General features: G+C 42.5%; 61 protein-coding genes, 3 tRNA genes and 1 pseudogene (2 of these 65 only partly in view). 14 read left to right on the top strand and 51 right to left on the bottom strand.

All coding sequences use genetic code 11. The features are described 5' to 3' along the window. From FKX92_RS12115 to FKX92_RS03165, 27 genes are all read right to left on the bottom strand, one after another. Positions 1-2,822: the 5' portion of a PBECR4 domain-containing protein gene (locus tag FKX92_RS12115; RefSeq protein ID WP_149565522.1), read on the bottom strand. 772 nt of this gene lie to the left of the window's left edge; only the first 2,822 of its 3,594 coding nucleotides appear in the window; the start codon lies at positions 2,820-2,822; its stop codon lies beyond the left edge, outside the window. Then, positions 2,815-3,171: a hypothetical protein gene (locus FKX92_RS03285; RefSeq protein ID WP_149565521.1), complete on the bottom strand. Its 357-nt coding sequence runs from the start codon at positions 3,169-3,171 to the stop codon at positions 2,815-2,817. Before FKX92_RS03285 ends, FKX92_RS12115 begins: the two co-directional genes overlap by 8 nt. A gap of 57 nt (positions 3,172-3,228) precedes the next feature. Further along, positions 3,229-5,070: a VirD4-like conjugal transfer protein, CD1115 family gene (locus FKX92_RS03280; protein ID WP_149565520.1), complete on the bottom strand. Its 1,842-nt coding sequence runs from the start codon at positions 5,068-5,070 to the stop codon at positions 3,229-3,231. Beyond that, positions 5,071-5,610 (bottom strand): DUF3801 domain-containing protein, encoded by a 540-nt coding sequence (locus FKX92_RS03275; protein ID WP_149565519.1) that lies wholly within the window; start codon positions 5,608-5,610, stop codon positions 5,071-5,073. 58 nt (positions 5,611-5,668) lie between these two features. Beyond that, entirely contained in the window at positions 5,669-6,520 is an 852-nt protein-coding gene (locus FKX92_RS03270; RefSeq protein ID WP_149565518.1) for an LPXTG cell wall anchor domain-containing protein, read from the bottom strand. A gap of 47 nt (positions 6,521-6,567) precedes the next feature. After that, positions 6,568-7,524 (bottom strand): hypothetical protein, encoded by a 957-nt coding sequence (locus FKX92_RS03265; RefSeq protein ID WP_149565517.1) that lies wholly within the window; start codon positions 7,522-7,524, stop codon positions 6,568-6,570. Next, the gene (locus FKX92_RS03260) at positions 7,508-7,765 is read right to left on the bottom strand and encodes a hypothetical protein (protein ID WP_149565516.1); all 258 of its coding nucleotides are present in this window, start codon (positions 7,763-7,765) and stop codon (positions 7,508-7,510) included. Before FKX92_RS03260 ends, FKX92_RS03265 begins: the two co-directional genes overlap by 17 nt. Before the next feature lie 21 nt (positions 7,766-7,786). Beyond that, positions 7,787-8,428 (bottom strand): hypothetical protein, encoded by a 642-nt coding sequence (locus tag FKX92_RS03255; RefSeq protein ID WP_149565515.1) that lies wholly within the window; start codon positions 8,426-8,428, stop codon positions 7,787-7,789. After that, complete coding sequence (locus FKX92_RS03250; protein ID WP_149565514.1) at positions 8,425-9,015, bottom strand: hypothetical protein; 591 nt, start codon at positions 9,013-9,015, stop codon at positions 8,425-8,427. The genes FKX92_RS03255 and FKX92_RS03250 overlap by 4 nt, the downstream gene beginning before the upstream one ends. An 11-nt stretch (positions 9,016-9,026) precedes the next feature. Continuing rightward, positions 9,027-11,690 carry a phage tail tip lysozyme gene (locus tag FKX92_RS03245; RefSeq protein ID WP_149565513.1) on the bottom strand — a complete coding sequence of 888 codons (2,664 nt, stop codon included), beginning with the start codon at positions 11,688-11,690 and terminating at the stop codon, positions 9,027-9,029. A gap of 14 nt (positions 11,691-11,704) precedes the next feature. Next, on the bottom strand, positions 11,705-14,071 hold the full coding sequence (locus FKX92_RS03240; RefSeq protein ID WP_149565512.1) for a VirB4-like conjugal transfer ATPase, CD1110 family: 2,367 nt from the start codon (positions 14,069-14,071) through the stop codon (positions 11,705-11,707). After that, entirely contained in the window at positions 14,025-14,384 is a 360-nt protein-coding gene (locus FKX92_RS12010) for a PrgI family mobile element protein (protein WP_187759371.1), read from the bottom strand. The genes FKX92_RS03240 and FKX92_RS12010 overlap by 47 nt, the downstream gene beginning before the upstream one ends. A gap of 72 nt (positions 14,385-14,456) precedes the next feature. Beyond that, the gene (locus FKX92_RS03230; protein WP_149565510.1) at positions 14,457-14,873 is read right to left on the bottom strand and encodes a lactose transporter; all 417 of its coding nucleotides are present in this window, start codon (positions 14,871-14,873) and stop codon (positions 14,457-14,459) included. A gap of 53 nt (positions 14,874-14,926) precedes the next feature. Then, positions 14,927-15,658, bottom strand: a complete 732-nt coding sequence (locus FKX92_RS03225; RefSeq protein ID WP_149565509.1) for a type IV secretion system protein — start codon at positions 15,656-15,658, stop codon at positions 14,927-14,929. Between the two features lie 20 nt (positions 15,659-15,678). After that, a complete protein-coding gene (locus FKX92_RS03220) occupies positions 15,679-15,906 on the bottom strand; it encodes a hypothetical protein (RefSeq protein WP_149565508.1) in 228 nt (75 codons plus the stop codon). 5 nt (positions 15,907-15,911) lie between these two features. Next, complete coding sequence (locus tag FKX92_RS03215) at positions 15,912-16,229, bottom strand: YdbC family protein (protein ID WP_149565507.1); 318 nt, start codon at positions 16,227-16,229, stop codon at positions 15,912-15,914. Further along, positions 16,226-16,561 carry a hypothetical protein gene (locus tag FKX92_RS03210; RefSeq protein WP_149565506.1) on the bottom strand — a complete coding sequence of 112 codons (336 nt, stop codon included), beginning with the start codon at positions 16,559-16,561 and terminating at the stop codon, positions 16,226-16,228. The genes FKX92_RS03215 and FKX92_RS03210 overlap by 4 nt, the downstream gene beginning before the upstream one ends. A 264-nt stretch (positions 16,562-16,825) precedes the next feature. Next, a complete protein-coding gene (locus FKX92_RS12110) occupies positions 16,826-17,422 on the bottom strand; it encodes a hypothetical protein (protein ID WP_262405212.1) in 597 nt (198 codons plus the stop codon). 170 nt (positions 17,423-17,592) lie between these two features. Then, positions 17,593-17,958 carry a hypothetical protein gene (locus FKX92_RS03200; protein ID WP_149565505.1) on the bottom strand — a complete coding sequence of 122 codons (366 nt, stop codon included), beginning with the start codon at positions 17,956-17,958 and terminating at the stop codon, positions 17,593-17,595. A 4-nt stretch (positions 17,959-17,962) separates the two neighbouring features. Then, positions 17,963-19,201: a replication initiator protein A gene (locus tag FKX92_RS03195; protein ID WP_149565504.1), complete on the bottom strand. Its 1,239-nt coding sequence runs from the start codon at positions 19,199-19,201 to the stop codon at positions 17,963-17,965. A gap of 3 nt (positions 19,202-19,204) precedes the next feature. Beyond that, positions 19,205-19,366, bottom strand: coding sequence for a hypothetical protein (locus FKX92_RS12005; RefSeq protein ID WP_187759370.1), 162 nt, complete (start codon positions 19,364-19,366; stop codon positions 19,205-19,207). Positions 19,367-19,456: 90 nt separating this feature from the next. Next, on the bottom strand, positions 19,457-19,999 hold the full coding sequence (locus FKX92_RS03190) for a GNAT family N-acetyltransferase (RefSeq protein ID WP_149565503.1): 543 nt from the start codon (positions 19,997-19,999) through the stop codon (positions 19,457-19,459). Continuing rightward, entirely contained in the window at positions 19,996-20,649 is a 654-nt protein-coding gene (locus FKX92_RS03185; RefSeq protein ID WP_002924644.1) for a DNA alkylation repair protein, read from the bottom strand. Before FKX92_RS03185 ends, FKX92_RS03190 begins: the two co-directional genes overlap by 4 nt. Positions 20,650-20,652: 3 nt before the next feature. Next, positions 20,653-21,264, bottom strand: a complete 612-nt coding sequence (locus FKX92_RS03180) for a DUF5052 family protein (protein ID WP_002906536.1) — start codon at positions 21,262-21,264, stop codon at positions 20,653-20,655. Beyond that, complete coding sequence (locus tag FKX92_RS03175; protein ID WP_223105367.1) at positions 21,261-21,794, bottom strand: GNAT family N-acetyltransferase; 534 nt, start codon at positions 21,792-21,794, stop codon at positions 21,261-21,263. The genes FKX92_RS03180 and FKX92_RS03175 overlap by 4 nt, the downstream gene beginning before the upstream one ends. A 77-nt stretch (positions 21,795-21,871) precedes the next feature. Continuing rightward, positions 21,872-23,542, bottom strand: coding sequence for a formate--tetrahydrofolate ligase (locus tag FKX92_RS03170; protein ID WP_149565501.1), 1,671 nt, complete (start codon positions 23,540-23,542; stop codon positions 21,872-21,874). A 192-nt stretch (positions 23,543-23,734) separates the two neighbouring features. After that, positions 23,735-24,292: a hypothetical protein gene (locus FKX92_RS03165; protein WP_002921157.1), complete on the bottom strand. Its 558-nt coding sequence runs from the start codon at positions 24,290-24,292 to the stop codon at positions 23,735-23,737. 132 nt (positions 24,293-24,424) lie between these two features. On the opposite strand from FKX92_RS03165, the gene FKX92_RS03160 reads away from it, so the two are divergent. The 5 genes from FKX92_RS03160 (at position 24,425) to FKX92_RS03140 (ending at position 28,650) form a co-directional block, all read left to right on the top strand. Beyond that, positions 24,425-25,108, top strand: coding sequence for a phosphopantothenate--cysteine ligase (locus tag FKX92_RS03160; protein ID WP_002924640.1), 684 nt, complete (start codon positions 24,425-24,427; stop codon positions 25,106-25,108). 11 nt (positions 25,109-25,119) lie between these two features. Then, the gene (gene coaC / locus FKX92_RS03155) at positions 25,120-25,671 is read left to right on the top strand and encodes a phosphopantothenoylcysteine decarboxylase (protein ID WP_032908164.1); all 552 of its coding nucleotides are present in this window, start codon (positions 25,120-25,122) and stop codon (positions 25,669-25,671) included. Further along, positions 25,655-26,218 (top strand): ECF transporter S component, encoded by a 564-nt coding sequence (locus FKX92_RS03150; RefSeq protein ID WP_002924636.1) that lies wholly within the window; start codon positions 25,655-25,657, stop codon positions 26,216-26,218. Before coaC ends, FKX92_RS03150 begins: the two co-directional genes overlap by 17 nt. Positions 26,219-26,459: 241 nt before the next feature. Continuing rightward, a complete protein-coding gene (locus FKX92_RS03145) occupies positions 26,460-28,178 on the top strand; it encodes a phospho-sugar mutase (RefSeq protein WP_149565500.1) in 1,719 nt (572 codons plus the stop codon). A 124-nt stretch (positions 28,179-28,302) separates the two neighbouring features. Beyond that, on the top strand, positions 28,303-28,650 hold the full coding sequence (locus FKX92_RS03140) for a thioredoxin domain-containing protein (protein ID WP_149565499.1): 348 nt from the start codon (positions 28,303-28,305) through the stop codon (positions 28,648-28,650). A 46-nt stretch (positions 28,651-28,696) separates the two neighbouring features. Here FKX92_RS03140 and mutY read toward each other — a convergent pair whose 3' ends face one another. The 5 genes from mutY to FKX92_RS03115 form a co-directional block, all read right to left on the bottom strand. Beyond that, positions 28,697-29,857: an A/G-specific adenine glycosylase gene (mutY, locus tag FKX92_RS03135; protein ID WP_149565498.1), complete on the bottom strand. Its 1,161-nt coding sequence runs from the start codon at positions 29,855-29,857 to the stop codon at positions 28,697-28,699. Positions 29,858-29,922: 65 nt separating this feature from the next. Next, entirely contained in the window at positions 29,923-30,900 is a 978-nt protein-coding gene (gene pta / locus FKX92_RS03130) for a phosphate acetyltransferase (protein ID WP_002900314.1), read from the bottom strand. A gap of 23 nt (positions 30,901-30,923) precedes the next feature. After that, a complete protein-coding gene (locus FKX92_RS03125) occupies positions 30,924-31,811 on the bottom strand; it encodes an RluA family pseudouridine synthase (RefSeq protein ID WP_002915164.1) in 888 nt (295 codons plus the stop codon). Then, positions 31,808-32,626 carry an NAD kinase gene (locus FKX92_RS03120; RefSeq protein ID WP_284431856.1) on the bottom strand — a complete coding sequence of 273 codons (819 nt, stop codon included), beginning with the start codon at positions 32,624-32,626 and terminating at the stop codon, positions 31,808-31,810. Before FKX92_RS03120 ends, FKX92_RS03125 begins: the two co-directional genes overlap by 4 nt. Continuing rightward, on the bottom strand, positions 32,610-33,281 hold the full coding sequence (locus FKX92_RS03115) for a GTP pyrophosphokinase (protein WP_002930530.1): 672 nt from the start codon (positions 33,279-33,281) through the stop codon (positions 32,610-32,612). The genes FKX92_RS03120 and FKX92_RS03115 overlap by 17 nt, the downstream gene beginning before the upstream one ends. Positions 33,282-33,376: 95 nt before the next feature. Here FKX92_RS03115 and FKX92_RS03110 point away from each other — a divergent pair, with 95 nt between their 5' ends. The 7 genes from FKX92_RS03110 to FKX92_RS03080 all read left to right on the top strand — a co-directional run bounded on the left by FKX92_RS03110 (position 33,377) and on the right by FKX92_RS03080 (position 38,336). Further along, positions 33,377-33,940, top strand: coding sequence for a CYTH domain-containing protein (locus tag FKX92_RS03110; RefSeq protein WP_316250833.1), 564 nt, complete (start codon positions 33,377-33,379; stop codon positions 33,938-33,940). A 135-nt stretch (positions 33,941-34,075) separates the two neighbouring features. Continuing rightward, on the top strand, positions 34,076-35,032 hold the full coding sequence (locus FKX92_RS03105) for a ribose-phosphate diphosphokinase (protein ID WP_048773468.1): 957 nt from the start codon (positions 34,076-34,078) through the stop codon (positions 35,030-35,032). Positions 35,033-35,042: 10 nt separating this feature from the next. Further along, positions 35,043-36,155, top strand: coding sequence for a cysteine desulfurase family protein (locus FKX92_RS03100; protein ID WP_316250832.1), 1,113 nt, complete (start codon positions 35,043-35,045; stop codon positions 36,153-36,155). Between the two features lies 1 nt (position 36,156). Then, a complete protein-coding gene (locus FKX92_RS03095) occupies positions 36,157-36,504 on the top strand; it encodes a DUF1831 domain-containing protein (RefSeq protein ID WP_002902952.1) in 348 nt (115 codons plus the stop codon). A gap of 122 nt (positions 36,505-36,626) precedes the next feature. Continuing rightward, the gene (locus tag FKX92_RS03090) at positions 36,627-36,848 is read left to right on the top strand and encodes a DUF4649 family protein (RefSeq protein WP_002900305.1); all 222 of its coding nucleotides are present in this window, start codon (positions 36,627-36,629) and stop codon (positions 36,846-36,848) included. 123 nt (positions 36,849-36,971) lie between these two features. Continuing rightward, positions 36,972-37,619, top strand: coding sequence for a redox-sensing transcriptional repressor Rex (locus FKX92_RS03085; protein WP_002900304.1), 648 nt, complete (start codon positions 36,972-36,974; stop codon positions 37,617-37,619). A gap of 24 nt (positions 37,620-37,643) precedes the next feature. Beyond that, positions 37,644-38,336, top strand: coding sequence for a gamma-glutamyl-gamma-aminobutyrate hydrolase family protein (locus tag FKX92_RS03080; RefSeq protein ID WP_002900303.1), 693 nt, complete (start codon positions 37,644-37,646; stop codon positions 38,334-38,336). A 68-nt stretch (positions 38,337-38,404) separates the two neighbouring features. On the opposite strand, the gene radC is transcribed toward FKX92_RS03080, so the two are convergent. The 3 genes from radC to gyrA all read right to left on the bottom strand — a co-directional run bounded on the left by radC (position 38,405) and on the right by gyrA (position 42,438). Continuing rightward, the gene (radC, locus tag FKX92_RS03075; protein WP_002900302.1) at positions 38,405-39,088 is read right to left on the bottom strand and encodes a RadC family protein; all 684 of its coding nucleotides are present in this window, start codon (positions 39,086-39,088) and stop codon (positions 38,405-38,407) included. 120 nt (positions 39,089-39,208) lie between these two features. Beyond that, positions 39,209-39,964 carry a class A sortase gene (locus tag FKX92_RS03070; RefSeq protein WP_002912535.1) on the bottom strand — a complete coding sequence of 252 codons (756 nt, stop codon included), beginning with the start codon at positions 39,962-39,964 and terminating at the stop codon, positions 39,209-39,211. A 14-nt stretch (positions 39,965-39,978) separates the two neighbouring features. After that, positions 39,979-42,438, bottom strand: coding sequence for a DNA gyrase subunit A (gene gyrA, locus FKX92_RS03065; RefSeq protein ID WP_164549635.1), 2,460 nt, complete (start codon positions 42,436-42,438; stop codon positions 39,979-39,981). A gap of 194 nt (positions 42,439-42,632) precedes the next feature. On the opposite strand from gyrA, the gene FKX92_RS03060 reads away from it, so the two are divergent. Next, positions 42,633-43,619, top strand: a complete 987-nt coding sequence (locus FKX92_RS03060; protein ID WP_002895436.1) for an L-lactate dehydrogenase — start codon at positions 42,633-42,635, stop codon at positions 43,617-43,619. Between the two features lie 45 nt (positions 43,620-43,664). Here the strand turns inward: FKX92_RS03060 and FKX92_RS03055 are convergent, their stop codons facing one another. The 15 genes and pseudogenes from FKX92_RS03055 to parE form a co-directional block, all read right to left on the bottom strand. Next, a complete protein-coding gene (locus FKX92_RS03055) occupies positions 43,665-44,081 on the bottom strand; it encodes an NUDIX hydrolase (protein ID WP_149565495.1) in 417 nt (138 codons plus the stop codon). A gap of 58 nt (positions 44,082-44,139) precedes the next feature. Then, a tRNA-Arg gene (locus FKX92_RS03050) sits at positions 44,140-44,211 on the bottom strand. Positions 44,212-44,298: 87 nt separating this feature from the next. Further along, positions 44,299-45,501: a 30S ribosomal protein S1 gene (gene rpsA, locus FKX92_RS03045; protein WP_002909688.1), complete on the bottom strand. Its 1,203-nt coding sequence runs from the start codon at positions 45,499-45,501 to the stop codon at positions 44,299-44,301. 163 nt (positions 45,502-45,664) lie between these two features. Further along, positions 45,665-45,736, bottom strand: a tRNA-Gln gene (locus tag FKX92_RS03040). 13 nt (positions 45,737-45,749) lie between these two features. Next, positions 45,750-45,830, bottom strand: a tRNA-Tyr gene (locus FKX92_RS03035). A gap of 49 nt (positions 45,831-45,879) precedes the next feature. Then, positions 45,880-46,110, bottom strand: coding sequence for a DUF2969 domain-containing protein (locus FKX92_RS03030; protein WP_002895433.1), 231 nt, complete (start codon positions 46,108-46,110; stop codon positions 45,880-45,882). 106 nt (positions 46,111-46,216) lie between these two features. Beyond that, positions 46,217-47,242, bottom strand: a pseudogene (locus FKX92_RS03025) (branched-chain amino acid aminotransferase); the annotation flags it as partial. Between the two features lie 167 nt (positions 47,243-47,409). After that, on the bottom strand, positions 47,410-49,860 hold the full coding sequence (parC, locus tag FKX92_RS03020) for a DNA topoisomerase IV subunit A (protein WP_149565493.1): 2,451 nt from the start codon (positions 49,858-49,860) through the stop codon (positions 47,410-47,412). A gap of 35 nt (positions 49,861-49,895) precedes the next feature. Beyond that, positions 49,896-50,711 (bottom strand): aminoglycoside 6-adenylyltransferase, encoded by an 816-nt coding sequence (locus FKX92_RS03015; protein WP_149565492.1) that lies wholly within the window; start codon positions 50,709-50,711, stop codon positions 49,896-49,898. A gap of 16 nt (positions 50,712-50,727) precedes the next feature. After that, on the bottom strand, positions 50,728-51,264 hold the full coding sequence (locus tag FKX92_RS03010) for a GNAT family N-acetyltransferase (RefSeq protein WP_149565491.1): 537 nt from the start codon (positions 51,262-51,264) through the stop codon (positions 50,728-50,730). Positions 51,265-51,293: 29 nt separating this feature from the next. Next, the gene (fic, locus tag FKX92_RS03005; protein WP_149565490.1) at positions 51,294-51,899 is read right to left on the bottom strand and encodes a protein adenylyltransferase Fic; all 606 of its coding nucleotides are present in this window, start codon (positions 51,897-51,899) and stop codon (positions 51,294-51,296) included. Between the two features lie 13 nt (positions 51,900-51,912). After that, positions 51,913-52,287, bottom strand: coding sequence for a GNAT family N-acetyltransferase (locus FKX92_RS03000; RefSeq protein ID WP_149565489.1), 375 nt, complete (start codon positions 52,285-52,287; stop codon positions 51,913-51,915). A 26-nt stretch (positions 52,288-52,313) separates the two neighbouring features. After that, entirely contained in the window at positions 52,314-53,060 is a 747-nt protein-coding gene (locus FKX92_RS02995; RefSeq protein WP_149565488.1) for a DUF6261 family protein, read from the bottom strand. 245 nt (positions 53,061-53,305) lie between these two features. Continuing rightward, a complete protein-coding gene (locus FKX92_RS02990) occupies positions 53,306-54,253 on the bottom strand; it encodes a hypothetical protein (RefSeq protein ID WP_149565487.1) in 948 nt (315 codons plus the stop codon). Further along, on the bottom strand, positions 54,216-56,159 hold the full coding sequence (gene parE / locus FKX92_RS02985; protein WP_149565486.1) for a DNA topoisomerase IV subunit B: 1,944 nt from the start codon (positions 56,157-56,159) through the stop codon (positions 54,216-54,218). Before parE ends, FKX92_RS02990 begins: the two co-directional genes overlap by 38 nt. Before the next feature lie 190 nt (positions 56,160-56,349). Between parE and plsY the strand changes: the two genes are divergently transcribed. After that, positions 56,350-57,000, top strand: coding sequence for a glycerol-3-phosphate 1-O-acyltransferase PlsY (plsY, locus tag FKX92_RS02980; RefSeq protein ID WP_149565485.1), 651 nt, complete (start codon positions 56,350-56,352; stop codon positions 56,998-57,000). Positions 57,001-57,039: 39 nt separating this feature from the next. Here the strand turns inward: plsY and nt5e are convergent, their stop codons facing one another. After that, positions 57,040-57,175, bottom strand: the end of a protein-coding gene (gene nt5e / locus FKX92_RS02975) for a cell surface ecto-5'-nucleotidase Nt5e (RefSeq protein WP_149565484.1). It continues 2,048 nt past the right edge of the window; the window shows 136 of its 2,184 coding nt (coding positions 2,049-2,184); the start codon falls outside the window, past its right edge; its stop codon occupies positions 57,040-57,042.

Here is a 57,175-nt window from a genome sequence, read left to right as displayed (position 1 = left end):
GCTTTTTCTCCTTTATTAACACTTCTGCTAAATTCATCTTTCCATTTTTTGAAAGATGCAACATAAGAAGCTCTTGGATTTTGTCTCAAAATCATTTGAATATTCAGCGGCGAGTAATTGTGAAACTTACTCATAGCTAATAAATATTGCTTGTACGTGTCAGACTTGAAATAATCTTTTACTCCTTCTTTTAGAACTTGGGCAAGACCTTTACTATCTTTTTCAGCAATCAATTCAGCAACTGTTTTTTGCTGACCGGAAGAAGAAATATTTTCATTGTTAGAGTTATCAGATGCCAAAGGATTTGAGCCGTAAGAAATTTCTTCCTGATCAGACTTTCCGTCTCCGTCAGTATCTGGACTATAAGGATTGGTTCCCATGTTACGCTCTACAACGTCTGGAATTCCGTCCCCGTCTGAGTCCTTCTCAAATTCTGCAATACCCCATTTCTCATTCTGTTCAATCAATACCTCTTGTTGTGCCTCATACGCTTCTAAAGCACGATCCATCGCTTGATCTTTTTCTAATTGGGACTCACGTTCTGCTAAGACATTTTCTACTTTATTCATATTCAGTGTGCCGTCGTCGTTTAAAGCCTCCAAATCAAAAGGTGTCCTAATCTCAAACCCATTGATACTTTCAATACTTTCTAAAGTTGAATGCATGCTGTGTTCGATGAACATTTTAGGAGATAGTGGTTGACTTAAAGTTGCCTTTATCAAATCATATTCTTCCCCAAATTCTGATTTCGTTTTCGGCAGTTCTAACTTGTTTAATACAAATTCCTTAAACTCATCAAATGTACCATGTTCAATACCGCTACTTCTGTATACTGTTGATATTGTCTGGTTACTTCTTTCCTTTTTGGAATTTTGCTGAAAACGATCCAATACATTTTGTTCTTGATTTTCTGGCATTGATAAATTCTCCTTTAAAATTTCTGTTCCTTGATGTTGCTTCAAGGTTTCAAGCATTTGCTGGCCGCCATCAACAACAAACTCTTTATTTACCGATAGAGTTTTGATTTCGTTGTTCTTCTCAACAAAGACTCCCAAAATCGTTTTTTCTTGATTTAGAGCGTCTAACTCAACATTAAGTGTTTGATTAGGCTTCAGTAAAGTTGCTGGAAAAGAAGAGCTATCATCCGTCCTGAAAGCCAGCATCACATCCCGATCATCCGATCGGATGGCATTAGCTACATCCAAGCGCCCCATCTTCTCAACGGAAGACAAATCATCGAAGACAAAGGAGTCTGTTTCAAAAATTTCAGGCAACAATGGCATCAATTTCACTTTATCTCTAAACCCTAGCCCCAGGCTCAAGTTGGCAAAGTTCCCTTTTCCTGCTGCTACATCTTCTATAAATTGCTCAGAAAGGTTATCCACCCAATCAGAATATACAGGAGCAATCCCCGTCAAGTGCATCCAATGATGTTTTTCAAAATTCACCTGAAGCATCTGAACATCTTCCTTGTCCTGGTAGAAATAAGTAACCTTGCTATTTGCTAATTCCTGCAGATACCAGGAAGCTGATTTTTGAATATCATCCGCATAACGATTTAGAAAACGAATATCTTTATTCGTCGCATAGTGATAGCCTTTTCTAAGGCGCACACTTGACTTTTTAGGCCGGTCAATGTTAAAATATAATTGAACATTGGCAGGAAAATCAGGTTGAGCCTTTGGCTCTTCAGGCTGTGGTGCTGTCCTTGAAGGTTCGCCTTCTAAATAACCGGAATTGCGATTGATTAGTTCGCCCCCAATGTTATTATTTGGCTTTTGGCTTCGGTCAAGAGCTTTTTCTTTGCTCTCCTTTAAGGCATCGTTCCAGTCCATTTTATCCCTACCAGCTGGCATTGATGGCAAATCTGAACTGAAAGAAATTCCTTTATCGGCTAGGCGATTGATGAAAGTATTACCTGCTGTATCATTATCTACTGCTAAAGTGATTAGCTCCTGGTGTTTCCCATCTTTGAAAAAATCTGTAACCTCTGCTGTTTGAGATAGAAAGGTTGAATAGTTCTCAGGTTTGACCTGGGCTTTGATTTCTCCTAGTTCATACAAGAGTTCAGCAACGTGCCGGCTGATGGTTGACTCTTTCAAGCCATCCATTGCTATCAGTCTCACCTCAGATAATTCACCTTTGTGCAGCTCATAGTAACTCATTAAATCAATGGGAGCTTCTGCAAATACAAGACGCTTTGGCTGACCAATGTCAATATGCATTCCTGTTAGGCCGTCAGAAGCTCTCATAATCTGTTTTAAGCGTCCTCTTTCGTAGAGGTCATGATTTTCCCTTATCCCCTGTAAAGAAGCTCCTACGACCTCATTTTGGCCGTTTAAACTCTTAAAGACAATGATAGGCTCATAGTAATTGCCTGTCTTTTTTGTAGCTTGAGCTAAGACTCCTTTTTCACCGAAAAAGTCAATCGTTTCATCACTCAAGCCCCGAACATCCTTTAGATAGCTTCTTGCTTCAGTAAATTCTGTTTCATAGGGTTCTAAATAATTTTTAAAAGGTTCCTTTTCTGGTATCTTGCTGCTATCAAATACCTCAAAATTTCCCTCTTCTAAAAAGTGTTTAGCCTCTTTAAAAGAAATTTGCTGGCCTGTCAATTCTTCCTGGACGACTTGCACCATATTAAATACATCACCACCTTTTGAACGAGCAAACCAGTTGAAATAGTTTTCTTGAGCATTGATGGTAAAAGAGTCGTGTTCAACCCAAGAGTAAGTATGAGAACCAGTTCTTTTGAGTTGTATTCCAAGACTTGCAGCAACATCAAGGATTGAAAGTCTTTTTAATTCTTCAACACTAGCCATTCAAGCCACCTTCTTTCTCTGGCTGAACCTGGAGGAGCTGTTTTATATTTTCCTGCAGGTACTGCCATTCTTTTTTAGATGGTTGAACTTGCTCAACCTCCAAACTTCCTTGATAGTTTTTAGGGAAGCTGAATAATTGAGTCGCAACCGTCTGAAAATCTTCAAAATCCGCTGTCTGAACCAAAGATGCAACAAAAGCATTTAAAACATCCCCAGGTTCATCAGTAGCTGTAATATCCCCTTGTAATGCAAATTGTTTCAATGCTTCTGCCATCGTTGACAATTCAACGGCTGAAAAAATCGTTTCAAAATAACCAATCCCCCTTGTGTATTTTGTTGTTTCGAGCATATTGATTTTCCTCCACTTATAAAAACCTGCTGAAAATCTACAACAGGTTTCATCGTTCTAAAATTCTACCTCTAGCGGTAATTCTGTTTCTAATACTTCTCTTTCAGTTTTTTCAGGTACGAAAGTGTGCTTAACGTTAGCATCCCAATCATCCATATCTGACATTGACCGAATATAGCGATACCAATTTTTATCACTAGGGCTATTAGCTAGTTCTTTAGCCCGTGGATGCTGCTGCACGTCGGTCTTCTTATCCTTGAATACATGCTGCTTAGAGATAAAGACTAGAGCCTCGTCTACTCCTATTCTGGCCACCTCGTCTGGAGTTAATAAATCCCGTTGGATGGTTTGAATGGATTGACTGCTGGATCCTTGCGCTCCTCGAGTGATCGACTGACTTTTTACATTGATTGTCTGTTTCCCACTCCTCATTGAGAAGTATTTCATGGTATCCCCATCATTGGTTCCGAGAAAAAGCAGTGTAGCACAATTATTGAAAATTGTTTCCCACTGGTCTTTATACACCGTTTTTAGCTGGCTAATCGCTTGAATAATAATATCTATCGATATTTCACGGGAACGTACAGAAGACTGAACTTCCGTAAAAAATGGAAAGCGGCCAAAATTGACAAATTCATCTAAAATTAAGCGAATATGAAGTAAGTCCTCTGGCTGGCAAGTCGGATGTAGCCCCTGGAGAATTTTGTCTGCCGTTTTCGGTAACTCTCTAAACATCATGGTAAACATGACCGTTGCAATGAAGTTGAAAGACTTATCTGTTTCAGGAATGGCGATAAAGACTGCTGTTTTCTCTGTTTGCCATTTTTCCATTTCCATTGAGTCACGAGAGATTAAATTTCTAACGACATCATGGTCAAATGCTGCAAAAACAGTTGTCGCCATGATACGAACAGATGTAGCTGTCCGACCTTTTGCGTTATCTATAAAGAGCTGCCATTGTCGGCAAGCATAGTTTCCAGGTAGTTCTTCTTCTAGCTCTTCAAACATTCGCTCAACCGGGCTAGGAACGTCCTCATGCTCTCGTTGAATATTTCTCAGAAGATCGGCCACCTGAGGGAGATTAGGTTCATACTTTCCTAAAACCTTACCGTCAAAATAAAGAAAGCCAATCAATGCCCTGGTAAGGAGCATTTCTGCTTTATTCCAAAAATCTTCTCCCAGGTTATTTGAAACCTTTGTACCTTCTTTTAGAGCCGTTGCAACTCGGTCAATATCCATTTCATCATGCATATAGTGGAACACGTTGAATTGGTTGGAATTGATGAAGTTTACCAGGTCAAAAATCTTGATTGTAAAGCCATTATCTTCCAGCATTTTTCCGCACTCTCGAACTAAAAGCCCTTTGGGATCTGTAACCACAAAAGAGCCGTTCATCTGCATCAAATTAGGTTTTACAAAGGTATAGGTCTTACCATCCCCAGGCAAGCCTACTGTCAGTGTATTTTTGTTAAGCTGACGATTGAAAGGCAGCCGTTTGTTAAATAGCCCCATTCTGGCATTTTGAGTGAAAATCATATCATTTTCTGGTTCTTTATCCCGAAAGCTGGCCAGCTCCTTGACCGTTGCATAACGAGCTGAACCATATTCTTCACCGTATCGATAGCGTCCTCTGTCTCCTATCCGTAGATAGAACATTAGAACGATAAATAAAGCAATTCCTGCTCCGTACAAACTAACGGCAGTGAAGCTAAAATCAATTAAAGATTTACTACTCCAGTTTTCCAGCATCCAGTCTAAGCGAGCATTATCAAAGATAATAGCTCCTTCTGTTGCTGGTGCAAGATCATATAGCTTGACCAGCCAATGAGCCAAATAAGAAAAGATTAGTCCAGCTATCAGATAAGGTAAAAATTTCCGCTTCTTTTGCTCTGTAGTCATTTATAACCCCCTATCATCTTTAGCTAGAGTCTTCTTAGGTATAACTGCTTTTTCAACAGACTTAGCTTGAATTTCAACTTTTACTTGCTGCTTATAGTAAGCCAATTTTTCCTGAAGGTTCATATTTTTTGGGTTCTTAACCAGGTTATTTGTGAGCTTCTCAGCTTTTCCAGGATCAGTTAAATCATTTATAACCCCTTTGAAACTAGCCTCCAGAGCTTTCACATTTTTTGCATCGATAGCAATGGTACAGGTGCCGTCTTTATTGTCCTTGACAGCAAAACCAACCTCATAGCCTTTCAGATACTCCTCTAGCCGATCAGAATTAACCTCACTAACCATGAATGTTTGAAAGTGCTTTGTCTCACTGGTAGCCATGAATTTATTCCAGTTAGCCTTATCAGTAAATACCTTGCTCTCAGCTCGCTCTTTTACTTTTTGGTAGCTGCCCTCAAGCATTTGGTACATAGTCTTTAAAAACAACTCACCAGTCAGTTTATAAACATCTACTACCTTTGTTGCAACTCTTTCCTGATCCATTCCTACGCTCCTTTCTAAAAAAAGCGGTCATTATTTCTTAACTGACCGCTCTATTTGATTATTTGATTTCAGCTGATTTCTTCTTGAGAAAATAAGCACCAACTACAGCTAGCAAACCAGCTCCAGCCCAGGACATCATGATTTCTTCTTTTTCGCCAGTATAAGGGAGTTGCAGAGAGGTACTTGGTAAGGTTGCTTTTTCTCCTGATTGATTAGTAAGACTGATTGTCTTATCCGCATTGACTGTACCACCAACCACTTCAGCTGATACGGTATCAGTTGTTCCGTCTGCATAAGCAACCACAACTTGACTATCCTTTGTAGAGATTACCTGATAGCCCGTGTTTGTTTGGATTGGTGATGCAGAATTGACATTCGCCACAACCTGACCAGTTACTTGAGAAGTCGTTCCGACCTGACTTGCTCCGGTATCTGCAGCTGTTTGAGCTGAAACGTTAGGATTGTTAGTCGGAACGCTAATATTTGGGGTCAAGACCGCAGATCCCCCGTCAACTGTTGGAACTGTTACACCAGAACCAGCAGCAGTGTCTGTTGAAGCAGGTTGGGTTGTCGTGCTATCAGTTGGATTGCTGGTTGTTGGTTGAGAAGGCTTTGCATTGTCGTTATTTGTTGCTGGCTGAGTAGGTTTTACGTTGTCATTGCTTGTTGCTGGTACGCTTGTTTCTGTAGTTGGTTGAGTGGGTTGACTTGGAACAGATGGCGCTGTTGTGTCAGAAACTGGCGGAGTTGTTGGTGTAATTTCCCCGGTTGAAGGAACTGTTACAACCGCTGGCACGTCAGTAGAAGCTGGCACAGTTGCAGAGCTGTCATTCGCAAAAGCGGTCAGAGAGCTTGCTGAAGTCAATACTGCAACAGATGATAGTGCGATAAGTTTAGTCCATTTTTTCATTTTTTATACCTCATTATGTTTATAATTATATTTATAGTTATATTCCATTATCTGCCAAATTTTGATGTTTTTGGCTGACCGTCCAGGACATAGCCATAAACGGATTTTTTATCGATCTTGAAAGGGAGAGTTAAGCGACTTGTTTTTATGCTATCATCTGCTCCCTTAGTAGTGACCACAAAAGTTACTGAAATAGTATCTTTGGTGACTTTCTGATTTTCATAGATGGTTGACTGTAGCTGTTCTGACTTGACTTCTACTCCTTCCGATTTCATCTTCTTACTCAGAAAATTTGTTATATTTTCTTGATTTCCTGAGTAGTAGTTCGCAATGAAGAAGCGTCCTACTGCTTCCACCTGCCCCTGAGACTCTTCATCAGCTAGCCTTTTCTCCAGTTGCTTTATCTGGCTTGTCAGCTTCTGATTACTAATTGCCGCTTGAGCTGGTAATAGAGCAAGAGTGCCAATAGATAAGCCTAGCGCTCCAATAGCAGCGATTTTCCAAATGAAACCAGTAGACTTCTGTTTTCCTTTTGGTTGAGGGGCAATTTTTTTATTATTCGCTTTTGGTTGCAGTTCAACTTTCTGGGGTTCAACAGGAATAGTCGGCTGAATTGTTTTAGCCGGTTCCTGGGGAACCTGAAAAGGGTTATTGTTAGATGGAGGTGCTGAGATTGGCTTTTTAGGCTCTTGTTCCAGCTCTTTCTTGGGTTCTTCCTGGAACGAGGCCGTCTGCGACTTGTTCCGTTGAAGCAAAGAAAAGCCTTTTTTCTCTCGCTTCAGTCCGAAACCGGCTAGAGCTTCTTCTACTATCGCCTGCAAAGGAAGCATCAAATTCATCGTGTCTAGGATAGAGCCATCTTCAGCGACCTGCTCCAGAAACAACATGAAGGACTCTCTTCTGTCTTCTGCCCAGACAGACTTTTCATTGACATTAGCCAGGAGTTCATCCCGATTGGTGTATGTTTCTTGTTGTCTAGTCTGAATATTAGTGAGTCGGAACATGAGCATCACCGCCATTCTCAGCATTAGCAGCCTTGACTTGTGCAAATTGTTCAAACTCTTCTCTTGTTCTATTGGACTCAGCCATCAAAGCGAGAATATACTCAGCATCAGTAGCTTTTTGCTGCTTCAGCAAGTCTTTCTCTTTTTCAGCAAGTTGAGCCTTTTGACTCTTGATTTTTTCTAAATCCTTTTCTAGCTTCTCCAATTTTGCTTTCAGTTGTTGTGATTTTCTAGTGACCATTCTTTCTCTCCTTTTCGGTTTCTAGTTGCTTGAGCTGCTTGATGCAGTCGTTGTCGTTTCTTCTTCTGGATGGCTTGTTTCTGACTGAGAGGCTATCCCAGTAGAAGAAGGCAAATCCATTAGAGCCATTGTTTCAATTTTACTGATTTTGAATTTCCCGTTATCTTCAGAGTAGCTCAGCTTTAAGACAGTTTCATTTTGAACGTCTTTAACAGCTGAGTCATAGTTCTTCTTCTCGTCTAGTAACGTGTTCGTGTAACGTACTTGAGCAAGCACCTGATGATTTTTTTCATCAATATAGATTTCTGAACCTTGATATTCAAAATCTACGACAAAGCCTTTATAAGTCTGATTTTGAGGTTCATCTTCTTTGGCGACTTCCTGGGAATACATACCTTCGGTCATGTATTCCTTGTAGCGCTTGCGGTTTTCCCCTAGATCCTTTTTTGTGTAATAGTTGAGCAGAAATTCCTCAACATCTTTCTGTTTCACATTAAAAGAACTGCTGGCAACGGTTGTTTTTTGCTTTGGCTTTTCTTGTGTCTTGGTCTTAGTGGAACCTTGACCGGCTGAAAATCCGATTAAGGCTGCCAGAATGACTAGTAAAATCCAACCAACGATTTTCAAAATCTTAATTTTTTTAAGGTCTAGCAATGATTTCACTCCTCCTTATTCATATCTTCTAGGTTGATGACTCCTGGCGCATATTCATCTGTTTGTTGGCCAGCTTCCCCAACCGGATTGAGATTGACAATCTCAATCTTATCAATCAGCTGCTTTCCGTCTACCTCCTTATAAGTCAGTTTCAGGCTGTAGCTATTGGTTGTTCGGACTGTCTTTTGTTGGTCTTCCTCCCGTTTCTTCTGGCTCACACTATCATAATCATAGGTCACAGTCGCAAAGACAACCGGTTCCTCCGTACCTACATAGATTTTAGCTGACTTGTAGCGGAAATTTTGCATGAGGGATGTTCGGACTTTAAAGCCTGGATCCTCCTCATTGGCCAACTCTTCCTGATAGGCTTGCTTTGTCAAGTAAGGCTGATAGTCTTCTCGATTTGAGCCTACCTTGTCTTTGTTAAAATAGGCCTTTAAAAACTCTGTTACCTGACGACTGGCAATCTGGCTGTTGCTCTCATTAGAACTATTTTTGTGGCCACTTTGCCAGAAGAACATCAGGAGAAGAATCAAAACAATACCCCCTCCCAATCCAATGAGTTTAAAGAATTTTACCTTTCTTTCGTCAATCATGTGTACTCCTTTTATTGTTTAACTTTGATTTGTTGGCTTTGTACTAGAGCGGGGCCACCTGTAATGAGGGCAGATGGATCCGGACTAGCACTGGTTCCGATGGCTGGAGTCGGACTAATTTCTAGATGTACGTGGTAGATTGTTGTAGCACCTGAATTTCCCAATAGAGCAATTTGTTGACCAGCCTTGACTTTTGTTCCAGAAGCTAGATTTGGCTGTTCTTTTAAGTGTCCGTAATAAAGATATTGATTAGTTCCCTCTGGTATAATCGTAATCTGATAACCACCAACAGCAGAATATCCTGTGTTATAAACGGTTCCATCTGTGATAGAGTAGACCGGCACATCTGCCGGCAATACAGACGTCCCATATTGGACGCTCAGCGGTGCTAAATCTACACCCGTATGCTTCCCGCCAGATGGCCCGTAAAGACCACCACCGGCTCCTGATGACCACGGAGTGAAGCCATACGGCTGCATCACCCAATAATCTTGATTGAAAATTGGAGCATATTTGCCGTTTGGCTTGATAAAGGAAGCTCCTCCGCTACCACTGCCATTTTCCAAATAAGAAAGAACCTGCTTTGCACTGTCCTGTCTTTGTAGTAACTTATCGCCAGGATTTCCCTCCCAATTGACAAGAAATTCTTTGGTCAATTGGGAGATGTCATCGTTACTCTCGCTAATACGATTGACTATCTCAATGTAATAAGGGCTATCACCCTTGAACATAAATTCGATTTGCAGCTCTAAGTCATACCATTTTTTGTTTTTACTTTTTGCATAATCAAGTAACATGGTATGACGGAGAGAACCGTCTTCAGTGTCCGTCCACTGGCCAAGTCCAAGCCCTCGATGAACGATATTTCTATATCGGCCATTATAGATAGCTGGCCCGTTTAATGAAATCCAATTAGGATCATCCCAAGAATTTGCAGAAGCTCCAATAGGGGGATTTAGATAATCTCCCTCAGCTCTTTTGGCTGTAATGTTACTTTCTGTCAGAAAGTTACCCATAATAGCGGATGCAGCTTTTTTTGTAATATTAGGCTTGTATTTCTTCAGGAGTTTGTAGGTTTGTTGCACTCGTTGAGCAACATCCCCTGAAAATTCAATGTTCGTTAGAACCGACGTTGTCTGTGTATAGCTGGCATTTGGAAGATAAAAGCCTGGATTGACATAGACCCATTCTTTTTTCTTCCGATCCTTGAGTTTCTTATAAAAGACCTCTTGGCCATCTTCCGAACCAACCGCTCCGATTTCATCCCCAGGCAGAACTTTATCACCGGATTTAAAGCGGGCTTTATCTACTTTTTTGTAGGTGAATTCCCGCTTTTTATCCTTGATGATAAAGTCTCCGTCTTTGATTTCTACTGTACCTGGCATGGTTGCGTATATTGGAGAACCTTTAGAAGCCTGTAAGACAGAACCCTCATAAAGTTTATCCTTACTTTCGTAACCAAAGCGCTTTGTGATAGTGACTCCTTCGACAGTTTCGTCAGATGTTTCCTTCGAGAACGGATGCTCTAAGTCATTATAGTTAATGTAAAAGCCAACTTGCTTGGCTTGCTCGACCACCTCTCTGAACTCTTCCTGATCCTTTTTAGAAAGTTTGATATAGTCATGCTTGCTGGATTTAGTCAATTCCTCCATCGTTTGGAGATTGTCCTTATCTCCATTCATTTCATTCCAAATATCCGTCAGCAAGTCTCGATAAGGCTTATCGAACTCCAGCATTCCTTTCTTTTTGTTATAGGGCTTATCCAGTTTGTAATCACTGTATTTATAGCCCATAAACATCATGACTGAGTCTATATCGCTCCAGTAATCAACTTCATCAGTTGACTTTTCCCTATCGAGCTTGCTGAGGTGCGTCCAGGCATCCGTCAGGTCAAACTCATTCTGTGAAACCGTAGAGCTGCCGCCCCCAAAGATGCCGCCTAAAAGAACAATAATAATCAAAGCGATAAACAGGATCAGATAGGCTTTAGCTGATAGCGGATTTTTGAGGACCGTTAAGGCCAGCTTCCCCAGTTTAGCGGTCACTTTCCCAGCAGCATTCAGAGCCTTGCCCTTTGGCTTGACTCTTAACCGGGCCCGCAGGCGCTGGTACTTATTTCTGAACTTGGTTTCCCAGCGGCTGCCGACCGGGGTTCGGGTGAAGCCTCGGCCCTGGACCAGGTTATACGTTCGGTTTCCAGCTCCATAAATAGCCCTGGTCGTTCCTTGACCGATTTTGACTGCATGGCGGCCGGCTGTCTTGGCCCGTCTGACATCCGCATGAGTCCGGCGAATGGTCCGCCGGGCAGAAGCCACATCATCCAGAATGTCGTTATCCTGGAAAAGGTCATCCGCAAAACGGGAAGCCTGATGATGGGCCGTCCGGCTTGCCGTTTGTCGCAAGGTTCCGCCGTTTCGCTGAATAGCCCGGTTTCTGTTCGCTTTCGCTCCTTTCTTCTTTTCCCTTAAATCAGCCAGCTCCCCTTTCGCAAGGGATCTTCTGACCTCTGCTTTTTTGGTAACGTAGTCTTGTTCAGCCGGGGTCTGCGGGGTCAGAAGTTCTTTTTCTCGTTTGATAGCTTCCTGATAGGCGGTTTTCGTTGCCTTGATTTCAGACTTGACTTCCCGATACTCCGCTTTGGCTTCCCGTACGTCCCGTCTTGTTTCTCTCGACAACGGTTTACCTCCTTCTAAGCGTCTGTCGCAATCAATTCAAAGAGACGGGTCTCTTTGGGGATTGGGTTTTCAAATGGGACCACCACCTGACCGGCTACGATTAAGCCCGTACCTTTCGCCTTGGGCTTTTCAATGTAGCGGATGAGGGTCGGGGTCAGAGTAATGGCCCTGGAGAGGGCCAAAAGGTCCTGTTTCTTGTGTTTGAGCAAAATCATGAACTCACTGTTTGAAACCAGCTTCCGGCCTTCTTCCTTGCTCATCAGCGTTTCAATATTCTGCGTGATGGCGGTCGCAATGGCTCCGTACTTCCGGACCCGTGAGTACAGCTCCGTAAAGAAGATAGCCTGGGCTTCTTCCTTGAAGAAGAGCTGCACTTCGTCAAAGTAGATACGGGTTGTCAGCTTCCCTTGAGAAGCTACGACCTGATTCCAGATGTAGTCCTGGATAACCATCATGGCAAAAGGTTTGAGCTTCCCAGTCAGCTTTTTCAGATTGAAAATCACAAACCGGTCCGTAATATCGACGTTGGTTTCATGCGCAAAGATATTCTGGGAGCCTTTGGCGTAGATTTCTGACTTGAGGGCCAATTCCTGGGCTTCTGGCTCTTCCTGTTCTTCCAGGATGTCGTGCCAGTCCTTGAGGGTGGGAGTCCGATCGCTGTCCGCAAAGCGGCGGTAGGTTTCCCTGGTCACCCGATCAATAATCGTGTACTCAACGTCTCCGACCTGATCCAGAATAGACTCAAACAGCCCCATGAGCAGGTTTGACTTATCTCCGATCGGGTCGTTGTCCTCGTCCTTGAGCTGGCTCACGTCCGGCAGGTCCAGCAGGTTCAGGTGAGACTTGGAGCCGATGAAAATATCTACCAGCTGCGCTCCAAACTCCCGGCCAATGTCAGAGTATTCATCTTCCGGATCAACAATGATAATCCGGTCTTCCGGGTTCTTGAGATAGGTTGGGATAATCTCCATGCTCTTAACCGTGACGGATTTCCCGGAACCGGAAGAACCAAGGACCACTCCAGATCCAGTATTCAGGTCTTTTTTCCGGTCTACTGTGATGACATTGTTCGATAGCTGATTCTGGCCGTAGTATAAGGCCCGATCACTGTCAGATTTCAAATCCACATTAGTAAAGGGAACCTGTGTCGCAAGATTTTCAGTAGTCATATCCCGAATATAGCGACGTTTCACGTTTAAGAAGGTATGGCCGATTGGTAAAATCGTGTTCAGGCCTTCTTCCTGGTAATAGAAGCATTCCTGGAAGTCTACCCCGACCTTGCGGCCAGCCGTCAGGACCTTGTCGGTTATGCTAGCCAGCTCGTCTTCGTCGTTTGCTCTGAAGTAGAGGGCAATCAGGCCCGAAAAGGCTTTTTGATCGTGTTCCTCAATTTCTCGCTTCCAGCGTCTGGTGGCTTCAGAAATTTCCCTGGCCCGGCCGCTGACCGCCAGCTCCTGGTCTATCCCTTCCTGGGCACCGGACCGCTGGGCCTTAATCATTTCCGCCTTGATGGTCGTGTCCGCATTCCGGATTTTGGTCATAAAAGCAGCCGGTTCATAGGGAGAAGCCTGCACCGTAATGGCCAGCTCCTCCCCAACATCCGTCAGATTTTTGATCATCCGGTCGGTCAGGAAGGTAGGGAAGTTCCGGGCATACATGACCTTGGCCACTCCGTCATTGATCCGCATCCGATTTTCCAGGAACTGCAGCCGGTTAGGAGCAATAAAGTCCTTGGTGTGCAGGTCAGCCAGGGCAATATCCCGGAAAGTGTAAGGGAGCTTGTGCTTGCCTAGCAGCAGCTCCGCAAAGACATCCAGGCGCTCTTTCCCGTCCAGCTCCTGAAAGCCAATATCCATCTGTGCATATTGGTTTTCCAGAGAGCTGCCAATCTCTTTCAGATTGGTGTCTGCCTGTTCCCGGCTGTAGGCCTCGATGCCAATCGTGACATACTTTTCAACCCGGAAATTTTTTGAGTCGCTTGAAAAGCGGCTCTCAATCATATCATTGTACTCCAGCCGGGCCCAGTCAAAGCCATCTCCGACCTCGTCATATTTGATCCGCTCGACCGTGTTATCTTCGATTTTCCGGTTGATAACCAAGAGCTGAAAGTTGGACCCAGGGTCCAAGGAGTTTAAGGCTTCTGCGTGTGTATCAATCACATCATTCTTTTCATCCTGGTTAGCTGACAGATAGGCCACGTCGCCCAAGCGATAGGTCCGGGACCATTCATCCTTGGCAACGTGCATCAGCCCGTTTTCATGCAGGCTGGTGTACTGAATAGTGTTCTGAGTAGAAGCCTTCATGGTTCGTCTTAAACGATCCCGGCGCTCCTTTTCAGCTTTCGTCAAATTCTTTGACTTTCCTCCAAAGTTTAAAATCATCTTTTGTGAACTCCTCCTTTTCCTCAAATTCTGTTAGATAAGCCCGTTTTTGGACTTTCAGGTTAAAACTAATCCAATCCCTGACATTTTCATCAAAGCCCAGCCCATAGATGATAAAGGGCGGGGCAATGATAAAAGCGGCCAGGTACATGAAAATGTCAGAGAGTCCCAGCAGAGAGATGGTCACTGTGGTAGCTGCCACTAGCACAATCCCCAAGACTAAGACCAGGATGCGTTTGGTCATGCCAAACGCTATCGGTCTTTCGTAGTTGTCAAACTGCTTGAGAAACTCGCTTCCTAGCTTGTTGTTCATTCTTCCTCCTTCTAGCCAATTAAAAAAAACACCTTGCCTTGCAAAGTGTTGTTCAACCTATTAAGTTCAGTTTCAGTCTCTTATGCCTATGGTAGTGAAAATAGCCCCGATAAAAGAAACAAGCAATAATATTGATAAAGATGTATTGTTAAATATTATACCGGTCGTTAGTTCAAGATTCAATATCATCCCATAATACACAACTCCTACCAATGACCAAAAGATAGCAAAGCTAATAAACAGAGCTACCCAATTCCGTAAGGTAATCAGGATAAAAATAGGAGTGGCTATGACAAAACCAACCACCAGAAAAAGGATGGAAAAGACAAAGCTAAAGAAAGCCCCGATTTTGGACCAAATAGAGGTCTTGTATCTCTTCTTTGGTTTCATCGGCTGCACAGCTGCAGGGGCTAGCTCTTCTGAACCTTCCGGAAAGGACAGCTTGATACGATTCCCGATTCGCCGGATCTGATACTTTGTTTCTGCCATGATCTCTCACCTCCTCAGATATTAGAACTATTTTACCATACTTTGCTTGATTTTTACATAGCATTTAAGAGTGTTTTCGCTTGTTTTTGACTGCCGAATAAACAAACAATATAGACAACGCTCTTGCCGATAGAGGCAAAAGCAGTCACTAGATCGCCGTTTCCGGCTTTAAACATATCATCTGACACCAGGGCCGGATAAAGCTTAATCACAATCACCAGCAGCAGGCCTTGGAAGGCATAAGCCGCAAAGTGTTTAACAAAACTAACGGTAATGTTCCTCGTCTTTTCCGACATGAAGAAAGCCATGATAATCGGCGCTACGGCCTTCAGGATATACATCTGGAAAAAACGTAGGAAAGCGATGATTCCTGCACTAATGTCTCCGACAAACTGAGCCCCTTTACCAACTAGCTCCACAATCTGCTTCATGATCCAGCCGCCGACTCCTGAGGTGTCTATATCTGACTTGAAACCTGTCTTTGGCAGGACGCTGTTGACCAGGGCGATGCCTTTGTTAAAGACAAAGACAATGATGTCAAAAATTTCTGAACTGAAATAAACCAGTACATAGGCAAAGATATACCCTAAAGCAACTTCAAACCAAAGCTGAACGGTCAGGGTGCCTCCCTCCTGTCCCAGCCTTCTGTTCCAGGATAGAATATCAAAGAGAAAGAAGGTCAACATCATGACGGTTGCGATGGGAAGAAGCGCATCATTGATCTTATCCGCATACTGATTAACAGTTGAACTGTAGGCCGCTAGAGTTTTACTAATACTGTCCATTTCCTCTAGCTCCTTTCGCTTTATTTTGGCATAGAGTTAAGAGTTGCAATAATAGCTTGGAAAATAGCAGCTGTGATTCCCCCAAGCGCTGCACCGTTAATCATGAAGTTGGTTCCTTTTTCTTGGCGCATAGAATCGTTGTTATTCCGGCCACCGAAAAACTCAATGACTCCTACCAGGGCCCAGATAAGTCCTATAAGACCAATAACGATCTGCAAAATTTGAAATACTTTTACGATTGTTTCCATTTAGTTTATTCCTCTTTCTTTTTTTCCATGAATGGTAATTGCTGCAGCACTTTTCCCAGAATGATGATTTCATCCTCAAAAAGTGTGACCCCTTTGCCTACCTGTGAATAGTCGTCCTTCCAGGATCGAATATCATATTTTGGCTCAGAGTCATTCCACGATACTAAGTTGAGTTCTTTCCGCCAGCCTTTTTCATTTTCGGATAGGATTGCGATATGTTCCACTACCCGAAAATGGACCGGCTGATCATTGTCTTTTTTCGGTTGACGGCTGGACTGGTGCTGGTTTTCAAAGTTCCAACCTTCTTCTTTCCAATCCGTCATCTGCTTCCTCCTTTTTGTTTTCTAGTGCGGTGGTAGCCTGTCCCGGTTAGTCGCAGTACGCTGGTCATTCCAAACCGACATTTTTTCGCAATCAAAATATTATTTCTCGTGATTGTGCGAATTGCGGTATAAATGTCTTTGTATTCAACTTTTAACTCAACGACTGTAGACTTTCCGGCAACGTAGGCCCGTCTTGAAATGGTGCCATACTTTGGTTTTAAAACCAGGATTTCACCTGTATCAAGATAGGCTGTCGCTCCACCTTCACGGCCAAGTTGTTTTAAATCTCTAAGGCAGACTTCATTGTCTGCAAGATCTTTAAATTTATTCATTCTTTTCTCCTTCTCGAATAAATTTAGGTTGATTTACACCCATGCTGTATAGCTCCTTTCGCTATATCCGTACTTCATGCGCACCGTTTAAGGTCAAAACGGCAAACCTGCGTTAATGCAATTTGTGACTGAGGCTGTATTCAGCTTTACACTCCGCCCTCAATTTTGTATCTCATAGTCACGCTGTATCAGGGCAGAGGGGATCTTCAGTTGTCAAAGTGCTTCAGCAGTTTATTGACTTGCTGAGGTCAGGGAATGTAATCATTACACAAGGCCATTCCTCATAAGGTTATAGACTGTGGCAAAAATAACAAATGCCATGAGTAGAGAAGTTACAGTCTCCACAAATTCTTTTCTTTTTTGCTTTTCGCCTGGAGTCTCAGCAGGCAGCAAAGTAAAGGAAAGCACGACAATCGCTAGTATGCCCACTATAGCAATGAATGCTGCTTCAAAATGTTCCACAGAGTATAAAATAGCAGCAAACAAAGCTGGCCCTGCTGTAAAGCCAAGAACATAGTCTAACCTTTTACGAAAAAACTTAAATATCTTATCATGATGTACCTCGTTTCTCATTTTTTTGATTACCCAGACGAGAACCAAAATGAAAGAATAGAAAATAACCGCAATGAAAATGTATATGTTTTCAAAGTTTTTAACTATCACGAATGGCAAGAAATTTTGTATAGGTGTTGCTGGTATTTCAGTAAACAAAGCCATCGCATTCCAAATCAGCCAGAAAAGGCAGCCTAACGATGTGAAAAATACTAGGATTAGCTTTGTAAGCAGCAAAGGAATCAATAAAAATGCTGCGAGATCTGATAGGCTAAAACCTTTTTCTTTTTTGTTTTCGTTGCTATTCATCTCTATCTCCTTACTTCGCTTGATAGTCCACAATTTGGGAGCAGATTGTTCTTCGTCTATATCCTCCCCCTCCATACCTCAGTTCAGCATTTCTATGAGCTGCTTTTTTAGCTTCAAGCCTGCGTTCCCCATCTCAAAATAAGGCAATCAATGTCATCACATCATCCTGTTCATATTCTATTTTTCTTACTGTCAATGTAGATGGCCCAGTTGAAGATAAGGAAAAGGAGACCCAGAGTCGATGTTATAACAAGGTTAATATCCCAAAAACGTGCAGCTAACACGAGAGGCAGGAAATTTTGTATAGGCTTTGCTGGCGCATCAAGAAATAAAGCAACTGTATTCCAAATCAGCCAAAACAGACTGCCTATCGACATAGAAAATACTATGACTAACATTGTAAGTAAGTAGGTAGCAACAAAGAATAACGCAAGACCTGATAAAACTGATAAAACTGAGTTTTTTTCTGGCTTCTTTTGTTCCGCCTCAAAAGCATTTTTTACACTATTTCTTTCAAGAATGTTTCTACTTTTCATTTTCTTAATCTCCTTGCGGGCTACCCAAAACAAACAAATAATGATTAAGCTGGCTTTCTGATAACTTTTCAGGATAGTAATAACTTTGCAAACTTGAAGAATGATCAGGATTATCTTCAAGTTCTTTCAGAACAACGGTAATACTGATAAATCCTTGTTCTGCTTCAATCAACAGTGCCATTTTCCAAAAATGAACCATCATTTTGTAAAAATATCCAAGGATATTTTGGATTGGCTTACCTTCATGCTCACCTGTCCGAATTTTAAAAATCAGTTTCTCAATTTCTTTTTCCAGATCAGCAGTCCAAATTTCAGCAAGTATCTGATCCTGACTGCCCCTCAGTAAATTGGAATATTCTTTTTCCACCTGACGCTTAGCCTGATAGATTTTATTTTCAAGCGGCTTGGCATACTGTCCAAATAAACTGAGCCGTTTTATAGCATGGTCGGATAGAAAACCATGTTGCCCCATTCGGAAAATCTCAGAATCTGAAAGAGAAGAAATAGGTAACTCGTTCTCGTATCGATTAGTATCGTTATCTATCTTAATCTTACTATTCTCAGTATTAGTTCCGTTCAGAATCTGAACCCCCTGTGTATCAGAATTTGGACGTTCATTTTTTGAACCCCCATTTTTTGTTGATTTAATAGGGTTTGTTGGACGTTCATTTTTTGAACCCCCATTTTCAAATTTTTCAGCTTTAGCCAGCTGCTCAAAAACAACATTCCCCTGAGCATCTAAAGTTTTTACATGGATAAAGTCGATTTTTCCTTTGTCACGACCTGAGCTAATAGTTTTTGCTTCATAGTGTTCATATTCCTGTAAGTCAGCATCCACATTCTGCAGGTACAGTTTATTGGGTCGATTGGCTCCCTGGCTAACTTCTCGTAACAAACCTACAGCCTTTAATTCTTTCTTGATTTTATGGATGGTCGTTTTTCCACGATCAAGTATATCCATCAAATCCTCAATGGTATAAATCAGAAAGATTGAACCAGTTTCATCTACAAAATCGAAATTACCTTCTTCGTAGGACTGAATGCTCAGCATACAGCGGTTATATAGAACTCCGTATGCTAGTTTGGCATCATTTGACAGCTCTTTTGCATACCTGCTTGTCAGTTTGATTTTTTTAGCAATTTTTCCATCTGATCCATACTTCTTATCAATCCGGGACATGAAAATCTGTGGAATTTGATAAAAAGTTTGTGTGACTACCTGATTAACTTTAATGTCATTCATAAATCAAACCTCTCTCAGTCTAAAATCACCTTTTGAATTAAATCCAATCAAGCCAAATGATTCTAGCTCTTTCATGTTTTCAAGCGTTTGTTTGCGGGTTGATCCTGTCTCCTTCATCAGAAAAGCTATGATAGCTTCTCTGGACTTCTTTTCATTTGGTGTCATACTTGACCCTCCTTGATGGTTTAAACAAACAAAAAACGAGAAAATGATTTCTCATTTCCTCGTCAATTTCTTATTCAATTTTTCACTTTCTCAAAACTCTAGACACTTACAATCTAAAATATAAACAAAAACTTGTCTATCCTTCCACTCTTTATCTTCTTTTTGGAATTTTTTTCGTACTCCTTCAAGGTAGAAATCAGCTTGCTCTAGTAATTTTTGTGAAGGAATATTCTGTAGATCAACATGTGCTTCTAAACGATGAAATCCTAGTTCAAGACTAACTTTCTTGAGTTCTTCTAACATAGCTCTGGCGTAGCCCTGACGCCAAAATTGATTATGTATCGTATAACCTATTTCCGCCCATTGGAAATCGTCTCTAGCTAGCACAAATAAATTAACCATACCTACATGTTTTCCGCTTTTTGCATCGTAAATTCCCCAAATATACTGCTGGTCTTTCTCTCGAAAATCGCGGTGCTTTGCCACCAAATCCGCAAACCAACTTTCTGTACAAATTGTCATATCTAAAAGCCCGTCATCAAATGATGATTGGGATGGTAGTCTATTTGAAAATCCTTCCAGCCAAACTGAGTAATCCTTCTCTTCCAGATATTTTAAATAAATATGTTTCATAAATACTTACTTCCCTCTCGAATACTAAGCGCTGCCATTTCTGTCTGATGCCGCTCGATAAAATCTCTGACCCAGTCTGGATTGGTTTTTGAATAATCTCTCAGCGCCCAGCCGATGGCCTTGTTAATAAAGAATTCTGTTCGGCCTAGATTATTCACTAAAATCTTCTCCAAGAGCTCTGTGTCTGTTTTCTCTTTTCGTAGCAGCTGATAATCGATGGCCAAGCGCCGTAACCAAATATCCTCATCACAACTCCAAGCTACAATAATCTCTTTGGTTTCCGGAAATCGAGCAATGATTGATCCAACCAAGCGGTCCAAAAAGTCTATGGTATCCCACCAAGATTTTGTTTGGGCCAGCTTTTTCAAACGTGGCAAGTCAGATGGTGTCAATAGTTTCTTGCGAATCTCCAGATAATCTAGCGCAGTGTACTGCAGTTCTCGATAGGGATTTTTCCAAGCTTCATTTATAAAATTCCAGTCAATGACGGAGTCAGTATGTTGTTTGAAAAAAGCCTTTGTGAGTTTCCGCCTGGCCGGAGTCTTGACTCCTAGAAACTCAAATTTATTTTTCATATAGGCTTTCATAGCCACCACATCATCTGGGTTAGCTACAGCTTTTAACTCTTTAACCAATTCCTCTATATCCATAGTTTACTCCAGCAATTCACGGTCATAAATAGTGTAGTCACAGCGGTAAATCACGAGGCGCTTGCCGTCAATCAGCAACTCAGAGGTTTTAGGAGCATCGGATTTATCTAGAGAAACACGATCGCCAGCATAGGCAGCCAACGGAGTGCCGTTTTGAGAGCGAATCAGAACAACCTTTTTCTTTCCGGTAAAGTCGTTTTTAAAGGCTGAAATCATGCGATTTAAAACAGGGACAGAATGGCTATTCTCCTCAACATCTGCAGTCTTTTGATATTGAGCAAAGACATCTTTCAAGCCTTTTTCTTCTGCAATCAAGGAAGAGCCCACATGGTCAATCTCATACTTACCCAAGGTTATTTTGAGCACAGAAGAATCTTCCTTGGAATTTCCTTCCGCATCAACTGAATCAAACTCCTCGTTACGCGAGATGGATAGTGACTTGCCCGACATCTGGTCAATGAGTTGGGAATTCTCATCATAGGTGCGAACCGTCATCTCCAACCCCAACCATTCCTCCTTGGCATTTTTGAACCAATTTTCAACGGCCTGACAGCCGCTCAAAGTCAAAAGGGCAATGCTTAGAAGAGTTATTAATAAATGTTTCTTTTTCATCATTTCCACTCCATTTCTTTTAAAAGTTTGATGGGGCCAGCTTGCTTGTCCAAGGACTTTTGCAGCCAAACAATGTCATGCCAACGCTCGAATTTATAGCCGATTTTAGGGAAATGCGCTACTTGCTGGTAGCCTCTTTTTTGATGCAAAGCCAGGCTGGCTTCGTTAGGCAGAGAAATACAGGCTAGAAAATGCATATATCCCATCTGATCTAACAGGTCTTCAAGCTCATCATAAAGCTTGCTGCCGACTCCTTTTCCTCGAGCATCTAGACTGACATAGACGGATAATTCCACCGCCCAATCATAGGCGGCACGCGCATAATAAGTCGAAGCATAGGCATAACCTAAAATTAAACCATCTTCTTCCGCTACCAGATAAGGATATTTTTCCAACGTTTTTTCAATCCTATTTCCAAAATCCTCAATGGTCGGTACTTCATATTCAAAAGTGATGGCTGTATTTTCTACATAAGGCGCATAAATAGCAAGCAAGCTCGCAGCGTCTGATGGATTTGCTAATCTAATATTCATGTTGACTCCATATTCCATTCTCATTATTTTCACTATTATACCAAAAAAAGACTCCTAAAGAGCCTTTTAAACCAAGATCAAAATAGACCAATAGCTGTGCCGTCTGCTGCAACATCCATATTAAGTGCCGCAGGACGTTTTGGCAATCCTGGCATGGTCATGACATCTCCTGTCAAAGCCACGATAAAGCCTGCTCCAAGTTTTGGTACCAGTTCACGAATTATAATTTCAAAGTTTTCTGGCGCCCCCAGAGCAGCAGGATTGTCTGAAAAGCTATACTGTGTTTTGGCCATGCAGATTGGCAGCTTGTCCCAGCCATTTTTGACAATTTCTCGAATCTGAGTCTGCGCTTTTTTCTCAAAATTCACCTTCGAACCACGATAGATTTCTGTGACAATTTTTTCGATTTTTTCTTCAATAGAGAGATCATTGTCATAGAGGCGAGTGTAATGAGCAGGCTCTTCAGCAATGGTTTTGACTACAGTCTCAGCCAGAGCAACACCACCTTCGGCACCATCAGCCCATACACTAGCAAGCTCAACCGGTACCCCGATTTCTGCACAAAGCTCTTTAAGCGTAGCAACTTCAGCTTCCGTGTCAGATACAAATTCATTGATGGCTACTACCGCTGGAATACCGAACTTGCGGATATTTTCAACGTGACGTTTGAGATTAGCAAAACCTGCACGAACTGCTTCTACATTTTCTTCTGTCAGAGCATCTTTCGCAACGCCGCCATTCATCTTGAGGGCTCGCAAGGTTGCGACAATTACGACTGCATCTGGAGAGGTTGGCAAGTTTGGAGTTTTAATATCCAAGAATTTTTCAGCTCCAAGGTCCGCACCAAAACCTGCCTCAGTCACTGTATAATCAGCCAAGCGCAGCGCAGTGCTAGTCGCCAAAACAGAGTTACAGCCATGGGCGATATTGGCAAAAGGCCCGCCATGAACAAAGGCTGGTGTACCGTAAATAGTCTGAACCAGATTTGGCTTAATCGCATCTTTTAAGACCAAAGCCAAGGCTCCTTCTACCTCAAGGTCACGAACATAGACTGGTGAGCGGTCATAGCGATAACCAATGACAATGTTAGCCAAGCGCTTTTTCAAATCTTCAATATCCGTAGCTAGGCAAAGAATCGCCATAATTTCAGATGCAACCGTGATATCAAAACCATCTTCGCGTGGAATACCATTAACTGGACTTCCTAAGCCAACGGTCACATGACGAAGAGCCCGATCATTCAAGTCCACCACACGTTTCCAGATAATGCGCCGCTGATCAATTCCCAGAGCATTTCCCTGATGAAGATGATTGTCAATGAGGGCAGACAGGGCATTATTAGCAGTCGTGATGGCATGCATGTCACCAGTAAAATGCAAGTTGATATCTTCCATTGGTAGAACCTGCGCGTGACCACCACCAGCAGCACCTCCTTTAATCCCCATTACCGGCCCCAGAGATGGTTCGCGGATAGCAATCATAGTTTTCTTGCCAATTTTATTGAGCGCATCAGCTAGTCCAATGGTAATGGTAGACTTACCTTCCCCAGCAGGTGTCGGATTGATTGCTGTTACCAAAATCAGTTTGCCAACAGGATTTTTTTCAACCTCACGAATCTTATCAAAGCTGAGCTTGGCCTTATACTTACCATATAGTTCCAAGTCATCATAGTCGATGCCGACTTTTTTCACCACATCAACAATAGGCTGCAATTCAACACTTTGAGCAATTTCAATATCTGTTTTCATCAAGAACTCCTCTACCAATTAATATAAAGATTATAACAAAAAAGAGCAAAATCTACATGATTAAGCTCTAAATAGATTTTAATGTTCGGTTTTTAAATGTCAACTTGGTAATCAATTGCATGATGTTCCTCTAAGTTGATTTAGAAATAATCCATCTACTTATCACTACGAAAAACTTATTTTGTTTTTATTCTAGAAGTCTATCAAAGAAATTTCTGGATGATACTTGTGCAAAACTTGTTGGATATCACTGTAATTCTCATCTAATTTTGAAATAGAGATCTCAAATACTTCTCCTTTCTTAGTTTTAGGACATATATAGTGAGATGTACTACTACCATCCTCATCATATTCGACGACTTGCTTGTGAGAAATACTGTCAATTATTTCCCATTCCAAAAAATGAACGTTCCCATTGCTTAATCGAAAAACCATTTCTTCAGCTGTCCCCGCTAAAATAGGGTATTTACTATCTTTTTCTGCATTCATACTTCTTACAATTAGTGTGATAATAATCACAGACGCAATAATTGCAAAGAATATTAAAAAACCTTCAACGCTCCCTTTTTCTGCAGAAGCGCTCGAATAGCTATAACTTGACGAAGACCCCAAATTGTGTTCACTGTCATGACCTTGTATACTTGCTATTAAAAACAAAGGGAAAATTATCGACATTATAATTCCAACGACTGATGATATATAATAATTTTCACCAGCAAAAAATGCAAATTCATAATCATCTTTATTCATTATTTTTCTCCATATCTAAATTTTAGTTTCAATAAACACTGCAGTACACTTTTGGATTAGTCACTTCTCCGCTGTGACACTCTGCAATTAGAATTATTTTACTAAATTTCTTTTTTCTTGTAAAATAGTGCTATGAACATATTGATTACTTCTGGCGGGACCAGCGAGAAAATCGACCGTGTCCGCTCTATTACAAATCATTCGACAGGTCGGCTTGGGAAAATCATAGCTGAAACTTTCTTAGACAAGGGCGATCAGGTGACTCTGGTGACGACTCCCAAGGCTGTCCGCCCGGCAGCTCATCCCAATCTTACCATTGTCCAGATTGAAAACGTTGCAGAACTGCTTGAAAGCTTGAAGCCGCTCGTTCACACACATGATGTATTGATTCATGCAATGGCTGTTTCTGACTATACTCCCGTCTACATGACTGGTTTGGAAGCTGTAGCGGCTAGCCCTGACATGACTGAATTTCTGAATAAAACTAACTCAGAAAGCAAGATTTCTTCTCAGGATGATGTTCAAGTTCTTTTTCTCAAAAAGACACCAAAAATCATCAGTTTGGTAAAAAAATGGAATCCAGCCATTCGCTTGATTGGCTTCAAACTCTTGGTCGATGTTTCTAAGGAAGAGTTACTCGAGACCGCACGAGCCAGTCTCATAAAAAATCAAGCAGAAATCATCGTCGTCAATGATTTGACAGAGATTTCTAATCAGGAGCACAGAGCCTATCTTGTCGGAAAAGAGACTGTAACTCAAGCTCAATCCAAAGAAGAAATTGCTCAGCTCCTCTACCTGCATATCCATAGTCCATAAGGAGGTAAATGATGAAACGGATTACCTTAGCCGTCAGCGGCAGCATATCAGCCTACAAGGCTGCTGACATCATCAGCCGTCTAAAGAAAGAGAACTTTGAAGTTGCTGTCCTCATGACAGAGGCAGCGACAGAATTTATCACACCGCTGACCCTGCAAGTCTTGTCGCAAAAGCCAGTTGCAATTGATATTATGCAAGAACCTGACCCGAGCAAGGTCAATCACATTGATATCGCTAAAAAGTCTGACCTCTTTTTGCTAGCTCCCGCTACAGCAAATACCATCGCTAAACTAGCCAACGGCTTAGCTGACAATATGGTGACAGCTACTGCTCTAGCTCTGCCGCCTCATACGAAGAAAGTTTTGGCTCCAGCTATGAACACTAAGATGTTTGAAAATCCACTAACCCAGCACAATTTGGAACGTCTGCAGCGTTTTGGATGGAAGGTTATCCAACCACGCGAAGCTGTTCTGGCCTGTGGCGATCAGGGGACAGGTGCTCTAGCTGAGATTGATACAATTATTGATACAGTAAAGGAACTTATTTATGAAAAAACAGTCTAAAATTGCTCAAATTGCTATTTTCTTTGCCATTATGTTGGTACTGCACCTGCTCAGCTCAGTCATTTTCAACCTCCTGCCAGTACCGATTAAACCTACGATTATTCACATCCCTGTTATCATTGCCAGTATCCTCTATGGTCCTAAAGTCGGAGCTGTTCTAGGTGGGCTCATGGGATGTATCAGCGTTATTACCAATACCTTGGTGTTGCTACCAACCAGCTATCTCTTTAGCCCCTTTGTGCCAAATGGAAGCCTTTCTTCGCTTCTTGTTGCCATGGTGCCTCGCATTCTCATCGGTATCACTCCTTATTTCGTATATAAAGCAATGAAAAATAAGGCTGGCTTGATTGTAGCTGGTTCCGTTGGTTCTGCCACCAATACCATCTTCGTCTTGGGAGGTATCTTCTTTCTCTTTTCAAATGTATACCAAGGTGATATCAAAGCACTTTTGGCTGTGATTCTATCTGCAAATTCCATTGCCGAGTTAATCATTTCTGCGATTTTGACAGCAACTATCATTCCTGCACTTGAAAAAGCCAAAAAATAATGATGATAAATTAATTTTCCTGACCAAGCCTTGCTTTGGTCTTTTTTAATCTCGCAATTCTGCAATAACCAGCTTGAAATCCTTGAAACAATGCCTTGAAAAGTATTTCATTGTTTTCTAGGTAACCTCTTTCAAAATTAATGAAAATATGCTACAATGTAAGCGATTAAGAAAATTTAAGAGCAGGATTTTTTACTAAAATTTCCAACTCTTCATTTCAAAAATAAAGGAGACTCCACCTATGACTTATCAAGATAACTTCAAAAAATGGCTTGATTATGCTGAACTTCCTGACTATCTTCGCCAAGACTTGAACAGTATGGACGAAAAAACTAAGGAAGATGCTTTTTACACCAATCTTGAGTTTGGTACCGCTGGTATGCGTGGTTTAATTGGCGCTGGTACCAACCGTATTAATATTTATGTTGTCCGTCAGGCAACTGAAGGTTTGGCTCGCTTGATTGAAGAAAAAGGTGATGAGTTCAAAAAACGCGGTGTTGCGATTGCTTACGACTCCCGTCATTTCTCACCAGAATTTGCCTTTGAATCTGCTGCTGTTTTAGCTAAGCACGGTATCAAGTCCTATGTTTTTGAAAGCCTGCGCCCAACTCCGGAACTTTCATTTGCAGTACGTCATCTGGGAACTTTTGCTGGTATCATGATTACAGCCAGCCACAACCCTGCTCCATTTAACGGCTATAAAGTATATGGTGAAGACGGCGGGCAAATGCCTCCGCATGATGCAGATGCATTGACTGACTACATCCGTGCGATTGAAAATCCTTTTGCTATTGAGGTCGCTGATGTTGAAGCTGAAAAAGCTTCTGGCTTGATTGAAGTGATTGGCGATGCTATTGATACTGAATACCTCAAGGAAGTTAAAGATGTCAATATCAACCAAAAACTGATTGATGAATACGGCAAGGACATGAAGATTGTCTATACTCCACTGCACGGTACTGGTGAAATGCTGGCTCGTCGAGCTTTGGCTCAAGCTGGATTTGATTCTGTAGAAGTTGTTGAAGCTCAAGCTGTAGCTGATCCAGACTTTTCTACTGTTAAGTCTCCAAACCCTGAAAGCCAAGCAGCCTTTGCCTTAGCTGAAGAATTAGGCCGTAAAGTTGGTGCAGATGTCTTGGTTGCAACTGACCCAGATGCTGACCGTGTCGGTGTTGAAGTTCTGCAAAAAGACGGCAGCTATCTTAACCTTTCAGGTAACCAAATCGGAGCCATCATGGCCAAGTACATCTTGGAAGCTCATAAGAGTGCTGGAACTCTGCCAGCAAACGCAGCACTCTGCAAGTCTATCGTTTCTACTGACTTGGTGACTAAGATTGCTGAAAGTTATGGCGCAACCATGTTCAATGTCTTGACTGGTTTCAAATTTATCGCTGAAAAGATTCAAGAATTCGAAGAAAAGCACAACCACACCTACATGATGGGATTTGAAGAAAGCTTTGGCTATCTGATTAAACCATTTGTACGTGATAAAGACGCTATCCAAGCTGTTTTGGTTGTAGCTGAGCTAGCTGCCTACTACCGCTCACGTGGCTTGACTCTGGCTGACGGTATTGAAGAAATCTACAAAGAGTATGGTTACTTTGCTGAAAAGACTATCTCTGTAACCTTGTCCGGTGTTGATGGAGCAGAGCAAATCAAGGCTATCATGGCTAAGTTCCGTGACAATGCTCCGAAAGAATTCAACGCTACTGCCATTTCTGTTACTGAAGACTTCAAGGCACAGACTTCTACCGCCGCAGACGGTACTGTTACAGCTCTGACAACTCCTCCAAGCGATGTGCTGAAATACACTTTGGCTGACGGTTCATGGATTGCTGTCCGTCCATCTGGAACAGAACCAAAAATCAAGTTCTACATTGCCGTTGTTGGTGACAGCAATGAAGATGCTCAAACAAAAATTGCTGCTATTGAAGCAGAGATTAATGCCTTTATCAAGTAAAATAACACTATCAACCAATCAACCAGAGAATAAATTTCACATTCTCTGGTTTTTCGTTTCCAAATCAAGCATTTTTCTGCTTTTTATGGCATACTAGTTTTATCAAAAGAAATGAGGATTATTTGTGGAACAATTTGCTCAAAATATTAAAGGCCTAGAAATTACAACTGTTGACCGTGCTCGTCAAGCGATTGCTGACAAAGAGACTGCAACTTTCTTCGTCGGTCGCAAAACTTGCCCTTACTGCCGTAAATTCGCAGCTACTCTTGCTGGCGTTGTTGCTGATACCAAGGCGCATATTTTCTTTATCAATAGCGAAGAAGCCAGCGAATTAGAGAAACTGCAAGCCTTCCGCTCTGAATACAGCATTCCGACGGTTCCAGGTTTTGTTCATGTTCAAGACGGCCAAGTATCTGTTCGTTGTGATTCTTCTATGACTGCGGATGAGATTAAAGCTTTTGCAAACTTGTAAAATTGATTCAATTCAAAAATCTGAGACAAAAAGAGTCTCAGATTTTTTATTTATTTCTAACTTCCTGAAAAGCCTCCCACATCTTCTGCTGGGGTTTGGCAAAGGGGTAATTGCCAAAGTCTTCTGGATCAAGCCACAAGACCTCTCCCTCCGCTGCGTGCTGACTATCTTTAACTCGGCCATAAGCCATCTGGATATGCCACTTGCGATGACTGAAAACATGCTGTACATTTGAAAAGGACTGCTGCTGCCAATCAACAATCAAATCATAATCCTGCTCAAAGCTTTCTTGAGGAGACAAGTCCAGACTGGGCTGATTTTCAGCCACCTCAAACAAGGACATCTGATTTTCAGTTTGAAATTCCTCGATTTCAATCAAGGGAAAATGCCAAAAACCTGATAACAAGCCAGCAGCCTCATTCTTTTCAAGCAAGAATTGTCCCTGTTCGTTTTCGATAATCAAGCCCTGCAAATAGACCGGAACTGGCTTCTTTTTAGGTGCTTTGATTGGGTATTTATCCATTGTTCCATTCAAATAAGCTGCACTGAACTCCTTTACAGGACTGTCTTCTGGATGAGGATTAACAGGAGCTTCGATATCTGACCCCAAATCCATCAGCGCTTGATTAAAATCTCCTGGTCTATCTGAATCAATCAGAATCTCCATCATAGCCTGAAAGACCTTCCGATTGCTAGGTTGGCCAATATCTAAATCAACTTCAAACAATCGACTCAGCACCCGCATAACATTGCCATCCACCGCAGGCTCAGCTAGTCCAAAGGCAATACTAGCAATTGCACCAGCCGTATAAGGCCCGATCCCTTTGAGGCTAGCAATTCCTTCATAGCTATCAGGAAATTTTCCAGCGAAATCTGTCATTATCTGCTGAGCTGCTTTTTGCATATTTCGCACCCGCGAATAATAGCCCAACCCTTCCCAAGCCTTGAGCAGTCTATCCTCTGGCGCCTGAGCTAAATCAGCTATACTGGGGAACCAGTCAAGAAAACGCTCATAGTAAGGAATCACCGTATCAACTCTAGTCTGCTGCAGCATAATCTCAGAAACCCAGATATGATAAGGATTATTTGTTCTACGCCAAGGCAGATCACGTTTGTTTTCATCATACCAAGTTAATAATTTCTCTCGAAAAGAGGCGATTTTATCTGCCTCCCACATCTCAATTCCGTATTCTTTCAAATCTAACATAAATCTAGTATAGCATAAGGCAAGAAAAATAGGAGAGCTTACGCCCTCCAATTGTTTCTTATCGTTTAATAATGACCTACTGCCTGACTGGCTGTAATCAAAGTCAGCTTGTATACGTCATCCGCATTACACCCTCTGGAAAGGTCATTAACTGGATGGTTAAGACCTTGCAAGATAGGACCTACTGCTGAAAAGCCACCTAAACGCTCTGCCATTTTGTAACTGATATTCCCAGCTTCGATACTTGGGAAGACAAAGACAGTCGCTTGACCAGCCACAGGGCTGCCAGGTGCTTTCAGCTCTGCTGTTGCAGGAACGAAAGCTGCATCAAACTGCAATTCACCATCGATAGCCAAGTCTGGACGCATTTCCTGAGCCAGCTTAGTCGCTTCCACTACCTTATCAACCTTTTCTCCGAAACCAGAGCCTTTGGTTGAATAGCTGAGCATGGCAACTTTAGGATCAATACCGAAAATTTGTGCTGTCAAAGCTGAGTTAACAGCAATCTCCGCCAAAACATTGGCATCTGGATCGATATTGATGGCACAGTCACTGAAAATGTAGCGTTCGTCATCACGCACCATGAGAAAGGCTCCTGAAGTACGAGACACCCAAGGCAGGGTCTTGATGATTTGAAGAGCCGGTCGAACAGTCGCTGCAGTGGAGTGAATCGCGCCAGATACCATTCCTTGGACTTTACCAAGATAAACCAACATAACACCAAAGTAGTTAACGTCTTCCTTTAGCAACTGACGTGCTTCATCTGCAGTGATTTTCCCTTTACGGCGTTCAACGAATGCTTCTACCAGTTCTTCAAAGCAAGAACAGTTTGAAGGATCAATAACCTGATATCCTTCTTTTACTCCCTCAATTTCCAGATAAATGCGGATTTTATCAGGATTCCCTAAAAGAACTGGAGTAATATCGGTTTCTTTCACTAAGCGTTTAGTTGCTTGCAAAATCCGTGGCTCCTCACCCTCTGGCAAGACAATCTTTACTTCCTTATCCTTCAAGGCTTCACGAATTGAATCAAAAATTTTCATGTTTCTTAAAACTCCTTTATCTCTTATTCTTTTAATTTCTCAATAACTTGTTTAAAATCTTCTGGCAAAGGACTGGCACGCTCAACTTCCTGGCCACTAAAAGGATTATAAAATTTCAAAGAATGACAATGTAAAGCCTGACGCTCTATTCCGTGTTCCAAACTCCCACCATAAAGGTCGTCACCCAAAAGCGGAAAGCCAATATGTGAAAAGTGAACGCGGATTTGATGAGTCCGCCCAGTATGCAGATGAATATCCACTAGATAGACATCTCCAAATCGCTCTATGACCTTGTAACTGGTATGAGCGTACTTGCCATCCTCTGTCACGCGCCTCGTAATGATACTCTCAGGATTGCGTCCAATCGGAGCAATAATCTCACCTTGCTCCTCTAAGTCACCAGTCCCCCGAACTAGAGCGTAATAGCGCTTTTCTATCAGCTTCTTCTGCAACTGTTTGTCCAATCTGGCATGAGCATAGCCATGCTTGGCAAAGAGCATGAGCCCACTTGTATCCTTATCCAGACGCGTCACGATATGCACCTGCTGGTTTTCATAGGCATGACGAATATAGTAAGCCTTAACAAAGTTTGCCATAGTATTGGAATGATTAACACTGGGAATACTGGCCACCCCTGCCGGTTTATCCAAAACCAAGAAATGCTCATCCTCGTAGACGACAGACAAGTCCTTATCAACAGCTTTCAGACTCTCAAATCCTTTTTCAGAAGGAATGTCAATCGTCACTTTATCGCCAATATCCAAGAGATAAATAGCGTTCTGAGGCTGATGGTTGACAAGAATGTTTCCGCCGGAAAATTTTATCTTAGCCAAGAGGCCTTTGGAAATTTCATGTCGCTTCAAAAAGGTCTTTACCTTGACATGTTCATCAGCAATAAACTCAAACCTCATTCCTGGCACTCTCCAATAAAGGAGTCTCTGACACGATTCCAAAAGCTGGTATGGCTTGGTGAAGCCACAAAATGTATCTTGTGATTGTCAATCTGATACTCGATACGAACAATGTTTTTGAAAGAGAAAGTCTGATTATCAACCGCAATGGTGTGATAATCACTGCGGGTCGGCACTAACTCAATCTTATCTTTTTTGGGAACAATGACCGACGAGCCCAACGTCCGATAGACCCGATTGTTGAGACTGGCAATCTCTGTCACCTGCAAGGCTTCGATTGTCGGATGCAATACCGCTCCACCCAGAGATTTGTTATAGGCTGTACTGCCCGTCGGAGTAGAGACGGAAATCCCATCTCCTCGGAAACGCTCGAAATGAACCCGATTGATAATGACATCAGCTACCATAGTTCGATCCGAACGCTTGATTGTTGCTTCGTTCAAAGCACGAATAGTGCGTGTATCACCATTTTCAAAAGTAATTTTGACATTTAAAATTGGATAAGAAACCTGAGCACCAGTGTCTAATTTGAGATTTTCTACCAGTTTATCTAATTCAAAATCACGGTAGTCTGTATAAAAGCCGAGATGGCCTGTATGTACACCAACAAAGCGGACCCGATCCAGCTGTTCTTCATACATATGAAAAGCCGACAGTAACATGCCGTCACCACCCACCGAAATCACGATGTCGGGATTCTTAGGAGTTAAAATAAAGCCATTCTGCTTAAGCTTCTGCTTCAAATCCTGATAGACTTGTTCACTCTGTCTTTTCCGATTGCGGATAATCGCTATTTTTTTATCTGTATTCTTCATCTGTATCATCACTATTTCCCACACCGTCATTTAACTTGCGGTGAAGAGGGTCAAAGAGGGCCTGCGCCTCCTGGATAGCGTCACGGATAGCACCCATCTCCTCATCCAGCTGATAAGCAAGATTAGCTGTGGTTTCCAAGCGACATTTGATTTCCTCGGGAAATTCTCCTTTATACTTGTAATTCAAAGAATGTTCAATCGTAGCCCAAAAATTCATCGAAAGGGTGCGAATCTGAATTTCAGCCAGAATAAGCCTATGACCATTAATCGTATCAACTGGATACTCTATAATCACATGGTAGCTCCGATAGCCACTGGCTTTTTTGTTTTTTATATAATCCCGCTCCTGAACAATGCGCATATCAGTCCGGTTTCGCAGGACTTCTAAAACCTCATCCACATCATCAACAAACTGGACCATGACCCGTAAGCCAGCGATATCCTGCATCTCCTGCTCGATGTTTTCCTCGCGAATGCCTCGCAGAATCATCTTTTCTTTAATGCTCTCAATCGGCTTGACTCGTCCGGTCACAAACTCAATCGGGGAATGACGCTGCTGCTTGCGGTATTGCTTTCGCACTCCACGCAACTTAATTTTCAGCTCTCCAACCGCTTGAATATAGGGGTCTAGAAACTCTTCCCATTCTATTGTCATACACTTACCTTGTCATATCATTATTTTTTGTATAAAATAAACACAACTGTTATTATAACATAAATCGCTTTCAAAAAAAAGAAAAGGATATGAAAATGAATCACTTAGAAATTGAATTCAAAACCATGCTGACCGAAGAAGAGCACGACCGTTTGCTCCAGTTGTTTGCTGATGTTTCGCCTATTAGCCAGACCAACTACTACATCGAGTCAGACCAGCAAAGTATCCGACACGCCCACATGGCTTTTCGAGTACGAACTTTTAACCATCGCGAAGCTGAGCTGACGCTCAAGATTCCTCAAGAAGTCGGATCCTTGGAACTCAATCAGAACTTGACACCAGAAGAAACCGAAAACATTTTGCAGAACAATGAATTTCCTAAGGGAGAGATTTTAGAAACGCTGCTTCAAAAAGAAATTCCCATCCAAGACTTGAAGATTCTTGGTTCTCTAGAGACTACTCGCTATGAAAAGGAAGACGAAATCGGCCTCCTTGCTCTGGATGAGAGTCACTATTTGGGCAAAACTGACTTCGAACTCGAAGTCGAAGTTGAAGATTTTGAAAAAGGAAAAGAAAATTTCCTCAACTTCCTAAAACAGCACAAGATCGACTACAAACCCGGCAAGAGCAAGATAGCAAGATTTTCTGAAAACTTGTAAACCAACAACCACAAAATAGCTGAAATAATCTAATTTTTTTGGTAAAATAAAAGGTAGCAATCTAAAGCCTATTGAAAAATAAATTTCATGGAGCATTAGATATAGAAATGAGACAAAAAGAGGACGGTCCAACTCATGTCAGATAAAAAAAATATGAAGCTTTTTTCCCTCAACTCCAATCATTCCATAGCTGAAAAAATCGCTGAAGCTGCTGGGGTTCCTTTGGGGAAACTTTCCTCCCGTCAATTCTCGGACGGCGAGATTCAGATTAATATCGAAGAAAGTGTCCGTGGCTATGATATTTACATCATTCAGTCTACTAGCTTCCCTGTCAATAATCACTTGATGGAACTCTTAATTATGGTGGATGCCTGCAAGCGTGCCAGTGCCAATACGATTAATGTTGTGATGCCTTATTTTGGTTATGCCCGTCAGGATCGGACTGCTGCCCCTCGCGAGCCAATCACAGCTAAACTGGTTGCCAACATGCTCGTCGGAGCTGGAGTAGATCGTGTGATTTCTCTGGATCTTCATGCCGTGCAGGTCCAAGGTTTCTTTGATATCCCAGTTGATAACCTCTTCACTATCCCACTCTTTGCCAAACACTACTGCAACATGGGCCTTACTGGCGATGATGTCGTTGTCGTCAGCCCTAAAAACTCTGGTGTTAAACGTGCTCGCAATCTGGCTGAATATCTAGATGCCCCTATCGCTATCATTGATTATGGCGAAGATGAGGCGGGTCGCTCTGAGGGATATATTATCGGAGATGTCGAGGGCAAGAAAGCTATTCTGATTGACGACATTTTAAATACCGGTCGGACTTTCTCTGAAGCAGCTAAAATTGTGTGTCGCGAAGGCGCAGTCGAAATCTATGCTGTATCCAGCCATGGTCTCTTTGCGGATAAAGCTGCGGAATTGCTGGATGATTCTCCTATCAGAGAAATACTTGTGACCGACTCTGTTGATACCAAAGAAAAAACACCTAAGAATCTCCACTACATTACAGCTAGTGAACTGATTGGTGATGCCATTGTCCGTATCCAAGAAAGAAGACCAGTCAGCCCACTCTTTGCCTATCAAAAGAAATAAGGTAACCGGAGTGATTTATTTAGATAATGCTGCTACAACTGCTTTGTCGCCCGCTGCAATCCAAGCAATGACCAAGACTATGACTGTCTTTGGAAATCCTTCCAGTACGCACAGCCATGGACGAGAAGCTAGTAAACTGCTCAGACAGGCACGTGAGGATATTGCTCAAGCTCTGCATACTCAAAGCAATAAGATCCTTTTTACTTCAGGCGGCACTGAAAGCAACAATACTGCTATCAAAGGCTATGCCCTTCGTCACCAGAACCGAGGAAAACATATTGTTACCACTGCTATTGAGCACCATGCCGTCTTAGAAGTGGTAGAGTACTTAGTAGATAAATTCGGCTTCGAAGCTACTTTTGTTCAGCCGGTGGATGGTCAGATTCGAGCGGAGGATATTAAGAAGGCTCTTAGACCTGACACTATTCTTGTATCTGTCATGGCAGTTAATAACGAAACTGGTGCCATGCTCCCCATTAAGAAAATTGGTGAACTACTGCGAGAACATCGTGCTGCTTTTCACGTTGATGCTGTCCAAGCAATTGGTAAACTTCCCATCTACCCTGACGAGCTAGGGATTGACTTCCTCTCTGCCTCAGCTCATAAGTTTCATGGCCCCAAAGGTGTTGGCTTCCTTTATGCCAAGAAGATGGATTTTGACAATTTCATGCACGGTGGTGACCAGGAAGAAAAACACCGGGCCGGAACTGAAAATCTAATCTCTATCACAGGCATGGCAGCGGCTCTGTCAGAGAGCATGGAACATCTAGAGGAAAATCTAGAGCATGCGCAAGACTTAAAAGACAGCTTACTTGCTGACTTATTAGACATTGAATATTACTTAAATGAAAGTCAGCCAAGCTTGCCTTATGTCATCAATTTGGGATTTCCCAATCAAAAGAATGATCTGCTTCTGCTTCAAATGGATTTAAATGGATTTTCCATTTCAACAGGATCAGCCTGCACTGCCGGAGCTATACAACCCAGTCATGTCTTGCAGGCTATGTATGGCAGGGATTCCAATCGCTTGTATGAGTCTATTCGAATCAGCACTTCGGACCAAACGACTCTGCAAGAGATTCAATCATTTACAAAGAAATTAAAAGAAATTTTAGGAGGATAAGATGGCCTTTCAAACATCTGTTAGCTTAGCAAACTGTGAATATACCTATTCACTTCACCCAAATGTCAAGAAATTTACCTTGCGCGACAATACATTCGCTGAAAGCAAGGTTGGCAACTATGAACTCTCTCGTCTTCTGGAATCTGTTCCCAACAGCGGAAATGGTTTTCTGCTGAAAATAATCGTCAATAAAGATTTGAATGGTTTCAAAATCAATATCACTGACAAATCAGGCCTGCGCTTGGTCAATATTTTCAAATCAGAAGACCATCACATTATCCAGCAAAAATTTTATTTCTTGATGGATAGCTTGGTTGAAAGAAATATTTTTGAAAAGACACCACAATAAGCAAGATTCTCGCAATTTTGCTTTTTTGATTTAGACTCTTTAAAAAACCAAACAAGCTTGACTTCTGCTTAGAACTCTTGAAAATATCAAATGACTAATCGAACCAAAGGAAAGGATTAACGATGGTTGAACTGACCTATTTGGACTCATATAAGGTAAAACGAACACTTACCTATGAAGATTTCGATGAATTTCTTCTAGCCTTCTCTGGCTGCGTTACGGTTCCTGACTCGCTCAAGGTGCTTTCTGTTACGTATAAGGGACACCAGCTGCCTTTTGCAGGGCTAATTGGAGACTTGTACCGCCAGATGTACCAGTTGGACTTAACTCCCTATCAGGACTAATCCTTCGCAACTGCAACATAACTTAAACGTTAACTCTTTTCTTTTTTAGTGCATTAAACATCCTTAATTAGTTGATTTTTTCACAAACTTCCTATAAAATAGAATTAGAAAGGTTGTGATTTTGTGAAAACTGAAAAAAATACTACAATTCCCCGAGCTACTGCTAAAAGGCTTTCGCTCTACTATCGTATTTTTAAACGTTTTAATGCTGAGAAGATCGAAAAAGCCAACTCCAAGCAAATCGCTGAAGCCATTGGTATTGACTCTGCTACTGTCAGACGAGATTTTTCTTATTTCGGTGAGCTTGGCCGCAGAGGATTTGGTTATGATGTCAAGAAATTGATGAACTTTTTTGCTGACCTCTTAAACGACAATGCTATTACCAATGTCATGATTGTTGGTGTTGGTAATATGGGGCGGGCTCTGCTGCACTATCGTTTTCATGAGCGCAATAAAATGAAGGTTGTAATGGCTTTTGACACAGATGACCATCCAGAAGTTGGCAGCACAACCAGCGATGGGATTCCTATCTATGGAATTTCCCAAATCAAAGAAAAAATACAGTCAGGAAATGTGCAAACTGCCATCCTAACTGTACCTAGCGTAAAAGCTCAAGAAGTCGCATCTATCTTAGTTCAGGCTGGTGTCAAGGGCATTCTCTGTTTCTCACCTGTAAACCTATCCCTGCCTAAGGATGTGGTCGTCCAGTATGTTGACCTGACTAGCGAACTGCAGACTTTGCTCTACTTCATGAGAAAAAATGATTATTAATTTGAAAGAGGTATTAAACACTCTATGAGTAAACCTATTATTGGAATAACCGGAAATGAAAGAGAAATCCCAGACGATCACTTCATCCATATGAGCTATACAGCGACAGGATTCGTTGAGGGTGTCAAAGAAGTTGGCGGAATTCCAATGATTTTGCCAATCGGTGATGAAGAAATGGCTAAACAGTATGTTTCCATTGTCGATAAATTAATCATCACAGGAGGTCAAAATGTATGCCCTCAATTCTATGGTGAAGAGAAAACCATTGACAGCGATGATTATTTACTCAAGCGAGACATTTTTGAGTTAGCTTTAATCAAGGAAGCTCGCCGCCAAAATAAACCAATCTTCACTGTCTGCCGCGGAACCCAACTTTATAATGTCGCTTTAGGCGGTACGCTTCATCAAGATATTGAAGATCATTGGCAAGATAGCTCTGCTGAGTACACAACCCAAAGCATGGTGACCAAGAATGGTTCTATTCTGCACGAAATCTATGGACCAGCATCTGAAATCAACTCCTTCCACCACCAAAGTATCAAGGATTTAGCGGCTGGCCTAGAAGTCATCGCCTATGATCCGCGCGATAAGATCATTGAAGCCATCACCTCTACTGACGGCAGTCCTTTCCTTGGCGTCCAATGGCACCCAGAGTTCTTGTTCGGCTCCAGAGAAGGAGACTTAGCTCTGTTTGATTATGTTGTCAATATTCTTTAAAAGCTTCTATTCCTAGATAAACTTCTGTTCTACACGAATAGAAGTTTTTTATATTCAAGTAAATCAAATTATATCATATCTGTCTCTTCTCGGTAGCTATAGTAGTTGGACTTAGACACAATCAAATGATCCAAAAGAACCAAGCCCATCATCTCACATGCTTCTTTCATATGCTGGGTCACCTCATCATCATTCCTGCTGGGAACGACTGAGCCTGATGGATGATTGTGTACCAGTATGATAGATGTCGCCAGATGCTTAAGAGCGTAGTGGAGAATCTCTCTCGGCTCTGCAATGCTTCTGCTGACTGTCCCCATAAAAATAGTCTGCTGGTGCAAAATTTGATTTTGACTATTAAGATAAATAGCAACCAAGCACTCCTGCCTCATATCTCCAAGTTCTTGCTGCATTTTCTGTGCTAACTTTTGACTGCCCATAATCTGCTCTTTCTGCAGAACCTCTGCTCGATTAATCCGACGACCTAATTCGATAATGGCCTGTAGCTCCACAGCCTTAATCGGACCGATTCCAGAAATAGTCTGCAATTCCTGCAAAGTTAAATACTTGAGATCGTTCAAACTAGAAATAGATGATAAAATTCTCTGAGAAACTTGAAAAACAGTTTCTTTTTTGTTCCCTGTTCTGAGAAAGATTGATAGGAGCTCCTGGTTACTGAGTTTTTCAGCCCCCTCTCTCATCAATCGCTCCCGCGGCATCATACTAATATCATCTTGAAATGAAATGCTATACATAGAAACCTCCTTACCTTATAATTCGGAAAAAGAGTCAAAATCAGCAAGAATTGATATAAAAAAACTCCAAAAATTAGAGTTCTTCCTAACCTTTGGAGTGAATTTTTTTAGTTTTCGTCTTTAAATCTGCATTTGGTTATAAGACTTACTGAAAGATTCAATAACTTCCTTAGGAGCCTTGTCATACTCGACAGAGCCTTCTAACGTTCCCTTGACAATAGTCCGGTTGGTTGCCGCGGCATCCTCACAAGTAACTAAAGTAATCTCTGTAACGCCTTCAGTATCCTCAATCAGATCCGTTCGATCTGGAGTTACCGTTTCAACACTGGTGATTACATAAGTATAGACTTGCTCTTTATCGGTGATATAGATTTTCATACCAGCCTTAGCACGATCCAGTGGGGAAAAGAGCATGTTACTAGCCCCTGTGATGCCAAAGACGTGGTGGCTAGCCAAGGCGTAATTTCCCTGTCCCATCTGCTGAGTCTCTTTCATCGTACCAGCACCATAATACAATCCAGCATTATCCAGCCCTTTGAAGATCGGCAAATTCATGGATACTTCTGGAATTGAGATACCTCCGATAACAGGCAGCTTCTGGGCTTTCCACTGAGCATTGATAACTGCTTCTGTAGAAAGCGACTCTACCTTATTAAAATCAAAGCTAGTCTCAGCATTTTTATTTTTATTAATAGAGTCTTTGGAAACCTTGCTGACCTGATATTGGTTGGTATGCCAAACCATAATCATGTTTCGGATTTGCGCATTAAAGATTAAGCCTAGGGCCACAAAAATTAATAATGTCGCAACAATATTGATAAAAATATTTCTTTTACTTTTTTGTTTTCTTTTTCGACTTCTTTTTCCTTGTACCATATAGAGGTCCTCTTTTACGATTCGTTTTCTTCCTCTGCTACATCTTCTTTATCGTCTGCTTCGACGCTTGTAAAGGTGACAATTTGTGCATTTTGGTCCAGACGCATGACCTTAACACCCATAGTTGAGCGGCCTGTCTGAGAAATATTAGCCACACTGGTCCGAATGATGACGCCTGTATTAGTGATAATCATCAAATCTTCCTCTCCAGTAACAGTCATCAGACCAGCGAGAGGTCCATTCTTATCAGTGATATTGGCTGTTTTAATCCCTTTACCACCACGGCCCTTGGTTGGATACTCACTAGCAAGAGTTCGCTTACCATAGCCTTTTTCGGTGATGACAAGCACTTCGTCTCCCTCAGCAATCACACCAGCTCCAACGACCTGGTCACCATCTCGAAGATTAACTCCGCGAACACCAGTCGCTATACGGCTCATGCTCCGGACAGCTGTCTCATTGAAGCGGACAGAATAACCAAACTTAGTACCAATGATAACATCTGCAGCGCCGTCCGTCAGAAAGACATTGATTAACTCGTCTTCATCTTTCAAATTCAAAGCCTTAAGACCGTTCTGACGAATATTAGCAAATTCTGTCACACTGGTCCGTTTGACCACCCCATGACGGGTAGTAAAGAAGAGATAGGAATCATCACTTCGGTCTTGCTGAACATTTATGATAGTCTGAATAGTCTCTCCTTCATCAAGCTTCAAGAGATTGACTACTGGCAAGCCCTTGGCTGTCCGACCGTACTCAGGAATTTCATATCCTTTGAGACGATAAACTCGACCTTTATTTGTAAAGAAGAGCAGTCTATCATGGGTGCTTGTTGAAACCAGCTCTTTGACGAAGTCATCATCTTTGACACCAGTTCCTTGAACACCGCGGCCCCCGCGTTTCTGAGCAGTGAATTCAGCCTGATTCAGACGTTTGATATAACCTTTATTAGACAGGGTAATCAAAACATCCGCTTCCTCAATCAAATCTTCATCTTCAAGAGAAAGAACTTCTCCCACCATCAGCTCAGTTCGGCGATCATCCGCAAATTTACGTTTGACCTCATCTAACTCTTCCTTGATAATAGCGATAACGCGCTCTGGCTTAGCCAAGATATCAGCCAAGTCCGCAATCAAAGCAATCAGCTCATCATACTCTGACTGAATCTTATCACGTTCCAAACCAGTCAGACGACGCAGACGCATATCAAGGATAGCCTGACTCTGGCGCTCAGACAGTTCAAACTTAGCCATCAATTCAGCCTGTGCTTCTGCGTCCGTCTCGCTATTACGGATAATGCGAATCACTTCATCAATGTGATCCAACGCAATCAACAAACCAGCCAAGATGTGAGCTCGCGCTTCTGCCTTTTCTTTATCAAAAGCTGTCCGGCGAGTTACAACTTCCTTTTGGTGCTCAATGTAAGCCAACAAAATTTCGCGAAGAGACAGAATCTTCGGCACACCATTTTGAATAGCTAGCATATTGAAGCTGAAATTGGTCTGCATCTGAGTCAGCTTGAAAAGGTTATTTAGAATGACATGAGCAGAAGCGTCACGACGAACCTCAATGACAAAACGGACCCCTTCACGGTTGGACTCATCACGAACAGCTGTGATACCATCAATGCGTTTTTCCTGCACCAAACGAACAATATGCTCATGGACCTTAGTCTTATTAACCATGTATGGAAACTCGGTTACGACAATTCGCTCTCGGCCATTTTTCATCTCTTCGATTTCAGTGCGAGAACGAAGAACAATCGAACCCTTCCCTGTTTCATAAGCTCGGTGAATACCAGACTTACCCATAACCAGTGCTCCTGTCGGAAAATCTGGTCCAGGAAGGACTTCCATGATATCACGAGTCGTTGCTTCCGGATTATCCATGACAAGTTTAACCGCATCAATAGACTCACCAAGATTATGTGGAGGGATATTGGTCGCCATCCCAACTGCAATCCCTGTCGCACCATTTACAAGTAAGTTAGGGAAGCGAGCAGGAAGAACTACAGGCTCTCTCTCGCTGGCATCATAGTTGTCAATATAATCAACAGTGTTTTTATTAATATCACGAAGCATCTCCAGAGCAATCTTGCTCATACGTGCTTCTGTATAACGCTGAGCAGCGGCCCCGTCTCCGTCCATAGAACCGAAGTTTCCATGGCCATCTACGAGCATATAGCGATAGCTCCACCATTGAGCCATCCGCACCATCGCTTCATAAATAGAGGAGTCACCATGCGGGTGATACTTACCCATGACATCCCCTGTGATACGAGCTGATTTCTTGTGAGGCTTTTCAGGCGTCACGCCCAGCTCATTCATACCATAGAGAATCCGACGGTGAACTGGCTTTAGACCATCACGAACATCTGGAAGTGCTCGAGCCACGATAACACTCATTGCGTAATCGATGAAACTAGTCTTCATTTCACTAGTCAGATTAACATTTACTAAGTTTCTGTCTTGCATTAAAAAATGCCTTTCTTTCATATTAAACTATCCTATATTATACCACATTTTCTTTAATTTTTCAGTATTTTGAACCGTTTGTAAAAACGTTTACATCGCTAGATATACAAGTTGACCGTGACAAAATATGCCAAAAGTGGTAGAATGAATGTGTACGGGAAAACTTCCCTAAAAAAATAAGGAGATGTTTAGAAATGACTGCTACTAAACAACATAAAAAAGTCATCCTTGTTGGTGACGGTGCTGTAGGTTCATCTTACGCATTTGCTCTTGTAAACCAAGGTATTGCTCAAGAACTTGGTATCATTGAAATTCCTCAATTATTTGAAAAGGCTGTCGGTGATGCTGAAGACCTTAGCCACGCCCTTGCCTTCACTTCACCTAAAAAAATCTATGCAGCTACTTATGCAGACTGTGCGGATGCTGACCTCGTTGTTATCACTGCAGGTGCACCTCAAAAACCAGGTGAAACTCGTCTTGACCTTGTTGGCAAAAACTTGGCTATCAACAAATCTATCGTTACTCAAGTCGTAGAATCAGGCTTTAACGGTATCTTCCTTGTTGCTGCTAACCCAGTGGACGTTTTGACATACTCAACTTGGAAATTCTCTGGTTTCCCTAAAGAGCGCGTTATCGGTTCAGGTACTTCACTTGACTCAGCTCGCTTCCGTCAAGCACTTGCTGAAAAGATTGGCATCGATGCTCGTTCCGTCCATGCCTACATCATGGGTGAGCATGGTGACTCTGAGTTTGCGGTTTGGTCACATGCTAACGTTGCAGGTGTGAAATTGGAGCAATGGTTGCAAGCTAACCGTGACTTGAATGAACAAGACTTGGTTGATCTTTTCATCTCCGTTCGTGATGCAGCTTACTCTATCATCAACAAAAAAGGTGCAACTTACTACGGTATCGCGGTTGCTTTGGCTCGTATCACAAAAGCTATCCTTGACGATGAAAATGCTGTATTGCCATTGTCAGTCTTCCAAGAAGGCCAATATGGTGTTGAAAATGTCTTCATTGGTCAGCCTGCTATCGTTGGTGCTCACGGTATCGTACGTCCAGTAAACATCCCACTTAACGATGCTGAAACTCAAAAAATGCAAGCTTCTGCTAAAGAATTGCAAGCAATTATTGATGAAGCATGGAAGAATCCTGAATTCCAAGAAGCATCTAAAAACTAATTATAAAAAAACATCTCCTGATAAAAGGGGATGTTTTTTGTTGCTTTATACAGATTTGTCAGCAAAAATATCTATCAAATAAGGCACAATGAGCTCGCTATCCATGTCTTCTAAAGCAGAAATCCAGACAAAGTCTGTATGTTCTTCTGGATCTAATATAATATCACGCTTTTCCAAAATCCTACCCGCATAAACTAAACGTGTGTAAACAGTATCTTTGCTAGCATCAAACTGACTATCTTCATGGATAATCTTATCAATCCGAATCTTTTGATTAACCTCCTCCATAGCCTCACGTAGAGCTGCCTCTCTAGGCAGTTCATTCTCTTCTACACTTCCGCCTGGAATATCCCAATAAGATGGATAAACATTAGGAAGGCCTCGCTTTATCTTAGAGCGTTTGATAAGCAAATACTTCCCGTCTTTCTCGATTAAGGTATGGGCGATTAATTTTACTGTCATTGCATGTTCCTCCAAAAAAAGAGCAAAAAAAGACTCCGAAGAGTCCAATTTTAAGTCATCCACCCTGAGAGAATCGAACTCCCATCTCAAGAACCGGAATCTTGCGTGATATCCATTACACTAAGGGTGGCAACTAATTCATTATAACTGATTTTCTTTGAAAATACAAGTGAAAATAAGAAAAAGAAGTTGAGAAATCTCAACTTCTTTTATCTAATTACAATTCAATATCGCCAAACAAATCAGCCATTGAGAATCCAGTTTGAGTTTCTGGAAGTTCAAAGTCACGTTTTTCTTGACGTTTTGGACGACGAGGACGTGATTGACGTTTCTCATCTTTTTGCCCTTCTTCTTGAGCTGGACGTTCTTCAAGAGCCTTGATAGAAAGTGATACACGCTCATCAGCAGCATTCACTTCAAGAACCTTAACAGTCACTTCTTGACCAACCTTAAGGGCATCTTTAGGGCTTTCAACACGTTTGTGTGAAATTTGTGAAATGTGAACCAGTCCGTCAATTCCTGGCAATACTTCAACGAAAGCACCGAAATCAGTCAAACGTTTTACAGTTCCTTCGATCACATCGCCTGCAGCAAGTTTTTGCTCAACGCCATCCCATGGTCCAGGTGTTGTTGCTTTAAGCGAGAGCGATACGCGTCCTTCTTCTTCGTTCAAGTCAAGAACTTTAACTTCAATTTCATCACCAACTGATACGACAGACTTAGGTGATACGTTGCGTTCATGTGACAATTCAGTCAAGTGAACCAATCCGTCAACTCCGCCAAGGTCGATGAAAGCACCGAAGCTAGTGATGCGAGCAACTTTACCAGTTACAACATCGCCAACATTCAACTTACCAAAGACTTCAGCACGTGCTGCTGCAGCTTCAGCTTCTACAACTTCACGACGTGAAAGGATGAAGCGGTTTTCTTTTGGATCCACTTCTTTGATCTTAGCATCAAACTCTTGACCTACAAAACGTTCAGTGTTGCGAACGAAACGAGTGTCAAGCATTGAAGCAGGAATAAATCCACGAAGTCCTTCAAACTCAACTGAAAGTCCACCTTTAACAGCACGAGTGCCCTTAACAGTGACAACTTCTTCTTCACGACCAACCAATTTGTCCCAAGCTTTGCGAGCTTCCAAACGTTTTTTAGATACCAGGTAAGTTACTGTGTCTGTATCTTTACCTACTACTTGACGAAGAACAAGCAATTCAAGTGTTTCACCTGGTTTTACAAGGTCGTTGATATCAGCGTCGCGGTCGTTTGTCAACTCACGAAGAGTCAAAACACCTTCAACACCAGTTCCAGCGATTGCAACATTAGCTTGGTTAGCGTCAACAGTCAATACTTCAGCAGTAACGACGTCACCTGGCTCAACTTGGCTAACACTGTTTAGCAAATCTTCAAATTCATTCATCTAAAAAAATCCTCCAACAATCAAGCTTACGCTTGACATACTACTTATTTATTTTCCTAAGCACCCGCAAATGACATTGATCTATCGTTAACGATTTCCATCCTATAAAGAAATAAAACACCAGAAGACATTTTATTATTTTATCAGATCTATTACCTAAGAACTGGGGTAGCTGGATTCGAACCAACGCATGAGGGAGTCAAAGTCCCTTGCCTTACCGCTTGGCTATACCCCATTAATATAAAGAATGGAGAGAGAGGGATTCGAACCCCCGAACCCGAAGGAGCGGATTTACAGTCCGCCGCGTTTAGCCTCTTCGCTATCTCTCCGACAATCAACGCTATCTATTATAACATTGATACAATGAAAATGCAAGCCCTATTTGCTTAAATTATAGGTTTCAATCAAAGTTTCCACAGCTCTTTCAAGTTTTTTATAAAAACTTTCAGCATTTCCATTTTTGATAATTGCAAACTGGCCATCTAGCTCGGCAATCTCACCGATAACCTTCTTACCTATAGCAAGACTGTAACCGTCAAATTGGTCTGCTCCGACCTTCACTTTACTATCTGTGATTTGAATTTCAATTTTTTTGTCTTTTTTACTCATAACTTACCTCTTTCAAATTTCTATTGTACACGAAAAAGACTGAGTACGCAAGCTATCTTAGGCTAGAATCGAAGAAAAAACTGCCCAATCAAGGACAGTTTTTAGATTATACTTTTACAATCCAACCTTCTGGCGCTTCAACATCACCGAATTGGATACCAGTCAATTCGTCATACAGCTTACGAGTGACTGGACCGACTTCTGTCTCGCTATAAAAGACATGAAAATCATCACCGTGCTGGATACCTCCGATAGGAGAGATAACTGCAGCTGTTCCACAAGCGCCAGCTTCAGTGAATTTAGCCAAGTCTGCCAGTGGAACATCACCCTCAATCGGTTTGAGTCCAAGTCTATGCTCTGCCAGATAAAGCAAAGAGTACTTGGTGATGGATGGCAAGATTGAGGGACTGAGCGGCGTTACAAACTCATTATCCTTGGTGATACCAAAGAAGTTGGCAGATCCCACTTCTTCAATCTTGGTATGGGTTGCTGGATCCAGATAAATCACATCTGAGAAATGCTTATCCTTAGCAATCTTTCCTGGTAATAAACTGGCAGCGTAATTGCCTCCTACTTTAGCTGCACCAGTTCCGTGCGGTGCCGCGCGATCATAGTCATCTGAGACAATGAAGTTAGTCGGAGTCAGACCGCCTTTGAAGTAATTGCCGACTGGCATTACAAAGATAGTGAAAATGTATTCTTCAGCTGGCTTCACTCCGATAATGTCACCGACTCCAATCAAGAGCGGTCGAATATAAAGCGTTCCGCCTGTTCCATAAGGTGGCACATATTCTTCATTAGCTCGGACAACCTGCTTGACTGCATCAACGAACATTTCTGTAGGAACTTGCGGCATGAGCAAGCGGTCAGCTGTCAGCTGCAGACGCTCCGCATTTTTATCCGGACGGAAAAGCTGAATACTGCCATCCTTAGTTCGATAAGCCTTCAGACCTTCAAAAGCCTGCTGACCATAGTGAAGGCAGGGAGACGACTCAGAGATATGGAGCGTAGCGTCCTCCGTTAACGTTCCTTCTTCCCACTGGCCATTGCGATAGTAAGCTAAATAGCGATAAGGCAGTTTCATATATGAGAATCCTAGATTTTCCCAGTCAAGATTTACAGTCATGGTCTTTTTCCTCTTCTTCCAAACTTCATTTTTAGATACTCCTTATTTTACACCTTTTTAAGATATTTTCAAGTATTATTTTCAATTTTCAGAAAATTTTGTTATTCAGTCTTTTTTCTGCTATCAAACTTTTAGAAATTGGAAAAACCAGCTCCTGCGAACTGGTTTGATGATTATTTGGTGTAAGCTGAGAAGACTTCTTCGTCTGAAATAGTATCAGAAATGAAGCTGCCGTTGCTGGTTCTCTCAGACAGGCTGAGATCAGCTAGATTGATCTCATAGGCAGTTCCTTTATTGGAAAGCACCTGCAAAGTCTGCTCCTCGCTGGCTTCTGCTTCTGTTGTGAAGAGATCAAAGTCCAGTGCTTCGCCATAGACTGGTCCAGCTGCAAAGACACGATGTGGCTTGGTCTTAAGCTCTCTCAGAACTTGAAGACCGCGATTTGCCCGACTGGTAACAGGAATATTTGCGACTGCCATACGCTTAATCGAACCGCGCTGAGTCAGGAGGTAAAGCGAGTCAGTATTGGCAATAAAGGCTGCAGCTAAGACATCATCCTTCTTGAGGTTGATGGCTTTAACCCCAGCTGCCTTAGCTCCGATGACAGGAACTTCCTCAATATTGAAGCGAAGGGCATAGCCATTCCTAGTCACGAGCATAACATCATCCAGCTTAATCGGCGCCAGAGCAATAACCTGATCGTCTTCATTTTTAAGCTTGGCAAACTTGAGTGACTTAGACTTGTAGGTCCGCCAAGGACTGAATTCCTTGCGCTCTACACGCTTGATTTGACCTAACTTGGTCGCTGCAAAGTATGTGCCTTCCTCAAAACTGTCCAGCAATTCCGTGTAGATCACTTCTTCTTTGGTATCAAAGTTGCTGATGGTCTGGCTGAGGTGTTCTCCGATTTCTTTCCAGCGAATATCTGACAGCTCATGAACAGGCCGGTAAATGACATTTCCCAGGCTAGTGAAAATCAATAAATGCTGGGTCGTCTTGGCCGGGCTAACAAAAATCAGTCGGTCATCGTCACGCTTGCCCATCTCTTCTAGAGTCGAAGCTGAGAAGGAACGCGGACTGGTCCGCTTGATATAACCAGAACGAGTCACGCTGACATAGGTCTCTTCCTCAACAATCAGACTAGCTGTATCAATCTCGATGGCGTTTGCCGTATCCTGCAGCTCACTGAGACGCGGATTGCCAAACTTCTTCTTGACATCGCGGAGCTCACGCTTCATGAGGTTATACATTGTTCGCTCATCGCCGATAATGGCTGCTAGCATGGCAATCTTCTCGCGCAGCTCTGCTTCTTCCTCTTCCAGAACCACGACGTCTGTATTGGTCAAACGGTAGAGTTGGAGAGTAACGATAGCTTCAGCCTGCTCCTCAGTGAAATCATAGCTAACTTTAAGATTTTCCTTGGCGTCCGCTTTATTTTCTGAAGCACGAATCAGGGCAATCACTTCGTCCAAGATGGAAAGCACCCGAATCAGTCCTTCCACGATATGCAGCCGTTTTTCAGCCTTAGCCTTGTCAAAACGGCTGCGAGCCAGAATAATCTCCTTACGATGGGCAATGTAGCTGGTCAAGATTGGCACAATCCCCACCAAACGCGGCGTGAAATTGTCAATTGCCACCATGTTGAAGTTATAATTGACCTGCAAATCAGTGTACTTAAAGAGATAATTGAGAATCAGTTCAGTATTGGCATCTTTCTTGAGCTCGATGGCAATTCGAAGACCGTCCCGGTCTGATTCGTCCCGCACTTCAGCAATGCCAGCCACTTTATTGTTGACCCGCACATCGTCGATTTTCTTGACCAAGACCGCTTTATTAATCTCGTAAGGAATCTCGGTGATGACGATTTGCTCTTTTCCGCCCTTCAGCTTTTCAATTTCAGTTCTGGAGCGTACTACAACTCGACCTTTACCAGTCTCGTAGGCTTTCTTGATCTCATCACGGCCTTGGACAATAGCTCCTGTCGGAAAATCTGGGCCAGGCAGAAACTCCATGAGTTTGTCCACCTTGGCAGACGGATGGTCAATCATATAGATAACCGCGTCAATGACTTCGGATAGATTATGAGGTGGAATATCAGTCGCATAACCAGCGGAAATCCCAGTTGCTCCATTGACTAAGAGGTTAGGAAAGGCTGCCGGTAGAACAGTCGGCTCCTTCTCAGTATCGTCAAAGTTCCAAGCAAAAGGAACGGTATCTTTCTCAATATCCTGCAAAAGATAGCCAGCCATCTCAGACAGGCGCGCCTCGGTATAACGCATAGCTGCCGGTGGATCACCGTCCATTGAGCCATTGTTTCCGTGCATCTCAACGAGAATCTCACGGTTTTTCCAGTCCTGAGACATACGAACCATGGCATCGTAGATGGAGCTGTCACCGTGGGGGTGGAAATTACCCATGATGTTCCCGACAGACTTGGCAGACTTGCGGTAGCCCTTGTCATAGGTATTGCCGTCCTTGTTCATGGAATAAAGAATACGGCGCTGAACAGGCTTCAAGCCATCGCGAATGTCTGGCAAGGCCCGCTCTTGAATAATGTACTTGGAGTAGCGACCAAAGCGCTCTCCCATGATGTCCTCAAGGGACATGTTTTGAATATTGGACATAATAATTCTCTTTTTATTTTTCTTTTTAATAATAACTAGAAGCTAAGCCTCTCTTTAGCATACTCAATCATCTTCTCTGCAGTTGCTTTGTCATAGTGGAAGCCAGTTTTGAGAGAGAAATCTTGTGCTTCTTTGTGGAAAAAGTCCACGGTAGCTAAGAGAGACTTGGTGAGGCTTTTCTGATCAGAAAAGTCAAGCAAGGCTGTAAATTCTTTCTCTTTCTCAGCAGGCAAATACTGAAAGAGGTACTTGTAGTTCTTTCCAACATCAACCGTCCCCTTATCTTCTGCCACTTGCCAAGCTAAAAGCTTGAGCAATTCTTGTTGGCAGATTCCATACAGATGATCCGTCGCATAGACCAGGTGATTTCGATGAATACCCTTGACCACATAAGCCGACACCCACCAAAATTCATTGCAGGATTTGTCAAAGTCAGTCGCACTGGCGGGTGTGGTCCAATAACGCTTGTGTGTCGGTGTATAAGGAGCAAACAGCCCCTGCGGGTCATCCAGCACTGTGAAATCTGCTTCGCTATCCACCCATTCTCTGATGTGCTCCTTTGGGCAAAGGGTCAAATCTATCCGATTACCATCTTCAAAAAGCATGAGATAGAGGCGGCGATGGTCTAGTAGGACATGCTGCTCAATCATGCGCTTGCCAAACTGGTCCAACCAAGTAAGGTCAGCCACCAGAGCATCCAAATCCTCCACAATGTAGACCACATCATAGTCTTGGAACTCGTCTTTGGGAGCATTTGGGTTTGTCCGCGAGCCGGACATGGCAACAGCCTCGACCTGTAGCACTTTTGCGGTTTGCAAAATCACATCAAACATCTCGATTTCAGTTCTCATGGGAATACCTGCCTTTTTAGTGGAAACTCTCGATTCTGTAGAGGACATGTCTATAAAGCGGACTGCCTGCTGGAACTTTTTCGTTATCAAATTCTTTGACAAATTCCATGCCTAGCTTTTGCATGACTTTTTGCGAAGGGAGATTGAGTAAGGATGTAAAAGAGTAAACTTCTGACAAGCCAGCTTGCCGAAAAGCAAAGTCTAGACAGGCTTGGGCAGCCTCCGTCGCATAACCACGATTCCAAAACTCTTTTCGCAGACGCCAGCCGATTTCTACAGCTTCTTTTCCAGCGAAAATCTGTAAATCCGAATGGTGCAGACCTACCAAGCCGATAAACTCCTGACTGTCCTTTTCTTCAACAGCCCAAAGACTGTAGCCATAAGCCTTAACTTCATCTTGAATGCCCTGATAAAGACGCAAGGACTCCGCTTGACTATATGGCTTTGGGAAATACTGCATGACCTCTGGATCCTGATTCAGAGCAATCAAAGCTTGCAAATCAGATTCCTGCAAGTCCCGTAAAATGAGACGGTCAGTTTCAAGAATAGTCATCTAAACACTCCTCTGCAAACTTTCTTATCTCACAAGTCCTCAGCTTTGTATAGGCTATAGCCTTCATAGTAGTAACTATGGTCTACGCCCTTCATGTAGAGGTTGCGGTTATGAATGTCCTTTGTGAGGGCTTGCTTGAGGACGTGCTTGATTTCTGTGTCTCGAATAGGGCTGCGCTCCATAGCTAGGAGGTAATCTTCCTTGTCGACTTGAGACCAGTCCACGACTTGCCCCAGCTCAGCCTTGAGTAGGTGGTCCAGCCAAAGCCTCATGCTCCTACCATTCCCCTCGTGGAAAGGATGGGCAATATTTAGCTCCACATACTTTTCGACAATTTGATCAAAGGTCTGCTGAGGCATGCGGTCAATATTTTCCAAGGAAGCTGCCAGATACATGACAGGAGCAAAGCGAAAATTCCCTTTGGAGAGATTGACTGTCCGAATTTGACCAGCGAAGTCATAGATTTCTTCAAACAAGAACCCATGAATAAAGGCCAGAGTGGCATAGGTGCCAGCTGCTTTATCGTCCAGAAGCTGCTCTTCAAAAAGCTCTTTAGCTCGGGTCTTGCTGATTTTTTCTTCCATCTTGGCTAGTTCAAGCGAATCCGTCAGACCCAGTTTATTGTCAAGCGTCATTGGCTTGCTCCTCTCATTCAGATTTTCTAAATCCTGTACCAACAGACTTAAAACCTACTGCCCGATAAAATTCATCTGCTTCAGATATTAATTCAATCCGTGTCAAAGGATATTTTTTGTGGATCTCCTCAATCAGCTGCTGTCCCAGTCCTTTTCTGCGGTGGGACTTATCAATGATCATTTCAGCTAAAAAGGTCGTTAGTACTTCATCCGTCAGATAACGGGCAAAGCCAAGGATTTTCTGGTCCTCTTCAAGCACCAAGTAATGAGACAGATTTGTTGAAAATAGTGATGTCACTTTTTCCTCTGTAAAAGAAATCCATTTTTCATTTTGATAAAGGGCATAAATAGATTGACAATCTTTTGTGCTTGCAGGTCTGATTATCATCTTCTATTCCTCCAAATCTGTCAGACTTAATTAACACTCCCCACTGCTTCCGTTACCTTCTTAGCTGGTTTGCGTTTTTTGTAGCGGCTGCGGATGGTGTTGAGGTGGTCGCGGAGATTGACCACGTGCGTTCTTTCAGGATAAGCGTAGGCAATGATCGCAGTGAAATCCACTAGAAAATCATAGATTTCTTGCAGCTTGAGGCGGACGTTCTTATTCTGGCTCGGTGTCTTGCCCTTGAGCTCAGTCAGTCGCTCCTTGTAGACCTTTTCAAAGGCCTTCTGAGCAGCAGCCAGACTGTTGATATGGGCTTCCAGATGAAGCTTAGCCAGCGCTGTCTGGTAGGTTGGTTTTTTCAGCTCTTGGAGTAAGTGGTTGATGCCCTCGGTCTCCTTTTCCAAGCTAGTCGCAGCTAGGCCAATGTAGTTTTTCAGGATCTGAGACAGGGTCTCATAAGCTTCCTTGGTCGCTGCATCCTTGACCCGTGCAAAGGCCCGAACCAAAGACTGGAGCGTGCCTAAAGCATCATCACGCTCGCGGTCAGCCTGATCCAGACTAGCCACCAGCTTGCTGGACTTGGTTTGATGAAGACCGCCCTGCAGCTGTTCCAGAAGTTTGTCAATCTCATCCAGCTTGGTCGTGTAAATGCCATCCACCTTATTTTCCTTAATAAATGCCGCAACCTCGCTCCGACTCTCAGACATGAGCTGGAAAAATTCGTTGTTTTCTAAATTACGTACAGTTAAACTAGTGATTCCATATTCTTTTTTCATAAAACTCCTCTTTCTTCATGTGTTTTTTAATCTTTTGCTCCAAAACCGCTCGGAACACATGTAAACGTTCGGCTTTTGCTCTAAAAATGCAAATCACACATGTGTGATTTGGTTTTTTACCCCTAGATAAGAAAATCTTAATATGAAATCTCTTGTTTTAGGGTCGGGAAAGTTGATTCTTTGTGTGGGATGAGTTGTTCGAAGGATTAAATCATAATAATAATCTATTTTTTGCTTAGTCAGCCTTATTCACCTTCTACCGCCTTAATCACTTCTGAAAACTTCTCATTGTTCAAGAGCTTTTCTTTATACTTCTCACCACCGAGATGATAACATCTTTTTAACTCTTTATAATTAGGAACATCGGATTTAAGTTCCTGCTGAAAAATTTCTTCTGCTTCATTTTGTCTATTCTTGATTTCATGATTAATTGTCAACTTAATAATTGGGGATATAAATCCTATAAATGTAAGAAACATTCTATATTCATTAGGTAAAAAAAACATCATACCAGTTAGAAATAAAACAACAGAATCCTTAATATTATTTATTAATATAAAAGCATTATGTTGATTCTCAAATTGAAACGTCGATTGAGTTTTAACTATTACAAAAGAACTTGCCCATGCAACTATTAAAAAAATGACAAGCGTGATGATGACGAACATAAAATTATCTGTTGGTTTTTGCTTACCCAACATATTTGTTATAAAATGAGTGAATAGAAAAGGATACGTAATTACATTCACAAGAATAAACAGCGGTATTCTTACCAAGAATGCTAATTTAGGAATTTTAGCTATTAAAAAATTAATTACTAAAGAAAGCAAAAATACAACAAAGTTTATCTCAGCGATGGCAGTTAGAATTAAAAATATTGTATAAGCCGCTAGATAAATCACAAAATATATTGGTTCTCTAGGTGAAGAGATATTCTTAAAATAAAACAAACTTAATATAAACCCAAATATAAAAAGGCAAAATAAATATCTAGCCGAATTTACCATATGCGTCAATTTGTCATGTTCACTATTTTCTTGTATTTTTAAAACTTCTAAACTTTGTACCTTTTGCTTTAATTCTAAATATGCAGAAAATGTCTCAGAATTATTAACTATGTGTTTAAATATCGTCCTAATATCTCTTTTTTTCATATCAAAACGCCCCACTTTCTTCCAACGTAAACTTAACATTATCTTCAATCCACTTGCGGCGTGGTTCGACCTTGTCACCCATGAGGACATTGACACGGCGTTCGGCGCGGGCCAGGTCTTCGATGGTGACACGGATGAGGGTGCGAGTATCGGGATTCATGGTGGTCTCCCAGAGTTGGTCGGCGTTCATTTCACCGAGCCCCTTGTAGCGCTGAAGCATGGCACCCTTGCCAAACTTGCGGCGCAGGTCGTCCAGCTCACCGTCGGTCCAAGCATACTCGACAACTTCGCTCTTGCCCTTGCCCTTGGACATCTTGTAGAGAGGCGGCAGGGCAATATAGACGCGGCCAGCCTCGACCAGCGGGCGCATATAGCGATAGAAAAAGGTCAGCAGCAAGGTCTGGATATGGGCACCGTCGGTGTCCGCATCAGTCATGATGATGATCTTGTCATAGTTGGCATCCTCAAGGGTAAAGTCTGTACCAACACCCGCTCCAATCGTGTAGATCATGGTGTTGATTTCCTCGTTCTTGAGAATATCGGCCATCTTAGCCTTAGCAGTATTGATAACCTTACCGCGCAGAGGCAGGATGGCTTGGAACTTACGGTCACGGCCTTGCTTAGCAGAGCCACCGGCAGAGTCTCCCTCGACCAGATAGAGTTCGTTCTTGGCTGGGTTCTTGGACTGGGCCGGAGTCAGCTTACCAGAGAGCAAGCCCTTGTCTTTTTTATTCTTCTTGCCATTCCGGCTTTCGTCACGCGCCTTGCGAGCCGCTTCTCTAGCATCTCTGGCCTTGATAGCCTTGCGGATGAGGTTTGATGCCAACTCACCATTTTCCAAGAGGAAGAATGTCATCTTGTCAGAGACGATGGAGTCTACGGCCGGACGAGCCAAAGGGCTGCCCAGCTTGTCCTTGGTCTGACCTTCAAACTGCAGGTGCGCCTCAGGGACCAGGATGGATAGGACAGCAGCTAGACCCTCGCGGTAATCCGAGCCTTCCAGATTCTTATCCTTTTCCTTGAGCAGGCCCGTCTTTCTGGCATAGTCGTTCATAGCCTTGGTAATAGCGGTCTTGAGTCCCGTCTCGTGGGTACCGCCGTCCTTGGTACGGACGTTATTGACAAAGGACAGGATATTATCGGCGTAGCCGTCGTTATACTGGAGGGCCACCTGAACTTGGAAGCCGCTCTCCTCACCCTCGAAATAGAGGACAGGAGTCAGGGTTTCCTTGTCTTCATTGAGATAGCTGACAAAGTCTTCAACCCCGTTTTCATAGTGAAACTCTACTTCTTCGCCAGTCCGCGCATCGGTCAGCGACAGGCGGACATTCTTGAGTAAGAAAGCTGATTCCTTAAGCCGCTCAGCAATAGTGTTGTACTTGAAGTCTGTCGTTGAAAAAATCGTATCGTCCGGCATGAAGGTCACTTTGGTCCCAGACTTGGACTTAGGTGCAGTGCCGATTTTCTTGAGCGTAGTAACTGGTTTTCCGCCATTTTCAAAGCGCTGCTTATAAACAGTCCCATCTCGTGTGATTTCCACTTCCAGCCAGCTGGACAGGGCATTGACAACAGAGGAACCTACACCGTGGAGACCACCCGAGGTCTTATAGCCACCTTGGCCGAACTTACCGCCGGCGTGGAGAACTGTGAAAATGACTTCAACCGTGGGAATCCCCATAGCGTGCTTGCCGACTGGCATCCCGCGTCCGTGGTCTGCAACCGTCAGACTGCCATCCTTGTTGATAGTCACATCGATCCGGTCACCGAAGCCTGACAGGGCTTCATCGACAGCATTGTCCACAATCTCCCAGACCAGATGGTGGAGTCCCGCTCCGTCAGTTGATCCGATATACATCCCTGGACGTTTGCGGACCGCATCCAACCCTTCTAATACCTGAATGGCATCGTCATTATAATTGTTAATATTGATTTCCTTTTTTGCCACAAGAACCTCCTAATGATTCATCTTTTCTATCTTACAAGTTTTTGGCAAATATTGCAAAGATTTTTTTGAAAAAACTGCTGATAAGGACTGATTTTACACGAAGAAGAATCCAATATCCGAGTAGACATTTCCTGCTATAAATTCTATCCTTTTCTATTGTAAGAAAGCGAAATAATGGTATAATAAAATCATGATGAACACGATAATTGGATTAATACTAGCATACTTACTGGGCTCTATTCCGACTGGACTTTGGATTGGGCAAATTTTCTTTAAAAAGAACCTGAGAGAATACGGCAGTGGCAATACCGGAACGACCAATACTTTCCGAATTTTGGGAAAGACGGCGGGGACGGCTACTTTTGCTATTGACTTTCTCAAAGGAACTGCAGCGACCCTGCTGCCTTTCTTTTTGCATATTGAGGGAGTTTCGCCGCTTGTCTTTGGCCTCTTGGCCGTGATTGGCCATACCTTTCCTATCTTTGCCGGCTTTAAGGGTGGCAAGGCTGTGGCAACCAGTGCAGGGGTTGTTCTGGGCTTCTCACCAGCCTTCTTTGTCTATCTGATTGTCATCTTTGCCAGCATCCTTTATCTGGGAAGTATGATTTCTCTGGCAAGTGTGCTCTCAGCAGTCATCGCTATCCTATCTGCCCTGCTCTTTCCTCTAGTCGGCTTTATACTGCCCAGCTATGACCTCTTCTTCACTCTGATTATCATTGCATTGGCTTTGATTATTATCCTCCGGCACAAGGACAATATCCAACGTATAAAGCAGAAAAAAGAAAACTTAATCCCTTGGGGCTTGAATATCACACATCAAAATCCTGAGCCAAAGAAATAAAACGGAAGTGAACAACTTCCGTTTTATTGTGTCTTCTAACTAGTCTTCTTTGTGACTTTTCTTGATTCCTGCCAACCCAAAGAATCCTAAAACCATACCAACTAGGCTCAGGGCAACTGTTGATTCGCTGCCTGTCTGTGGCAGTTCTTTAGCTGCAGGGTCCTTTGTGAAGGTC

Origin of the sequence: Streptococcus sanguinis (assembly GCF_008329445.1) — a bacterium.
Taxonomy (GTDB): Bacteria; Bacillota; Bacilli; order Lactobacillales; family Streptococcaceae; genus Streptococcus; species Streptococcus sanguinis_O.
Note: the sequence above shows the minus strand (reverse complement) of the source record. Positions and strands in the feature narration are given on the sequence as shown.

Coding starts and splice junctions, on each gene's coding strand:
- FKX92_RS03285 (WP_149565521.1), bottom strand. CDS start 3,171: ATGCTCGAAACAACAAAATACACAAGGGGGATTGGTTATTTTGAAACG.
- FKX92_RS03280 (WP_149565520.1), bottom strand. CDS start 5,070: ATGACTACAGAGCAAAAGAAGCGGAAATTTTTACCTTATCTGATAGCT.
- FKX92_RS03275 (WP_149565519.1), bottom strand. CDS start 5,610: ATGGATCAGGAAAGAGTTGCAACAAAGGTAGTAGATGTTTATAAACTG.
- FKX92_RS03270 (WP_149565518.1), bottom strand. CDS start 6,520: ATGAAAAAATGGACTAAACTTATCGCACTATCATCTGTTGCAGTATTG.
- FKX92_RS03265 (WP_149565517.1), bottom strand. CDS start 7,524: ATGTTCCGACTCACTAATATTCAGACTAGACAACAAGAAACATACACC.
- FKX92_RS03260 (WP_149565516.1), bottom strand. CDS start 7,765: ATGGTCACTAGAAAATCACAACAACTGAAAGCAAAATTGGAGAAGCTA.
- FKX92_RS03250 (WP_149565514.1), bottom strand. CDS start 9,015: ATGATTGACGAAAGAAAGGTAAAATTCTTTAAACTCATTGGATTGGGA.
- FKX92_RS03240 (WP_149565512.1), bottom strand. CDS start 14,071: ATGATTTTAAACTTTGGAGGAAAGTCAAAGAATTTGACGAAAGCTGAA.
- FKX92_RS12010 (WP_187759371.1), bottom strand. CDS start 14,384: ATGAACAACAAGCTAGGAAGCGAGTTTCTCAAGCAGTTTGACAACTAC.
- FKX92_RS03230 (WP_149565510.1), bottom strand. CDS start 14,873: ATGGCAGAAACAAAGTATCAGATCCGGCGAATCGGGAATCGTATCAAG.
- FKX92_RS03225 (WP_149565509.1), bottom strand. CDS start 15,658: ATGGACAGTATTAGTAAAACTCTAGCGGCCTACAGTTCAACTGTTAAT.
- FKX92_RS03220 (WP_149565508.1), bottom strand. CDS start 15,906: ATGGAAACAATCGTAAAAGTATTTCAAATTTTGCAGATCGTTATTGGT.
- FKX92_RS03215 (WP_149565507.1), bottom strand. CDS start 16,229: ATGACGGATTGGAAAGAAGAAGGTTGGAACTTTGAAAACCAGCACCAG.
- FKX92_RS03210 (WP_149565506.1), bottom strand. CDS start 16,561: ATGAATAAATTTAAAGATCTTGCAGACAATGAAGTCTGCCTTAGAGAT.
- FKX92_RS12110 (WP_262405212.1), bottom strand. CDS start 17,422: ATGAATAGCAACGAAAACAAAAAAGAAAAAGGTTTTAGCCTATCAGAT.
- FKX92_RS03200 (WP_149565505.1), bottom strand. CDS start 17,958: ATGAAAAGTAGAAACATTCTTGAAAGAAATAGTGTAAAAAATGCTTTT.
- FKX92_RS03195 (WP_149565504.1), bottom strand. CDS start 19,201: ATGAATGACATTAAAGTTAATCAGGTAGTCACACAAACTTTTTATCAA.
- FKX92_RS12005 (WP_187759370.1), bottom strand. CDS start 19,366: ATGACACCAAATGAAAAGAAGTCCAGAGAAGCTATCATAGCTTTTCTG.
- FKX92_RS03190 (WP_149565503.1), bottom strand. CDS start 19,999: ATGAAACATATTTATTTAAAATATCTGGAAGAGAAGGATTACTCAGTT.
- FKX92_RS03185 (WP_002924644.1), bottom strand. CDS start 20,649: ATGGATATAGAGGAATTGGTTAAAGAGTTAAAAGCTGTAGCTAACCCA.
- FKX92_RS03180 (WP_002906536.1), bottom strand. CDS start 21,264: ATGATGAAAAAGAAACATTTATTAATAACTCTTCTAAGCATTGCCCTT.
- FKX92_RS03175 (WP_223105367.1), bottom strand. CDS start 21,794: ATGAATATTAGATTAGCAAATCCATCAGACGCTGCGAGCTTGCTTGCT.
- FKX92_RS03170 (WP_149565501.1), bottom strand. CDS start 23,542: ATGAAAACAGATATTGAAATTGCTCAAAGTGTTGAATTGCAGCCTATT.
- FKX92_RS03165 (WP_002921157.1), bottom strand. CDS start 24,292: ATGAATAAAGATGATTATGAATTTGCATTTTTTGCTGGTGAAAATTAT.
- FKX92_RS03160 (WP_002924640.1), top strand. CDS start 24,425: ATGAACATATTGATTACTTCTGGCGGGACCAGCGAGAAAATCGACCGT.
- coaC (WP_032908164.1), top strand. CDS start 25,120: ATGAAACGGATTACCTTAGCCGTCAGCGGCAGCATATCAGCCTACAAG.
- FKX92_RS03150 (WP_002924636.1), top strand. CDS start 25,655: ATGAAAAAACAGTCTAAAATTGCTCAAATTGCTATTTTCTTTGCCATT.
- FKX92_RS03145 (WP_149565500.1), top strand. CDS start 26,460: ATGACTTATCAAGATAACTTCAAAAAATGGCTTGATTATGCTGAACTT.
- mutY (WP_149565498.1), bottom strand. CDS start 29,857: ATGTTAGATTTGAAAGAATACGGAATTGAGATGTGGGAGGCAGATAAA.
- pta (WP_002900314.1), bottom strand. CDS start 30,900: ATGAAAATTTTTGATTCAATTCGTGAAGCCTTGAAGGATAAGGAAGTA.
- FKX92_RS03125 (WP_002915164.1), bottom strand. CDS start 31,811: ATGAGGTTTGAGTTTATTGCTGATGAACATGTCAAGGTAAAGACCTTT.
- FKX92_RS03120 (WP_284431856.1), bottom strand. CDS start 32,626: ATGAAGAATACAGATAAAAAAATAGCGATTATCCGCAATCGGAAAAGA.
- FKX92_RS03115 (WP_002930530.1), bottom strand. CDS start 33,281: ATGACAATAGAATGGGAAGAGTTTCTAGACCCCTATATTCAAGCGGTT.
- FKX92_RS03110 (WP_316250833.1), top strand. CDS start 33,377: ATGAATCACTTAGAAATTGAATTCAAAACCATGCTGACCGAAGAAGAG.
- FKX92_RS03105 (WP_048773468.1), top strand. CDS start 34,076: ATGTCAGATAAAAAAAATATGAAGCTTTTTTCCCTCAACTCCAATCAT.
- FKX92_RS03095 (WP_002902952.1), top strand. CDS start 36,157: ATGGCCTTTCAAACATCTGTTAGCTTAGCAAACTGTGAATATACCTAT.
- FKX92_RS03090 (WP_002900305.1), top strand. CDS start 36,627: ATGGTTGAACTGACCTATTTGGACTCATATAAGGTAAAACGAACACTT.
- FKX92_RS03080 (WP_002900303.1), top strand. CDS start 37,644: ATGAGTAAACCTATTATTGGAATAACCGGAAATGAAAGAGAAATCCCA.
- radC (WP_002900302.1), bottom strand. CDS start 39,088: ATGTATAGCATTTCATTTCAAGATGATATTAGTATGATGCCGCGGGAG.
- FKX92_RS03070 (WP_002912535.1), bottom strand. CDS start 39,964: ATGGTACAAGGAAAAAGAAGTCGAAAAAGAAAACAAAAAAGTAAAAGA.
- gyrA (WP_164549635.1), bottom strand. CDS start 42,438: ATGCAAGACAGAAACTTAGTAAATGTTAATCTGACTAGTGAAATGAAG.
- FKX92_RS03060 (WP_002895436.1), top strand. CDS start 42,633: ATGACTGCTACTAAACAACATAAAAAAGTCATCCTTGTTGGTGACGGT.
- FKX92_RS03055 (WP_149565495.1), bottom strand. CDS start 44,081: ATGACAGTAAAATTAATCGCCCATACCTTAATCGAGAAAGACGGGAAG.
- rpsA (WP_002909688.1), bottom strand. CDS start 45,501: ATGAATGAATTTGAAGATTTGCTAAACAGTGTTAGCCAAGTTGAGCCA.
- FKX92_RS03030 (WP_002895433.1), bottom strand. CDS start 46,110: ATGAGTAAAAAAGACAAAAAAATTGAAATTCAAATCACAGATAGTAAA.
- parC (WP_149565493.1), bottom strand. CDS start 49,860: ATGTCCAATATTCAAAACATGTCCCTTGAGGACATCATGGGAGAGCGC.
- FKX92_RS03015 (WP_149565492.1), bottom strand. CDS start 50,711: ATGAGAACTGAAATCGAGATGTTTGATGTGATTTTGCAAACCGCAAAA.
- FKX92_RS03010 (WP_149565491.1), bottom strand. CDS start 51,264: ATGACTATTCTTGAAACTGACCGTCTCATTTTACGGGACTTGCAGGAA.
- fic (WP_149565490.1), bottom strand. CDS start 51,899: ATGACGCTTGACAATAAACTGGGTCTGACGGATTCGCTTGAACTAGCC.
- FKX92_RS03000 (WP_149565489.1), bottom strand. CDS start 52,287: ATGATAATCAGACCTGCAAGCACAAAAGATTGTCAATCTATTTATGCC.
- FKX92_RS02995 (WP_149565488.1), bottom strand. CDS start 53,060: ATGAAAAAAGAATATGGAATCACTAGTTTAACTGTACGTAATTTAGAA.
- FKX92_RS02990 (WP_149565487.1), bottom strand. CDS start 54,253: ATGTTAAGTTTACGTTGGAAGAAAGTGGGGCGTTTTGATATGAAAAAA.
- plsY (WP_149565485.1), top strand. CDS start 56,350: ATGATGAACACGATAATTGGATTAATACTAGCATACTTACTGGGCTCT.